Raw genomic sequence first — 57,353 nt, 5'->3', positions numbered from 1 at the left:
GAATGCGGGAGAAGGCCGCGACTCGGGAATTGGACGCGATCGCGGCGGCGCGCCGCCGCCTGCCGATGGTGCGGATGCCCGACTACACCCTCGAGGGTGAGAACGGACCGGTCCGGCTGGCGGATGTCTTCGACGGCAAGTCGCAGCTGATCGTCTACAACCACATGTGGTTTCCCGGCGAAACCTGGCAATGCCCCGGTTGCACCGGATTCACCTCGCAATTCACCCGATTGGAGTTCCTGGACAACTGGGACGCCCGCTTCGTCATCGTGACCCAGGGGCCGATCGACGAGGCGCTGGCCTACAAGCGGCGCGTCGGCAACACGATGAGCTGGTACTCCACCGCGAACAGCTCCTTCGGCGCGGACGTCGGCGCACCTCCCGGCGGCGGCTTCGCGGTCAATGTCTTCCTGCGCGACGGCGACACCGTCTACCGCACCTGGCACACCGACGGCCGCGGCACCGAACAGCTCGGCTACACCTTCGCCCTGATCGACCTGCTGCCCTACGGCCGCCAGGAGGAATGGCAGGACTCGCCCGAGGGATGGCCGCAATCACCCACCTACAGCCGGTGGAGTGGATCGAAGGAGATCGCGGCGGCCTACGGCGAGCCCGGCGCCTGAGCGGAACGAGCGTCCGATTCCGTACCCGGCTCCGTCGGTAAGTACCACCCGTACGGGCTCGGAATCGCGCCGGCCGTAGTCAGCGGCGCGTAGTGGCGTCCGTAGAACGTCGCGACGAGATCCCGCCGACTGCGGATGTTCGACTTCGCGAGGATCGACTTGACGTGGTCCTGGACGGTGTACGCCGAGATGAACAGTTGCCGGGCTATCGCGTCCGTCGACGCGCCCCTGAGCACCAGCTCCGTGATTTCGCGCTCCCTCGACGTCAGGCCGTATGCACGGACCAGGACGTCGGAGAGGTGGTTTTCCGCGGCGCTCTCCACGATCACCGCGATCTGGCCCGAACCGGCGAGCACCGATCCGTGCACCAGGATCCACCCGCCGCCGCGTCGGGGTAACCGCGCGTGCGCGGGGCGCTCACACAATCCGGCGGCCGCCGATCGAGCGGCCGCGGCGATGGAGCGGAAAACGCTGGGAACCGCCCCGGGTTCGGCGATTTCCGCAAGCCAGCGCTGGGCTGCCGGGGTGACGTCGCCGAGTGTGCCCTCCGGATCGACGATCGCGATACCGGGGCCGGCCACCTCATCGATCGCACGGTCCACCGCGGTGTGCAGCATCGCGCGGCGCAAGCCGTCTGCGATCAGTGGCGCAACCTGCGCGATCGCCCGAACATCATCGGGTCCGAACGGATTTCCGTGGGTCCGGTATCCGACCAGCGTTCCCCAGCAGCTCCCACCGTCGAGAAACGCCGCCCGGATCTCGTCGATCACGCCGAGCGGCGCGAGCACCGTGCGCCATCGCGGCGAGCGCCGCAGTTCACCGCCCGTCGCCGCATACAACGTCGCGACCGGTGGAGACGCGGCCGCCAGCGCCCCGAACGTATTGATGTCCGGGACACGGAACTCGCTGTCGAACAGGGCCGCCTCGGTCCGCGGGTCCTCCTCCCGTCCGCTGACCACGCAGCTGGTGAACAACAGCGTGGCGGGGTCTGTCGTCGACCAGGCCGCCATATCCCACGACACCACGCGGCCCACTGCCGCATCGAGCGCGTAGCGAAGCTCGTCGAGCCCGAGTCCCTGGTGGCTCAGGCGCACCACTTCCCGCGCCAGCCGTGTTTCACCCACGGAACAACGGTAGCGTCCCCCCGGGCACCGCAGAATCCCAGGAAGTAGGGATGGCCGTGCCACTCGTTCGGATCGCACGATCGAGACATGGCAACAGAAGACACGGCAACGGCCGGCACCATCGAGCAACGCAACATCGCCGCGATGCGACGCATCTACGGCGAAATCTTCGACGAGGGACGACTCGAGTTGATCGACGAGCTCTTCGATCCGAACATGGTCAACCACACCGCCCCCGAGGCTCACCGCCACGGCACCGCGCCCGTCAAGGCATTGGTGTCGATGCTGCGGTCCGCATTTCCCGATGGCCGAACCGAATTCGAGGATTTCACCGCAGCGGGCGACGTGGTCGTCGGACGCAATTGGTACAGCGGAACCCATGTCGGCGAGTTCATGGGCAATGCCCCCACCGGCCGAACGTTCCGGTTCCGCCAGATGCATTGGATGCGGTTCGACCAGCACGGGCGCGTCGTCGAGCACTGGGGCGTTCGTGACGACGTAACCCACCTGCAGCAGCTGGGAATTCTCGGCTGACGCCGCCACCCTCGTCCGCATCGGAATGCCCCTCACCTGCGATGCACGGTGAGGGGCCGCTGTGGCGATGCCCGGCGGGACTACAGCACCGGCGGGCGCTGATCGTCGGCCTCGGCCCGCACCGCGTCCTCGAACCCCGACTCGTATTCCTCGCAGTACAGCAGCCGGCAGCCGCGGATCGCGTCCAGCAAATCCTCCAGCAGATCGACGGCCGGACGGGCCGGATCGAGGCAGGAGATCCGGAATTCGTCGGTGAGCGCGGTCAGGCCCTCCTCGTCGAGTTCCTCTCCGCGCAAGCGCCTTTCGATCGCCTCGGCGGCCTCGACGATCCGGACCGGGTTGCGCACCCGGCCCTCGGCGGCGGCGAGCGCGTCGGCGATCAGGTCGACCACCACGGCGGTCGGGCTCTCGCCCGCACACAACCGCTCCAGCACCAGAGTCGGCGTCTCCACCTGCAGCGCCTCCAGATTGTCGGCCTCCGCGACCACGTGCACCGGATGCACCTCGGCGGCCTCGGAAGCGACCTCAGCGGCGAGGTACAGCCAGCGCGCGGCGGCCACCGCGGCGGCGGCCGGGTCGATATCGGTGAACCGGTCGAGGGAGGCGAGCGGGTCGGCGTACAGCAGCGCATCGGCCGCGTGCACCTGCACCGGCGAGATGTCCGCCCGGGACAACTCCACCGCCTGCCGGGCTCGCCCGGACAGATCGCCCAGTTCCGCGGCCTCGATCGCCGCCTGTTCGGTCCGCACCTCGGCGACCAGCGCGTCCACCAGCGTCGCATCGCCGATCAGATGCGCCACCCGCCCGATCCGATGCGCCGACTCCTCGACCACGCTGTAGGACACCGCCATCATCCCGTCCTCGTCCGGCAGATTCGGTTCCCGGACAGCCGCCTCCACCTCACGGAACCGATTGCGCTCCTCGGCCCGATGCCACGCCACACTGTTCGGCACCTCCGGATCCCCCGCCGCCGACGCCGGGTGCGTGTAGGTGCGCCACTGATACTCCGACAGTTTCGTCAGCGCCGCCGCCAGCGCGAGCGCGACCTCGGGTTCGACCGTCCGCGACAGGGGCGCGATGGTCTCGGCCACGTCTCCCCCACCGGTTCCCCAAGTCGCGACAAGTGCGCCGGCCCCCGCGTCGTATGCATACCGCGTCACGACCTCAGTTCTACCCTCGTGCATGAAAAAGGCCCCTCACCTGGGGCTCAGGTGAGGGGCCCGTGGTGGAGCTGCCGGGAATTGAACCCGGGTCCTCCGCCGCTTCTTCAGGGCTTCTCCGTGTGCAGTTCGCTGAGCCTCTACTCGGATCTCTCGGTCACGCGAACAAGCCGAGATGACGATCCCAGTCGCTGTTCGATGTCCCGTACGACTCCGCGACCGAGCCGCACGGTAGAGCTCTCTAGCTGATGCCAGTACCCGGGCCGAGAGCAAACCCGGACTGACAGACACGCTCTACTGCTTAGGCAGCGAGAGCGTAGTCGCGCTGATGAGAATCGGCGCTTATTGGGTTACAGCGACGCTTACGGTGGTCTCCTGCCTGCACCGACACGCTTCCCCTGAATCGACGTACGCAGTCGAAACCGATCAGCCCCGTACTCAACTCAGTTGAACACCCGGCTGGTGGGCCGGGCTGTTCATATTAACATCACTTCGCCGTCATACATTCCCGCCGGTCAGTGCATGCCTTTCACGCGCCGGCCGAGTTCGCGCGTCACCTCTCGCTCCGCGGTCCGGCGGGCCAGGTCGTGGCGCTTGTCGTAGTCCTGCTTACCCTTGGCCAGCGCCAGTTCGACCTTCACCTTGCCGTCGGCGAAATACATCGACAGCGGGACGAGGGTCTGCGAGCTCTCCTTGGTCTTGCCGGTGAGCTTGTCGATCTCGCGACGGTGCAGCAGCAGTTTCCGAGTGCGGCGCGGGGCGTGGTTGGTCCAGGTGCCGTGCCCGTATTCGGGAATGTGCAGGCCACGCAGCCACACCTCCCCGTCGTCGATGGTGGCGTAGGCGTCCACCAGCGACGCCTTACCTTCCCGCAGGCTTTTCACCTCGGTACCGACCAGCGCGATCCCCGCCTCGTAGGTGTCGAGGATCGTGTAGTTGTGCCGCGCCTTGCGGTTGGTGGCGATGACCTTGCGCCCCTTCTCCTTCATGAACACCTTTCCCTCGACTCCGCGCAGCTCGGCGGCGCTCCACGCTGTCATTGTGCCTCGACGCCCGCTGAGCGTACGGACCTGTCCGGTTTACACGGCCGCCGAACAGAAGGAAAACGAAATTCCGGCGCGGAACATGCCGTGATCCGGCTCACGGTCGGCCGGTCTCCGGCAACCCGCCCGCACCGCCCGGGCGCCGGTGTCGCGGGAGAAACCACCACACCGGCAGGCGGCGGCAGCGGACGAATGCGGACATCCCCACCGCCGGGAACCGATTTTGTGTGCCCATCACCGAGCGAGCGCGCAAAATGGTTGCGTGACAACGGTACCCAGATTCAGAGTGAGCACCGCCTCGGATCGTGTACTCGACGACCCGACCGATGCGCAACTACACGATCTCCTGGCCGAGTTGGATTACCGAGAACCCCAACTCGTCGTCGAACGCCCGGGTTCGCCTGCGGCCCAACACTATCTGCGCGTCGAGATGGATCGGCGCATCGATCCCGACGACGGTCGCGGCTATATCGTCGAATACGGCGGGGGCGGGCCGGGCATGCAGTTCCGTGCCAGCGTGCACGACACCGCGCGCTGGGGAACCCCGCACTCACCCGCCTTCGAACTCGTCGCAAAGACCGTGCAGGACTGGGCCTTTCAGCGCTACGGCTGGCAGAACGCGATGATGTGGGAGCGGGTGAGCGCCGACCGCTGACGGGGGTCAGCCGCCGGGGCGGACCTGCAGATAGAGAATCAGCAAGGCGATCCACGCGAGTAGCAGCACCACGGTCGTCAGCCGCGGGCGACCGAGCGGGTTCGCGTGCGGGCGCAGCCACCCGGCCTCGACCGAATCCGCTCGGGTGCGGCGAGGTCCGGGTTTCGCGGCATCCGGCGGATCGCCGCCGGGGCCGGAATCCGACGACTGATCGGAGCGGTCGTCGTGATGGTCGTGGGACATAGCGGCACGCTACCGCTATCCGCCCGGTCGCACCGCCAGATACAGCGCCAAGACGGCAATCCAGACAGTGATCAGGGCCAGCGTCGAGGGCCGCATGCCGGTGCGGGCTCGTCGCAACTGCCGGGTCATGCCGATCCGGCCCAGAGGCCGCACCCCGAGCCGGGAAGGATCCGGCGTGGCCGAGACGGCCCAATCGGCGCCTGAAGCCGGGTCGTGGTTCTTCGGCGACCCGTTGGTCTCGATCACTCCGTCCTGCCCATGTGTCACGGCGAGACGGTTACCCGCGCCGGGCGGAGGGATAAACGTGGAACGGGCGCCACCCCGAGTCCGGCGTGGCGGTCGACACCGGCGCGCACAGCGACCGCAACCACCGTCCGCGCTGGTGAGCGGGCACGCCGATGCACCGAGCGGTTCAGTAGAAGTCGTCCGGCGGGGGCTCGAAATCGGCGTCGGGGATGTCCCGGTTCATCGAATCGTTCGGGGCTGCCGGTTCCGCGGCCTCGAACCTCGAGCGTGTGACCGGGCCGCGAGACGGTTCCGGGCGCGGGCGGGCACCCGATGCGGCTGCGCGGGAGGAGCCGCGCCGGCCGGCCGGTCGCTCGGCTCGGTTCGGACGCGGGGCCGGCGCCTCCGCCGCCCCGACCGAGCTACCCGCATCGAATCCCGCGACCACTTCGAGGACACCTTCGCCGTACTTCGCGAGCTTGTTCTCACCGATTCCGCTGATGCCGCCGAGTTCGGCCAGGGTCGCGGGGGCACGGCCGGCGATATCGCGCAGGGTGGCGTCGTGGAAGACGACGTAGGCGGGAACGCCCTGCTCCTTGGCGACCGAGGCACGCCAGGCACGAAGCTGTTCGAACAGGTCTGCCGCCGCGGGCGCCAGCTCGGCCGCGGCGAGGCGGGACGCCTTCGCCTTGGCCGCGCGCGGTGGCTTCACACGTTCCGGCTCGCGGCGCATGAGGACCGTGCGGTTCTTGAACAGCACCTCGTCGCTGGCTTCGGTGAGGGTCAGCACGCCGTATTCGCCGTGCACCGCGAGCAGGCCCTGGGCGAGCAACTGGCGGATCACGCCGCGCCATTCGGTATCGCGCAAATCGGCGCCGACGCCGAACACCTTCAACTCGTTGTGCTTGTGCTGCAACACTTTCGGATTCGACTTCCCGAGCAGGATGTCGACGATATGTCCGGCGCCGAAGCTCTGCCCGCGTTCGCGTTTGAGCCGCAGCACCGCCGAGAGCACCTTCTGCGCGGCGACCGTGCCGTCCCAGGATTCCGGCGGATTCAGGCAGGTGTCGCAGTTACCGCAGGTGTCACCGGATTGGCCGAAGTAGTTGAGCAGCTGGGTGCGGCGGCACTGCACGGTCTCGCACAGCGCGAGCATCGCATCCAGATGGAGCTGTAACTGGCGCCGGTGCGCCGCGTCGCCTTCGGAGGAGTCGATCATCTTGCGTTGCTGCACAACATCATTGAGGCCGTAGACCATCCAGGCGGTGGACGGCAGGCCGTCGCGGCCGGCGCGACCGGTCTCCTGGTAGTAGCCCTCCACCGACTTGGGCAGATCCAGATGTGCCACGAACCGCACATCGGGTTTGTCGATGCCCATCCCGAAGGCGATGGTCGCGACGACGATCAGCCCGTCCTCGCGCAGGAACCTGGCCTGGTTGGTGGCGCGGGTACGCGCGTCCAGACCGGCATGATAGGGCACCGCCTCGATTCCGTTGCGGGACAGGAATTCCGCGGTCCGCTCGACCGAATTGCGAGACAGGCAGTAGACGATGCCCGCCTCCCCCGGATGTTCGGTGCGGATGAAGGACAGCAGTTGCTGATCGGCGCGATTCTTCGGTTCGATCCGGTACTGGATATTGGGCCGGTCGAAACCCGCGACGAAATGCTTGGCCCTGGTGAGGTCGAGCCGCTCGGCGATCTCGCGGCGTGTGGCCTCGGTGGCGGTGGCGGTCAAGGCGATCCGCGGCACGTCGGGCCAGCGTTCGTGCAGTACCGACAACGCCAGATAGTCGGGCCGGAAGTCGTGGCCCCACTGTGAGACACAGTGTGCCTCGTCGATGGCGAACACGGACACCTTGCCGCGATCGAGTAATTCCGCGGTCGATTCGAGCTTCAACCGCTCCGGCGCCAGATACAACACATCCAGGTCCCCGGCGACGAACTGCGCCTCGACCGTGCGCCGCTCGTCCGGGTATTGGGTGGAGTTGAGAAATCCGGCCCGCACCCCGAGCGCGGTCAGCGCGTCGACCTGATCCTGCATCAGCGCGATCAGCGGCGAGATGACCACACCCACCCCCGGCCGCACCAGCGCCGGGATCTGATAACACAGCGACTTGCCGCCGCCGGTAGGCATCAGAACGAGCGCATCGCCCCCGGAGACGACCTGATCGACGATCTCGCGCTGTAATCCCCGGAAACTGTCGTACCCGAATACACGCTGCAGAATCTGTTGCGCCGCATCGGTTTCCACAGTGCGCGACGAAGCATCGGCCGTCTCGAGCGTCTCCGGGGAATTCACGCCAGCCATCCTACGGACCCCCACCGACGATCCGAACCCCCAATCCACAGCCGCACCCGTTGCTGTCGATCCCGCGAACCACCACCGATTGATAGTCTCCGCCGACGTGACCGACTCCGCCCCGATGCGACCGGCAACACCGAACGACGCCAGCGCGATTCTCGCGTTGCTGCTCTGCTCCGGCTGGAACCCGGAACGACCCTATTCGCGCACGTAGTAGCGCAGTGTGCCGTAGGCAGTCAGCGCGGCGAACACGATGCCGACCGGCACCACGGTCAGCGCCACCACCGCGATGTCGTCGCCGGTGATGCGCGGGAAGACCTTCGACGCGAACAGGTCGCCGAGGGCACGGTCGATGACCAGCGGCCGCGCGATCATCAGTCCGATCACCGCCAGCACCGACCCGGCCAGCGCGGCGACCACCGCCTCGAGCAGGAACGGCAGCTGGGTGTACCAGCGCGTCGCACCGACCAGCCGCATGATGCCGACCTCCTCACGGCGCGTGAACGCCGCGATCTGCACCATATTCGCGATCAGCAGCAGGGCGGCCAGGGCCTGCAGTACCGCCAGGCCGAAGGCCGCGTTGCGCAGGCCGTCGAACAGGCTCACCAGCCGGTCGACGATGTCCTTGTCGTTGCGCACGAATCCGACCCCGGGTTTGCCCTGGAAGTCCTTGAAGATGCGCGGGTACTGCGAGGCGTCGGTCATCTTGACGCGCAGCGAGGCCGGCAGGGGTGACTCGCTGACGTATTTGGCCAGCTCCGGCTGATCCTTGAAGGTCTTCTCCTTCGCCTCCCGGACCGCCTCCTCGCGATTGAGGAACTGCACCGATTCCACGCCGGGCTCGGACTTCAGCGCCGACATCAGCGCCTTGCACGGGTCCTGCGAACAGTCCGGATCGTTGGCCGAGACGTCCTCGGTCAGGTACAGCCGCACCTCGAGCCGGTCCAGGAAGTACTGCTCGGTCTTGTCGGCCATCCGGACGGCCAGCATGCCGCCGCCGAGCATGGTGAGCGAGACAGCGGTGGTGAGGATCATCGCGATGGTCATGGTGACGTTGCGGCGTAGGCCGTTGAAGACCTCACCGAAGAGGAAGCTCGCGCGCATTACCGGCCCACCCCGTACACGCCGGTGGCCTCGTCGCGGACCAGGCGGCCGCGATCGAGTTCGACCACGCGCCGGCGCATGGCGTCGACGATGTGATTGTCGTGGGTGGCCATCAGCACCGTGGTGCCCGTGCGGTTGATGCGTTCCAGCAACATCATGATGTCCTGACTGGTGTCGGGGTCCAGGTTGCCGGTGGGTTCGTCGGCGAGCAGTACCAGCGGCCGGTTCACGAACGCGCGGGCGATCGCGACCCGCTGCTGTTCACCGCCGGACAGCTCGGTCGGCAGGCGATCCGCCTTACCGGACAAACCCACCAGGTCCAGCGCCTCCGGCACCGCCCGATTGATGAATTTGCGATTCTTGCCGATCACCTCGAGCGCGAACGCCACGTTTTGTTCGACCGTCTTCTGCTGCAACAACCGGAAATCCTGGAAGACGCAGCCGAGGCGCTGGCGCAACTTGGGCACCCGTCGTCCCGGCAACCGGTCGACCCGGAAATCCGCGACATGCACTTCGCCGGTGGTCGGCTTGACCTCCTTCAGCAACAGTTGCATGAACGTCGATTTACCCGACCCGGACGGTCCGATAATGAAGACGAACTCGCCCTTGTCGACCTCGACCGAAACATTGTCCAGCGCGGGTCGCGTCGAGGTTTTATATGACTTGGTGACGTTCCGCAGGGTGATCACGAGGTGCCAGTGTAGCCAGCGAAGTCATGGCGCACCCCGGCCCACTCCGGAGCATGCGACTTGTCACAGAGAGGTCAGCGGGCCGGCGCGGTCGTCAGCGCGGAACCGGAAACGGTATTCGCGATGTTGGGAAAACCGGAATGGTCCGGCGTGGCCGGTTTCACGAACAGATACAGCACGAGCGTCGCGACCCAGACACTGACCAAGATCGCGGTCGATTTACGCGGTTTCACTCAAACCCTCCCGACGCAGCGCCGCGGCGACACGCACTCGCAGCTCGCGTCCGACGTCGAATTGTTTACCCGGCAGTGTGCGGGCCACCATCCGAATGTTCATCTGGTCGACGGTGAGATCTTCCAGTCCCATCACCGTAGGTTCGTCCAGCAGTAGCGATTTCAGGCGGCGATCCTGAAATGCTTTGGCGCCCACTTCGTGCAGGATCTCGTTGACCTTGGTGATATCGGCGGTGGCGGGCACCGGCACATCGATCGCCGCGCGGGCCCAATCCTTCGACAGATTGGTCACTTTCACGATCTGCCCGTTGGGCACCGTGATGACCTCCCCATCCGGATTGCGCAATGTGGTGATCCGCAGCGTGACGTCCTCCACGGTACCTTCGGCCGGCTCGGATTGCCCGGTGACCGCGATGCGCACCACATCACCGAATCCGTACTGCCGCTCGGTGATCAGGAAGAATCCGGCGAGCAGGTCCTGCACGATGCGCTGGGCGCCGAAACCGAGCGCGGCACCCAGCACCGCGGCCGGAGCGACCAGACCGCCGAGCTGAAAGCCCAAGCGCTGCAACACTTCCAGCGACACCAGGAAGTAGACGATGGACAGCACCACCCAGGTGATGACCTGGGCCAGCGCATGGCGATGTTTGGCGGCCTCGGTGCGCACCAGCGAATCGCTGCTCTGGAAACCGGCGTCGATGCGGCGGGTGATGCGGTCACGCACGAAGGTGGCGAAGCGGCTGAACAGCATCGCGCCCACGATCAGCAGCACGATCTCGAGCCCGCTGCCGCGCAGCCACGACGTGAATTCCGCACCGGATCCGGTGGCGAGAGTCGTCGTCATCGGCGCATCCTTTCCGGTATCAACCGTGCACCGACACAAGCCGATCTGCCGCCCGAACACACGCCAGACAGGTTACTACGACCGGCGACCGACCGATATGCCGTGATTGTGCCGTGATAGGCGGGTTTCACGCGTCCTGGCGCATCCGCCAGCGGATTCCCTCTTCGATGAAACCGTCGATATCACCGTCGAGAACCGAGGACGGATTGTTCACCTCGAAGTTGGTGCGCAGGTCCTTGACCATCTGGTACGGGTGCAGCACGTACGAGCGCATCTGATTACCCCAGGAGGCGCCCTCGGTGGTCTTGAGCGCGTCCATCTCGGCGCGCTCCTCCTGCCGTTTGCGCTCCAGCAGCTTGGCCTGCAGCACGCGCATGGCCGAAATCTTGTTCTGCAGCTGCGACTTCTCGTTCTGGCAGGTCACCACGATGCCGGTCGGGAGGTGGGTGATCCGCACCGCCGAATCGGTGGTGTTGACGCTCTGGCCACCCGGGCCCGAGGAGCGATACACGTCGACGCGGATCTCCGACTCCGGAACCTCGATATGGTCGGTGCCCTCGACCACGGGCAGCACCTCGACCTCGGCGAAGGAGGTCTGGCGACGGCCCTGGTTGTCGAAAGGGCTGATCCGCACCAGGCGATGGGTCCCCATCTCCACCGAGAGGGTGCCGTAGGCGTAGGGCACCTTCACCGCGAAGGTGGCGCTCTTGATGCCCGCCTCCTCGGCGTAGGAGGTGTCGTAGATCTCGACCGGATACTTGTGGCGCTCGGCCCAGCGCACATACATGCGCATCAGCATCTGCGCCCAGTCGGCGGCGTCCACACCACCGGCGCCCGAGCGGATGTTGACCAGCGCCTCGCGCTTGTCGTACTCGCCCGAGAGCAGCGTGCGCACCTCCATCGCCTCGACGTCGGCGTGCAGCGCGGCCCGTTCGGCGTCGGCATCGGCGAGGGCGGACGTGCGGGCCTCGCCCTCTTCCTCTTCGGCGAGTTCGTAGAGCACCGGCAGATCGTCGAGCCGCTGCCGCAGTTCGGTGACGCGGCGCAGCTCACCCTGGGCGTGCGACAGCTCGCTGGTCACCTGCTGGGCGTGTTCCTGGTTGTTCCACAGCTCCGGGTCGGCGGCCTGATGTTCGAGCTCGTCGATGCGACGGCGCAGCTCGTCGACGTCGAGTACCGACTCGACAGTCTTCAACGTGGTGTCGAGTTCGGCGAGATCAGCGGAAACGTCAGGATGCACGGTTGTCCAATCTACCGCTCGCGCAGGTGGCGGTGAAATGCGGCGAGTCGCCGGCAGCCCGGGCGATGCGGCGGGCGGCCGGCTCAGCCCGATACCGCGCGCAATCCACCCGGGCGGCGGCCCAGCAGCGCATCGAGGGCCGCGGCCGTCGCGTCGTCGGCAGGCAGCTGGACCTGGATGTACTGGTCGTCGTCGGCGGACAGGTCCAGCCGTTCGTAGGCCAGCCGCAGCGGACCCGCCTCGGGATGGTCCATCCGGCTGATACCGCTGGTATCCGGCAGCCCGGCGATGTCGGCGACACGACGGGTGAATTCCGCACCCGCCAGCAGTGTCAGCTCGTCGGCGAGCGCGGCGATGGTCGGATCCGAGCGAAAGGGGCCGGCCTTCAGGTTGGCTACCGCGAGATCGGCACGACGGTCCCACTCCGGGTAGACGATGCGGGCACGCGGATCGGTGAACAGCCAGCGCGGGTAGCCCGCGGGCAGGCCGTGATCGAGCAGGCCGGTGCCGCCGACCAGCGTGCGATAGCCATCGGTGCAGCTCAAAACCTCACCGAGGCGGTTGAAGACGGCCGCGGGCGCCGGTGCGAGACGGTCGAGAATGGTCTGCACCGCGGGCCGGACCAGGCGATTGGGCAGCGCGCCGCCCGTACAGCTGAATCCGGGATCGGCGGATTTGACCAGCCGATGCAGCTGGACGCGCTCACTCGGGCTCAATCGAAGGGCATCGGCCAATGCGGACAGCACGCTCGCCGACGGATGCCGGTCGCGGCCCTGCTCCAACCGGATCAGATATTCGACGCTGACTCCGGCGAGTGTCGCGAGTTCGGCGCGGCGCAGCCCCGGGGTGCGGCGGCGGGGCCCGGCCGGAAGCCCGACCTCGGCGGGGGTGACCGCCGCACGCCGAGTACGCAGGAAAAGCCCCAGCTCGTTATCGCTCACAGATCGACGCTAACAGCGCGGGGCGCGCCGAGGGTATCCCTCTCACTACCACCCTCGCAGCGGGCTCCCTGGCCTCACGCCCGGACGGCAGAGTCGACGACAGCGAACGACGCTTTCCGAAGGAGATCCGAAATGTCCAGCAGCACAATGCGGCTCGCAGTTGTCATCGCCAGCGTCCGGGAGGGCCGCTTCGGGCCGGTGGTCGGTGAGTGGTTCGCCGAACAGGCCCGGCGGCACGACGGATTCGAGGTCGACCTCATCGATCTCGCCGGGGCCGATCTGCCCGTCGCACTGCCGGCGGTTCCCCCGCGAATGGAACCGAATCCGCCGCGTCCCGCCGGCATAGTCGATCTGACCCGGCGTCTGGACGCCGCGGATGCGATCGTCATCGTCACGCCCGACATCAACAGCAGTTACCCGGCCTCGATCAAGACGGCGATCGACTGGCACTACACGCAATGGGACCGCAAGGCGATCGGCTTCGTGGGCTACAGCGGGGCGAGCGGCGGGCTGAACGCCATCGCCCACCTGCGCCAGGTGTTCGCCGAGCTGAACGCGCACACGATCCGCGACTACGTGTCCTTCCCCCGGTACTACCAGCAGTTCGACGCCGAGGGACGGTGGACCGCACCGGGCGAATCCGAGGCGGCGGCAGCGGGGATGCTCGACCAATTGCATTGGTGGGCGAGCGCTTTGGCCGCGGCGCGGGTCGCGGCGTGAACAACGGCTCGCGGTGGCCCGGCCGGTCACAGACGCCCGGCCAGGTCCGCTCAGTGGAACGACCCTGCACACGTCGGCAGCCCGCAACTAGCCTCGATTCGAATATCTGATTCGTGGTTTCATCCAGCCGAAACAGGAGGGTCGATGGGGACCATCGCCGTAACCGGGAGCGCGTCGGGGATCGGGGCGGCCGTCGCCGCCCACCTGGAGAAGGAAGGGCACCGGGTCATCGGGGTCGATCTGCGCGACGCCGAGGTGACCGCCGATCTGGGCACGGCCGAGGGACGCGCGCACGCGGTCGCCGAGGTCTCCGGGATCAGTGCGGGCCGGCTGGACGGATTCCTGCCCTTCGCCGGTGTCGCCGCCGCGACCGGGCGGCCCGGTGGGCTCGTGGTGTCGGTGAACTACTTCGGCGCGGTCGCGCTGCTCGAGGGGCTGCGGCCGCTGCTGCGCGAGTCCGGCAACGCCTCGGTGGTGCTGGTGTCGTCGAATTCCACGACGACACAACCACTCTGGCCGGTGGAACTGGCCGAGGCCTGCCTGGCCGGCGACGAGGAACGTGCCCGCGGCATCGCCGAATCGTTCGGCGACCTGGGCGCGATCCAGGCCTACCCGGCGACGAAAGCGGCCCTGGCCTGGTACGCGCGGACGAAATCGGCGGAGTACATCGCCGACGGCATCCGCCTCAACGCCATCGCGCCCGGCATCATCGACACCCCGATGACCCAGGAGGGCAGCAAGGACGCGCTCACCGGGGAGGGCATGAAGCAGTTCCTCGCCATGACCCCGATCGGGCGGCCCGGTCGCCCGGAGGAGATCGCCGACCTCGCGGCCTTCCTGCTGTCGGACAAGGCCGGTTTCTTCGTGGGCTCGGTGATCTTCTGCGACGGCGGCATCGATGCGGCCTTCCGCGGTAAGGACTGGCCCGCGGTCTGGAATCCGCAGCAGTAGCGCGTGGCCCCGGCGAGACCGCGAATGGCTCCGATCGGCTGCGCCCATTACGGTGGCCGTGTGACCGATCATGCCGGCGATCTCGACCTTGCCCTGCTGTTGGCCGATGCGGCCGATGCGATCACCCGTGATCGTTTCGGCGCCCTCGACCTGAAGGTGAACAGCAAACCGGATCTGACCCCGGTCTCGGACGCGGATCTGGCGGTGGAGCGGTCGCTGCGCGACATTCTCATCGAGCGGCGTCCGCACGACGCCGTGCTCGGTGAGGAGTTCGGCGGTGAGGCCGAGTTCATCGGACGGCAGTGGGTGATCGATCCGATCGACGGCACCAAGAACTTCGTGCGCGGAGTTCCGGTGTGGGCCAGTCTGATCGCGCTGTTGCAGGACGGCGTTCCGGTCGTCGGCGTCGTCAGCGCGCCCGCGTTGAGCCGACGCTGGTGGGCCGCAACGGGTTCCGGCGCGTGGACCCGTTTCGAGGACGGGGAGCCGAAGCCGATCACGGTCTCCGAGGTCGGCGGGCTGAATTCGGCCAGTCTCGCGATCTCCAGCCTGTCCGGCTGGCGAGACCTGGGCCTGCGTGAGCAGTTGATCGACCTGACCGATCAGGTGTGGCGCACCCGCGGCTACGGCGACTTCTTCGGCTACTGCCTGCTCGCCGAGGGCGCGGTCGACATCGCCACCGAACCGGAGGTCTCGCTGTGGGACCTCGCGCCGCTCGACGTGCTCGTGCGCGAGGCCGGCGGCCGCTTCACCGCCCTGGACGGAACCCCCGGACCGCATCACGGCAGCGCGGTCGCCACCAACGGACTGCTGCACGACTCCGTACTCGAGGCGCTGCGCGGGTGACATAAGTCCGTCCCCCACGGGTTCGCAGGGCTCTGCTCTGTCCGGCCCCGGCCGCGCAGTCTGGGACCATGCCACCGATGCTCGCGATGCGCGGCCTGACCAAGTTCTACGGTCACGCGCCGGCACTGCTCGACCTGGACCTCGAGGTTCCGCCCGGAGTGATCTTCGGATACCTGGGACCCAACGGGGCCGGTAAGACGACGACCGTCCGGATACTCGTCGGCCTGATGCGGCCGAGCCGCGGTTCGGTGACGGTCGCGGGCGCGGACGTCGGACGTGACCGATCGGCCGCCCAGCGCCATATCGGCTATCTCCCCGGCCAGTTCGTCGCCTATCCGGATCTCACCGCCGAGCGGTATTTGACCTATTTGGCCCGGCTACGCGGCGACGTCGATCCGGCGGTTCCGCGCGAATTGGCCGAACGCCTGAACCTGGACACATCGGCTCGAATCTCGGCGATGTCGCACGGCAATCGGCAGAAGGTCGGGTTGGTGCAGGCATTCATGGGCGAACCGGACGTACTCGTCCTCGACGAACCGACCCAGGGGCTGGATCCGCTGGTCCAGCGGGAATTCCTGACTCTGTTGCGAGAGGCCCGCGACGCCGGGCGCACCGTATTCCTGTCCTCGCACGTGCTGTCGGAGGTGCAGGCGGTCGCCGACACGGTGGCGATTCTGCGGCGGGGCCGGTTGGTCGAAGTCCGGTCGGTCGCGGCACTGGCGGCGCAATCGCTGCGGCGGCTCGACCTCACCTTCGCCTCCACACCTCCGGAACCGCAGCTGCTGGCCGCCGTCGGCGGGGTGCGATCGGTGAGCGGCGCCGGTCCGGTGCTGCACGTCGAGGTGGACGGCTCGACGGCCGAACTCCTGAAGTTCGTCGCACCCTACGGGGTGATCGACGTGATCAGCCACGAACCCGATCTCGAAGAGGTCTTCCTCACCTACTACGGACAGGACAGCTGATGTTCAGCACGGTGTTCGTCAAATGCCTGCGTGACCAACGGCGCGGGCTGATCGGCTGGAGCCTCGGGATCGTCGCGCTGGTACTGCTGGAATCGGCGCTGTGGCCGTCGATATCGAACATCCCTGGGCTGCGGCAGATGGTCGACAACTACCCGCCGGCATTGCGGAAGCTGCTCGGGATCGAGGACTTCCTCACCGGCACAGGCTTTCTCAACACCGAGCTCTACAGCATCATGCTGCCCATCCTGTTCCTGGTCTTCTCGGTCTCGCGGGGCGCCCGCGCGATCGCCGGGGAGGAGGAGTCCGGGACCCTCGAGGTGTTGATGGTGACGCGGGTGACGCCGGTGCGGCTCGTACAGGAACAGGTCGCGGTGCTGCTCACCGGCCTGGTGGTGCTCGGCACCGTGCTGTTCACCTCCGTTGTCGTGTTCTCGGCGATATTCGGGATGCATATCGGCGTCGGGGCCGCGGCGACGGGATCGATCGCCATGATCGCGCTGGCCGCGCCGTTCGGCGGGCTGGCCTTGGCGGTCGGCGCCGCTTCCGGTCGCCGCCTGGTCGCGGTCGCGGTCGCGAGCGTGGCCGCGGTGGCCGCCTATGTGCTGTACGCGGCGTCGAAGATCGTCGACGCGGTGCGCCCATGGGGCCGGTGGTCGCCGTTCGAACAGGCGCTGTCCGACGGCCCCATGGGCGCGGGCCTGCGGCCGGGCTATCTGTGGCTCGTGGTGGCCGCGGCTGTCTTCGTGGTCGCTTCGCTGCCGATTTTCGATCGTCGCGACATCGCCGGGGTATGAGAATCGATACAGACCGATCGGCACTCGACTGCCTACTTACTCCGGAGTAAGATAGACTTACTCGCAAGTAAGATCCTGGGACCGATCACCCGAAACCCATACCCGAGAAGACTGGTGACTATGAGCACTCGAGACACCGCAACGGAGCGACGTCCGGATTCCGCCGTCGGCCTCAACCCGGTCAAGCGTGACTGGATGGGCGCGGCCATGCGGGTCATGACGACCATTACCGGTTCCGAACTGGCCGAGAAGTACAACCTGCGCAAGCCCATCGAACGGCTGACCTACGAGGGCACCAAGACCGGCTTCCGCACGCTCGGCGCAGCCACCCGCGCATTCGGCAAGGTATCCGGTGGCGGTAAACCGAAGCGCTTGCCTGCCAACGAGTCCCGCAGTAAGGACTACTTCGACCTCACCCCCACCGACGAGCAGCAGATGATCGTCGAGACGGTGCGCGAATTCGCCGCGGAGATCCTGCGCCCGGCGGCCTACGAGGCCGACGGCGCGGCCCAGGCGCCCAAGGATCTGCTCGAGCGCGCCGCCGAACTGGGCATCACGCTGATCAACGTGCCCGAGGAGCTCGAGGGTGCGGCCACCGAGCGCGGCGCGGTCACCAACTCGCTGGTCGCGGAGGCGCTCGCGCACGGAGATATGGGCCTGGCGCTGCCGATTCTGGCCCCGTCGGGTGTGGCCGTCGCGCTGTCGCAGTGGGGTTCGGACGCACAGCAGCAGACCTACCTGGGCGCCTTCACGGGTGAGAACGTGCCGCAGGCCTCGGTCGTGATCAGCGAGCCGCGGGCACTGTTCGACCCGTTCGCGCTGCAGACCAAGGCCACCCGCTCCCCCAGCGGCTACCGGATCAACGGCGTCAAGAGCCTGGTTCCGGCCGCCGCCGACGCCGAGCTGTTCATCGTGGGCGCCGAAATCGACGGCCGCCCCGCGCTTTTCATCGTCGAATCGGATACGCCGGGTGTGGTGATCGAGGCCGATCCGAGTATGGGCCTGCGCGCCGCCGGTCTGGGCCGGCTGATCCTGGACAACGTCGCGGTTCCGGCCGAGGCCATCCTGGGTGATGGCGACGCCGCCCGGCGCGCCGAGGAATACGCCGACGCGGTGCGACTGGCCCGCCTGGGCTGGGCGTCGCTCGCGGTCGGCACCGGCCAGGCCGTACTGGACTACGTCAAGCCGTATGTGAAGGAGCGCGAGGCGTTCGGCGAGCCGATCGCGCACCGGCAGGCGGTGGCGTTCATGGTCGCCAATATCGCCATCGAACTCGACGGCCTGCGGCTCGTGACTCTGCGGGGTGCGTCACGCGCGGAGCAGGGGCTGTCCTTCTCCCGGGAGGCGGCGCTGGCCCGCAAGTTCGCCACCGACAAGGGCATGCAGATCGGCCTGGACGGCGTGCAGCTGCTCGGCGGCCACGGCTACACCAAGGAACACCCGGTCGAGCGCTGGTACCGCGATCTGCGGGCGATCGGCGTCGCCGAAGGTGTCGTCCTGATCTGATCCGGGTCTCCTCGACCCCCTGAACCGTATTGATGGAGACATTCCGATGATCAATCTCGAACTTCCCAAGAAGCTGCGGGCCAGCGCCAACCAGGCCCACCAGGTCGCCGCCGAGATCTTCCGCCCCATCTCGCGCAAGTACGACCTGGGCGAGCACGAATACCCGGTGGAGCTCGACACCATGGCAGCCATGGTGGAGGGCCTGGCCGACTCCGGCACCCAGGACATCTCCGGCGCCACCGGCGGCCGCAAGGCCAAGTCCGGCGAGGAGGCCGCCGACAGCCACTCCACCGAACTGCTCGGCAACAGCAACGGCGGCAACATGTCGGCTCTGCTGAATGCGCTCGAAACCTGCTGGGGCGACGTCGGTTTGATGCTGTCGATCCCCTACCAGGGACTGGGCAACGCCGCGATCGCGGCGGTCGCCACCGACGAGCAGCTGGAGCGCTTCGGCAAGGTGTGGGCGGCGATGGCCATCACCGAACCGTCCTTCGGATCGGACTCCGCGGCCGTGTCGACCACCGCGGTGCTCGACGGTGACGAGTGGGTCCTCAACGGCACCAAGATCTTCGTGACCGCCGGCTCGCGCGCCACCCACATCGTGGTGTGGGCCTCGGTGGACAAGTCCAAGGGCCGCGCGGCGATCAAGTCGTTCGTGGTGCCGCGAGATGCCAAGGGCCTCACCGTCGCTCGCCTCGAGCACAAGCTCGGCATCAAGGCCTCCGACACCGCCGAACTGCGCCTCGAGGACTGCCGCATTCCGGCCGACAACATCCTCGGCAGCCCGGAAGTCAACGTGGAGAAGGGTTTTGCCGGGGTCATGCAGACCTTCGACAACACCCGCCCGCTGGTGGCCGCGATGGCCATCGGCGTCGGCCGCGCCGCACTCGAGGAACTGCGCAAGATCCTCGAGGAGTCCGGCGTGGAGATCTCCTACGACATCCCCGCCAACAACCAGTCCGCCGCCGCCGCGGAATTCCTTCGCATGGAATCGGATTGGGAGGCCGCCTACCTGCTCGCCCTGCGCGCGGCGTGGATGGCCGACAACAAGAAGCCCAACTCCCTCGAAGCCTCCATGTCCAAGGCCAAGGCCGGGCGCATGGGCACCGACGTGACCCTGAAGGCCGTCGAACTGGCCGGCGCGGTGGGCTACTCCCAGCGCACCCTGCTGGAGAAGTGGAGCCGTGACTCGAAGATTCTGGACATCTTCGAAGGCACGCAGCAGATTCAGCAGCTGATCGTGGCCCGCCGGGTGCTCGAGCTGAGCAGCGCGCAGCTGAAGTAGGTTGCGGGACAACGGAAACCGGTGCGGGTTCGCTTCATCACTCGCACCGGTTCTTTCGTTCCTGGACACGCTGCTCCGATCAAGATTCCCTCTCAGGCCGCCGCTAGGCCGTCATCGCTCGGATACCAGTCTTTCCAGGCCGCATCCACCCCATAAGCCAGGAAACCGGCCCGGCAAAGGACTGACCGCCGGTAGTGAGCTACCGGCGGTCAGCAACCTGTCACACGCCGCCGTCAGTGGACGCCGAGGTCGATTCCGAACATCAGCTCAATCCACCGCAGAGCGGCAGTAAAGGCGACACTGGTATCGAGTCCGAATGAACCCATCGTCCTCATCTCCTTCAAATGGATTCTTTCTGATTCCCGACCCGATCGATGGCTACCACCCCCTGGTAGCAACGAAACACAAAAAGCAAACAAAAATCGACATTATCGCTGGTCAAAAGACCAGTTGTGTTTCCGCGCCCCTCCAGCCTCGAGGGCGCTACGCGTCACTACGTGATGGGCATTCGCCCACCCATGTACGCATACCGACCACCACCAAGGCCAAACAACGTCACTGGCCGGCAGTCTGCTCTCGATGCAGTACAACTCGGGCCAGTTCGGCGGGCGTCGCAGTAGTCGTGTCGACAATCATGTCGTAGGGGAAACCGTGATCGTGCACTGTGGCCAGATGGCCTCGCGCCAACCCGATCGTTTTGCCACGAACCAGTTCCCGCTGCTCGGCGACAGCGAGCGGACAGGTGACACCGACCAGTTGAACATCCAGGCCGGCCAATTCATCCAGCCATATCGGCAGCAGATCCGGGGAAAGCAACATCTCGTCTATGACCAGATGATCACCACCCCGAGCGAATTCAGCAGCCGCAGCACACCCCGACCGCAGCATGCGGTACCCGACCTGGCCGTAACGGACGACCAGCACCGAATGACCGTCTGCATCCTGGCCAGTCCGGTCGTACCAGAAACCGTCGCGACTGAGCCGGCCGTCGCGCCCACCACCCCAGTTCGGCGGCACCAGACTGAACAAGGTGTCGATCCCCCAGTAGACGAACGGGACGTCACTCTCATCCTGGATGGCCCGCGCCAACGTGGTCTTTCCCGCGCACGACGTGCCGTTGAGGAAAATCACCCGCGAAGGACGCTCAACGCTCCGCATCCACCCACGTTATCCGATCGCTTTCGCGTCAACCCGAGAGCCGGCGACAAAGACCACCGCACACAGCGACAACCACGATCCGCCGTCCCAATGCGGCGCAGCACTCAGGACCACCAGGTGCTGTATCGGCGATCCTTCTTTCCAGCTCAGTGTCACCACGGTGTGATTCGATCCGCTTGGCGATCGACGACTTCGGCCGCGGCGAAATCGAGGCCGCGATGCTGCATGTGTGTAACGCCGTCGACGGCACCGCCGAGAAGGTATATCCCACAAGACAAGTCGGTGACCGGTTCACCGCACTGATTCGCGACAACGACGACATCGAAGGCACGCAGCAGATTCAGCAGCTGATCGTGGCCCGGCGGGTGCTGGAGCTGAGCAGCGCGCAGCTGAAGTAAGTTGCGGGACAACGGAAAACCGATGGGGGTCCGACTCGCACCCGGTTCACCGATCGGCCCTACACCGGACCGGCCGACGGCCGGTTACCGCTTGGAGAAGCGGCCGGTCAGGTAGGTCGTCACGATGACCATGATCGTGAAGAGGAGAGCGATCAGGACTGCGGCGGTCGGCCAGTTCATGGTGTCATCCTCCCTTGCGGCACTGCCGCTCCTCGGTGTACACCTTCGACGGTAGGGCGCTGACGGTTCCCGATCCCGTGCCGTAGGTCCCGTTCGAGGCGCTGGAGGTCACCCCGAGCGAAGGACCGAGGTCGATTCACGCCGTCGGCTGGGCCGGCCTGCCTTCCACCTCGGCGAGGAAGCCGGTCAGCTCGGCGTGGAACGTGTCCCACTGCTCGGCGAAGCACAGGTGCGAGGCGTCCTCGACGGTCACCATTCGCGAGCCGGGGATGCGGCGGCGCATATCCTCGAGATGCGCCGGACGGCATTCGTCGTGCCGGCCGCCGATCAACAGGGTGGGCACGCCGATTTCCCCCAGCCGCTCGGTGACGTCCCACTCTTTCAACGAGCCGGTCACGGTGAACTCGCTGGGTCCGATCATGGTGTGGTAAACCTCGTAACCCGCTGCCGCGTACGCACGTTCGAGCCCGACCGGCCACGGCCGCAGCCGGCACACATGCTTGCGATAGAAGCCGAGCGTCGCGGCCTGATACTCGGGGCACCCGGTGAACCCGCTCGCCTCGTGCCGCCGGATCGTCTCTCGCACCTCGTCCGGCTCCTCCTCGAGCAGTTCCGCGCAGTCCCTCGACCACCGCGGCATACTTGCCGGAGCACCGACCAGCACCAGACTGTCCAGTGCCGGCTGCCGGTCGAGCGTGTACTGCAGGGCCAGCATCCCGCCCCACGAATTGCCGAGCAGATGGACGCGCTCCAAGCCCAGCGCCGCGCGCACGGCCACGAGTTCCGCGACGAACCGGTCCACGGTCCACAGCGAGGTATCGCTCGGCCGATCGGAATTGCCGCAGCCGAGCTGGTCGTAGAAGACGACCCGGCGCTCACCGGCTATCTGCGCCAGCGCCTCCAGATAATCGTGCGGAAAGCCCGGCCCCCCGTGCAGGCACAGGAGCGGAGTTCCGTTCTCGCCGAGCGACCGATACCAGACGCGCCCGCCGGGAACGTCGATACGACCTTCTTCCGAACGCATATCCACTCCTCTCGAACGGGTACCGCGTGGACATCCTCGACATAACCACCTCCGGCGAACCCCTGGCTACCGATCCGCCGAGCCGGCGGTGAACGATTCGGCAACAGGCGTGCCCGCTCGCCATGGCCATACGGCCCACAATCGAGGCCAAGCTGTTGACCGGAAGTGTGTACCAAGTCACACTTGCGGCTGCTACCGTCCCCAGCACGCGATCGGGTCGTGTGGAGGTGGTTGACGTGGGCGTCGGTATCGGGTCGATTCTGCAGGGGGTGCAGCGCAAGGCGGTCGAGGTGACCGAGGCCGTGCGGGCGCTGAATGTGCTGCGGGAGCGCGGTTTGATCGACCCGCGCAATCTGGGTGAGACGGTGTTGTCGGCGAAGGAGGGGCGCCGGCTCGGACCGCAGGCGACGATGGTCCGGCATGCCGCGCGGATGTGGCCGCAGCGGCCCGCGCTGGTCGACGAGCACGGGAGTATGACCTTCCGCGAACTCGACGACAACTCCACGCGGCTGGCCCGCGGCCTGCAATCGCTCGGCGTCGAACCCGGAACGGTGATCGGCATTCTCGCGCGCGATCATCGCGGACTGCTGCTGGCGATGGCGGCCGCCGGGAAGGCCGGGGCACGGCTGGCGCTGATGAACACCGGCTTCGCGAAACCTCAGTTCGCGCAGGTCTGCGAGCGCGAGCACGTGAAGGTGGTGCTGCACGACAGTGAATTCGTCGGCCTGCTCGACGCGCTGCCGCCGGAGCTGCCGCGGGTGATCACCTGGGTCGACGACGGCGCCGAATTGCCCACGGGCGCAATAACGATCGAGGAATTGATCGCGGCCCATCCACCGACCGAGCTGCCGCTGCCGGCCAAGCCGGGCGGCTTCGTGATCCTCACCAGCGGCACCACCGGCCTGCCGAAAGGCGCTCCCCGGGAGGCGGTTTCGCCGATCGCCTCGGCACAGATCACCGATCGGATCCCGTTCCCGGCGCAGGGCACGATGCTCATCGTCTCGCCGATCTTCCACAGCACGGGCCAGGCCACCTGGCTGATCGCCACCGCGCTGGGCGCGACGACGGTGATGATGCGCCGCTTCGACGCCGAGCGGACCCTGGCCCTGATCGCCGAACACGAGGTCGACCTGCTGGTCGCGGTGCCGACGATGCTGCATCGGATGGTCGAACTCGATCCGGCCGTGCGCGAGCGGTACGACCTGTCCTCACTGCGATCCATCGTGCTGGCGGGATCGGCGCTGTCCCCGGAGTTGACCGTGCGCGCCACCGAGGCGTTCGGCCCGGTGCTCTACAACCTCTACGGCTCCACCGAATGCGCGGTGGCGACGGTGGCCCAGCCGGCCGATCTGGCCCTCGCCCCGGGTACGGCCGGCCGCGCGCCCGTCACCTGCGAGGTGGCGTTGTTCGACGAGAACGGCAAGCGTGTGCACGGCGCGAATGTCAAGGGGCGCATATTCATTCGGTCCGGCGCACCCTTCGGGGGATATACCGACGGTCGGCACAAGCAGATCATCGACGGCTACATGTCCTCCGGCGACGTCGGCCACTTCGACGAGCACGGGCTGCTGTTCGTCGACGGCCGCGACGACGACATGATCGTCTCCGGCGGCGAGAACGTCTTCCCGCAGGAGGTCGAGAACCTGCTGCTGGAGCGGGCGGACATCTTCGACGCCGCGGTGGTCGGCGTGGACGACGTGGAATTCGGCAAACGCCTGCGCGCCTTCGTCGTGCCCGAGCCCGGCGCGACCCTGGATCCGGACGAGATCAAGGCCTACGTCAAGGGCACCCTGGCCCGTTACAAAGTGCCTCGTGACGTGGTGTTCCTCGACGATCTGCCGCGCAACGCCACCGGCAAGCTGCTGCGCCGGACACTGGTGGAATACCAGATCACATAACCGATCACCCGACCAGTTGTACGGTACCGTCGGTTACAGAGACGCGAACCACACCCGCGTGCCCCTGCTTGCTAGGGTTGGCAGGCACTGGATCTCGATGTTGCGGTCCCGCCTGCCTGGCGGAATCCGCGGAAGGTTGTACCTATGTCAGCTGTCCTTCCGTCAGCAAGCACTGCCCTCCGAAAGGCCGGAGATCTGGCTCTGGGGGTCAACGTCATGCGCAAACGCGGGCTGTTCAGCCCGCTGCGACCGGACCATGCGGTCAGCTCGGCGCTCAACGTCACCAGGTTCGGACCCTTCGCCGGCGTGATCATGCACGCCGCGAAGACCAATCCGAAGTCCGCGGCGCTGCTGGACGAGCGGGGCGAGCTGACCTTCGCCGAGGTCAACGAGCAGTCCAACCAGCTGGCTCGCGGCCTGGCGGCACACGGTCTGCGCGAGGGTGATGTGGTGGCGCTGCTGGCGCGCGACCACCGCGGCATGGTGCTGAGCCTGGCCGCCACCGGCAAACTCGGTGTGCGGGCGGTATTGATGAACACCGGCTTCGCGAAACCGCAGTTCGCCGATGTCGCTACGCGCGAGCAGGTCAAACTGGTGCTGCACGACAGCGAGTTCTTCGACCTGATGAGCGCCATTCCCGACGAGATCCCCCGCATCCTGACCTGGGTGGACGAGTCCGACAGCGTCGATCCTTCGATCCCGACCGTCGATTCGCTGCGCGAGGGCCAGTCCCCCGATGCGGTGAGCGCGCCGACGAAGCCGGGCGGCATGGTGATTCTGACCTCCGGCACGACCGGCACCCCGAAGGGCGCGCCGCGCGACAAGGTCAGCCCGTTCATCTCCGCGCAGTTCCTGGATCGAATTCCGTTGCCGCGCAACGGTTCCATGGTCGTCGCGGCGCCGGTCTTCCACGCCACCGGGCTCTCGCAGTTCACCCTCGGGCTCTCGCTCGGCAACCGGATGATCTTTCAGCAGCGCCGGTTCGATCCCGAGAAGACGCTCGCCAACATCGACAAGTACAAGGCGGAGTCGCTGGTGGTGGTGCCGACCATGCTGCAGCGCATGCTGGACCTGCCGCCCGAGACGCTCGCCAAGTACGACATGTCCTCGCTGCGGATGATTTTCGCCGCGGGCTCGGCGATCCCGCCGGACGTCGTGACGCGCAGCCTCGACTACTTCGGTGACGTCCTCTACAACGTGTACGGCTCCACCGAATGCGCGCTGATCACCGTCGCGAGTCCGGAGGATCTGCGCAAGTCGCCGAGCACCGCGGGACGCCCGCCCCTCGGGATCCGGCTGGCGCTGTTCGACGAGAACCGCAAGCGCATCACCGAACCGAACGTCACCGGCACGATCTTCATCGAGAACGCGCACTCCTTCAAGGCCTACACCGACGGCCGCACCAAGGAGACCATCGACGGCATGATGTCCAGCGGCGACGTCGGGCACTTCGACGAGGACGGACTGCTGTTCATCGACGGCCGCGACGACGACATGATCGTCTCCGGCGGCGAGAACGTCTTCCCGCAGGAGGTCGAGCACCTCATCGCCGATCGCGCCGACGTGCAGGAGGCGGCGGTCGTCGGTGTCGACGACAAGGAATTCGGAAAGCGCCTGCGCGCCTTCGTCGTGCCGGGTCCCGACTCCAAGCGCGACGCCCAGGAGATCAAGGACTACGTGAAGGCGAACCTCGCGCGTTACAAGGTGCCGCGCGAGGTGATCTTCCTCGACGAGCTGCCTCGCAACGCCACCGGCAAGCTGCTGCGCAAGCCGCTGACCGAAATGGACGTCACCGGCGACTGAGTTCACCGGCACCGATCGGCCCGGGAGTTTCGACTCCCGGGCCGATCGTGTTTCCGCGGAGCGTCCACGCGGGAAGAGTCGAACGTATCTGTGAATTCGCTTCGAAGCGGTCGGCTATCATTCAGCTCGTGTTTCCCCCGTCCGGCCGCGCATCGGCCCGCGCCCAGGTGTCGACGCGTGCGCGTCGGGCCGCGGTGGCGCGGTTGCGGGGCGCGTCGGCCGGATCCGTATCGGGCGCCCTGTCGATCGCCGCGCACGGATGGGCGGCGGGCGGGATGCCGGTGCAGTCCAGCACCCTGATGCTGCTCGTGGCCGCCTCCACCGTGGTCGGCGCGCTCGTCGCGGGGCTGGCGCCACTGCGCACCACCGCCGTCGGACTCGTCGCGGCCCTGTGGGGCGGGCAGCTGATCGGCCATCTGGTGATGTCGGCCGATATGGCGCAGATGCACGATATGCCGCTGTGGACGCCCGCCATGCTGGGCGCCCACCTGGTCGGCGCGGTGTGCGCCGCCGTCGTCATTCTCGGCGCCGAGGCCGCCTACCGGATCGGCACCGCCGTCGTGCGGGCGCTGCCCGTCCCGGTCAGCCTCCCGGCCGTCGACGAACCGATTCTTCCGCGCAGTGTTCACCGTGACCGGGTGATCCTGCGAATCTTCCCCACCGAGACCTTCCGCACTCGCGGACCCCCGCTCGCTGCGTCTTGCTGATACATCTCATCACCCACATTCGCGAATCCTTCTCGCCGACAGTGCGTTCCGGGTAACCGGCGCAGCATTTCGGGTGCTTCGACCGCGGGATCGGGCGGCGTATCGTCCGCACCGAAACTCTGCGGGTGAATCCGAACCGCGTCGTCCCGGCGCGTATTCGGCTGTCTCGGAAGCGGGTGCCGCCTTAGTCCCAGTGCGGCGGAACCCGAGACCACGCCGATCCCGGATACAGTTGCGAGCCACGCGGTTTTCGCGCACAGCCATGTGGGTGCCCTCGAACAGGAGCACTACCAGTGAGCATCACCGATATTCCGGCTGCCGGCACCGAGCCGCCGCAGCCGGAGAAGTCGCCGCCCGAGGCGGCGCAGCAGTCACCACCCGGTTCGGCCGATCGGTCGCGACCGTCTGGGTCCGGCACCGCACGAGCGGTGCAGGCGCTGGCCATGCGGCTGCACTTCTATGCCGGCGTCTTCGTCGCGCCGTTCATCCTGATCGCGGCGGTGACCGGGGCGCTGTACGCGGTCGCCCCCAGCCTCGAGTCGATCGTGAATCGCGACCTGCTGCATGTGGATTCGAGTGGCCCGGCGCGGCCGCTGTCGGAGCAGATCGGGGCGGGTGTGGCCGCCGAACCGGGACTCGCGCTGGTCGCCGTCGACCCGGCGCAGCTCGCGGGCGACACCACCCGCGTGATCTTCACCGATCCGAGCCTCGGTGAATCCGAGCGCCGCGCCGTCTTCGTCGACCCGGCGACCGCGACGTCCGTGGGCGACAGCGTCGTGTACGGCAGTACGGGTGCGCTACCCATGCGCACCTGGATCGATGTGCTGCATCGCAACCTGCATCTCGGCGATGTGGGCCGGCTCTACAGCGAGATGGCCGCCTCGTGGATGTGGATCATCGCGCTGGCCGGTGTGGTGATGTGGCTGCGCCGCTCCCGTGGCTCGCTGCGGCGGCTGCTGTGGCCGGACCGGTCGAAGGCCGGTCGCCCGCGCAGCGTCGGTGCGCATGCCACGGTCGGCATGTGGATTCTGCTGCCGCTGCTGTTCCTCTCGGCCACGGGCCTGACCTGGTCGTTGCACGCGGGGCAGCACATCACGTCGCTGCGGCAGCAATTGAGCTGGACCACGCCGGTCGTCGACACGGCGCTGCCGGGTGCACCGATGCCGTCGATGCCGGCCGGTGGCGAACACGCCGAACACACCGGCGGACACGCCATGTCGATGCCCGTTCCCGCCGACCGCGCCGCCCAGGCGGACAAGGTCCTCGCGGTGGCCCGCGGACACGGAATCGACGGTCCGGTCGAGATCTCCGTCCCGGCGAAGGACACCACCGCCTTCACCGTCAAGGAGCGCCGCCTGCCCGGGGTCTACACCCAGGACGCGATCGCCGTGGACGGTAGGACCGGCGATGTCACCGACATCCTGCGCTACGCGGACTGGCCGCTGATGGCCAAACTCGCCAACTGGGGCATCGCGCTGCATATGGGCATGCTGTTCGGCCTCGGCAATCAACTGCTGCTGCTGGCCACGATGATCGCGCTGATCACCGTGATCGGACGCGGCTATCTGATGTGGTGGCGACGACGGCCGACCCGCGCGGACGGCCCGTTCACCTTCGGGCGGGTACCGGCACGCGGTGTGCTGCGGCGGGCGCCGCTGTGGATCAGCGTGCCACTGATCGCGGTCACCGTGGGGATCGGCTGGTTCGCACCGGTGCTGGGCGTGAGCCTGCTCGCGTTCCTGATCGTCGATGTCATCCTCGGCCTGATCGCGGGACGACGCCGGGGAGCAGTCGTCTGAGGTTCTGAATCGCACTCGGTTACGACACCGGCCGAGGTAATTCGGTTGCGCCGCACCATCATTCCCGCGCACGCGAGCACCACCGCGTCGCCCGTGCGATGGACCGCGCGCTCGGCCGGGTCGTAACAGCCGCCGACAGCGATCGGCCGGCATCACCGATTGCGCCGCAATACGCAGGACGTACCGCTTGCGGTCGTCCGGGGCTGCATCATGCCCATATTCGGCGCAGTCGGCACACCTACAGCAACTTTCTTTTACCTGATACCGCAAAGGGATTCATCACCATGGGAATCAAGAACATCGCCGCCACCGCCGCCCTCGTCGCCGCCGCCCTGGGCCTGAGCACGGCCACCGCCGGCGCCGCCCCCACCGACGCCGGCGCGGTGGGCTTCCAGACGACCACCACGCCGACCGGCACCGTCATCTCCACCGATGCCGGATCGCTGTCGGCCGACGACGGCGTATTCACCGTCAAGGCGGCCGACGGCACGGTCCTGGCCGGAACGCAGCTCTCGTTCCGGGTCGACGATTTCGTCTTCCCGATCGAGGCGCGGATCCACGACCGCACCGCGACCCTCACGCCGAAGTTCGACCTCGCGCACGCGGCCTACCAGCCGGTCGCGATGCCGTTCGAGGACAGCGCGCCGTGGAAGACCCCGTACGACCGGGAGCAGGCCGCGTGGAGCCGGATGACCAGCACCCTCAGCGCCGGCGCTTCCATCGGCACCCTGGTGGGTGGCATCGGTGGCGCCGGAATCGGCTGCGTCCTGGGCGGAATCGCGGGCGCGACCATCGCGGCGGCCACCATCGTCGGCATGTTCGGCCCGTTCGTACCGGCCGCGGTGGTGGGCTGCCTCGGCGGCATCGTGGCCATCGGCGCGCTGGGCACCCTCGCGGGTCAGCTGCTGGTCACCGCCCCGGTCGCGGTCCTGGCCGCGGCCCAGTACTTCACCACGGTGAACTCCCCGTTCCCCGCGAAGTGAGATAGCGAGACGACGCGGCACCCGCATCCCGATATCCGGTGATCTGCCGGGTATCGGGTGCGGGGCCGCCGGCGGAACAGCGAAGGCGCCCAGCGCAATCCGCCGGGATCGGCGCCGGCGCAGCCCTTCCGGGATATCGTGCACACGATCAGCACAGGTTGTCTCCGTTTTCCCTTCGCGAAGGAGTGACCGCGTTATGAACGATTCCTGGTTCCGCCGCACCGCACGCGCCGGTGTCGCCGCCGCGGGGGCCACAATCCTCGCGGCCGCCCCGGCTCTCGCTCACGTCACCGTCTCCGGTCCGGACGCGGCGCGCGGCGGTTCGGCGGTGCTGACCTTCCGGGTACCCAACGAATCGGCCACCGGTAGCGCCACCACCCAATTGAGCGTGCAGCTTCCGGCCTTGACCGAAGCCGAAACCGAACCCGTGCCGGGCTGGAAGACCAAGGTCACCCGCAACGACAACCACAGGGTCGTCGCCGTCACCTGGATGGCGGATACCGGCAGCGGCATCGAGGCCGGGCAGTTCGAACAGTTCTCCATACTGGCCGACGGACTACCGGATGCCGACACCGTCACCCTGCCCGCCACCCAGACCTACGCCGACGGCCGGGTCGTGCGATGGGACCAACCCTCCTCCGGGGACAGCGAACCCGAATTCCCCGCTCCGACACTGGCATTGGCGCCGGCACACGCGGGCGGGGCGCACAACCACGGCGACGTCCACGCCGCCGCCGCGGCCGAGGAACACGAAACCGACACCACGGCACGATGGCTGGGCAGTATCGGCATCGTGCTCGGCGCACTGGGTGTCCTCGCGGCGGCCACGATGTTCACGCGAAACCGGTCTCGGCGGTAGCCGACACCGCCGCGGCGCCCGATCGGCCCCGGAAACGCGATCGCCGGAGACCGCCCGTACATTGACCACGAGCGCAATGGCCGATCTCGGGTGAGAGTGGGAGTGAGCGTGCCGGAGCAGACCGTCGGCATCATCGGCGCCGGCATCATCGGACTGGCGATCGGCCGGGAACTCGTCCGCCGCCGGCCCGGCACCCGGGTCGTCGTCGTGGACAAGGAGGACCGGGTCGCGGGCCATCAGACCGGGCACAACTCCGGAGTCGTCCATGCCGGAATCTATTACGAACCGGGCTCTCTGAAGGCCACCCTCTGTGCCCGCGGGCGGCAGCTGCTGCGCGACTACTGCGCCGAGAAGCAGCTGCCCTACGACGAGGTCGGCAAACTGGTCGTCGCCGTCACCCCGGACGACGTGGTGCGGATGGACGCGCTGGCCGAACGAGCGGGCAGCAACGCCGTGCCGGGACTGCGGCGCATCGATGCCGGCGAGATCCGCGAGATCGAACCGCATGCGACGGGTCTGGCCGCGCTGTATTCGCCGCACACCGCCATCACCGACTATCCCCGCATCGCCGCCGCCTTCGCCGACGAGATCACCGCCGCCGGCGGAGAGATCCGGTTGTCGTTCCCGGTCACCGCCGTCACGCGCGCCTCGAACGGCATCCGCATCGGCTCGGACGCCGCGGCGATCGTGGTCGATCGGCTCATCGTGTGCGCGGGCCTGCACAGCGACACCGTGGCCGGACTGGCCGGAGACCGGCCGGGGCCCAGAATCGTTCCGTTCCGGGGCGAATACATGCTGGTCCGGCCGGAGAAGAAGGAGCTGGTGCGCGGGCTGATCTATCCGGTGCCCGATCCGCGGTATCCCTTTCTCGGCGTGCACTTCACCCGCCGGGTGAACGGCGAGGTCGAGGTGGGGCCGAACGCGGTGCTCGCCTTCGCCCGCGAGGGATATCGCAGGTCCGCGGTCTCCGCGCGGGACCTGCGCGACCTCTCGACCTGGCCCGGGACTTGGCGAATGGCGCGCCGGCACTGGCGCACCGGGGTGCGTGAAGTGCACGGCTCACTGTCGGCGCGAGCGTATATGCGCGCGGCGCAACGGTATGTCCCGGATATCGGCGTCCACGATGTGTTCCGGGCCGGGTCGGGCGTGCGGGCGCAGGCCGTCGACGCCGGCGGGGACCTCGTCGACGATTTCCGCATCCACCGCCTCGGCCCGATCACCGCGGTCCGCAACGCGCCCTCCCCCGCGGCCACCTCCAGTATGGCCATCGCCGAGCATGTGGCCGACGTACTCGAGCGCGAGGGCGAATAGCGTTGGGCCGCTAGGGTTCCGACGGGCCGGCGGGCGGCTCGGTGTCGGCCGGCTCCGGTTCGCCTTCGGTGAGCTGACGGACCGGGCGTAGCACCACCCACAGCAGGAACGCCGCCGCCGCGACGAGCATCCCGATCCCGGCCCAGAGGTTGATGTTCCAACCGCCGGTGCGCACCCGATCGGCCGCGGTGTCGTGGACGAGTGCGGTGACGACGAGGATCAGGCCGTAGCACCCGAGCAGGGAGCCGACGATGGTGCGGATATCGAAAAGCATGGCGTCACTTCCTCATCCCACGAAGATGTTCAGCGCGATCACGATGACCAGCGCGATCCCGGCGAGCAGCACCGGTCGCTGATACCACGGCAGCGTCGCGGCATCGGGATCGCTGAGCTGGGCCTTCGGCGTCTCCGAATACACCAGCCCGACCAGTTCGGCGTCGGGTTTGGGCGCGGTCCACATACTCACCGCGATACTGAGCACCATATCGACCACGAAGGCCACGCCGGCGGCGACGAAACTCGAGCCCTGCCCCGACAGATGGAACACCTCGGCCTTGTTCAGGATGAAAACCACCACCGCGCTGAGCGTTCCGAACACCAGACCCACCCAGCCGGCGGTCGGGGTCATCCGCTTCCAGAACATGCCGAGGATGAAGGTCGCGAACAGCGGCGCGTTGAAGAACGAGAACAGCGTCTGCAGATAGTCCATCATGTTCGAGAAGCTGCCCGCGATGAACGCGGTGCCGATCGCGATGGCCGTGGCGCCGACGGTGGCGAGGCGGCCGACGGTGAGGTAGTAACCGTCGGGCTTGTCCTTGATCACGTACTGCTGCCACAGGTCGTAGCTGAAGACGGTGTTGAACGCGGAGATGTTGGCCGCCATCCCGGCCATGAACGCCGCCAGCAGTCCCGCCAGGCCGACGCCCAGAAGTCCGTTCGGCAGGACCTCTTTCATCAGATAGAGCAGCGACTGGTTGTAGGTCGCGTCACCGTGGCCGGTGTTCTTCAACTCGGCGATCTGCGGGATCAGCAGCGCGGCGACCATACCGGGGATGACGACGATGAACGGGATGAACATCTTCGGATAGGCGCCGATGATCGGGGTGCGCCGCGCGGCCGAGATCGAATGCGTCGCCAGCGCGCGCTGCACCTCGACGAAATTCGTTGTCCAGTAACCGAAGGACAGCACGAAGCCGAGTCCGAGCACGATCCCCGTCACCGACAGGAAGTTGTTCGAGAAACCGCTGAGCTCGTGGCCCGGCCAGGAATGCCACTGTTCGGAGCCGTCGGGCCGGGCGGTCACCTGGTCCTTCAATCCGCTCACACCACCGATGCGATGCAGGCCGACCAGGGTGAGCGGCAGCAGCGCCGCGACGATGACGAAGAACTGCAGCACCTCGTTGTAGATCGCCGCCGACAGACCGCCGAGGGTGATGTAGGACAACACGATCAGCGCCGCCACGATCACCGATACCCAGAGCGGCCAGCCCAGCAGCACGTTGACGATCGAACCCAGCAGATAGAGGTTCACCCCGGCGATCAGCACCTGGGCTACCGCGAAACTGAGCGCGTTCACCAGATGCGCACCGGTGCCGAAGCGGCGCCGCATGAATTCCGGGACGCTGCGCACCTTGGAGCCGTAGTAGAACGGCATCATCACCACGCCGAGGAACAGCATGGCCGGCACCGCGCCGATCCAGAAGTAATGCATGGTCGGCATGCCGTATTCGGCGCCGTTGGCCGACATGCCCATGATCTCGACCGCACCGAGATTCGCGGAGATGAAGGCCAGGCCGGTGACCCACGCCGGCAGCGAACGACCCGACAGGAAGAAATCGATACTCGAGGAGACCCGTGCGCGGGCCATCAGTCCGATTCCGAGTACGAAGACGAAATACACGGCGACCAAGGCGTAATCGACGGGCGCGGCATCGAGCCGGAGCTGATCCGACCCCAGCACCGCCGCCGCAGAATCGAACCGGTGCGGTGGCTGAGCTAGCGGCTGCATACGGATCTCCTGTCGGAAAGACCAGCGGTCGACCGGGTCACGATGTGCCCGGATCGTAGCGCGCCCCAGTGCATCTCCGGGGCCAGTCCGCCGCCCGCGCGGCGCGCGCCGGGTCGATCTGCCACTCTTCGAAGGAAGAATTTAGAGAAACATCGCCCTGCAAAATGCAACACTGGTGAGCCCGGGAAGGATCGAACACGATGCTCACAACTCATACTTCGCTCGACCCACTCGGCCGCCGCGATCGCGATCGCGAGGGACCTGCGACGCTGACCATCGAGATCGGCACGGCGACGGGAACGGGCGCTACCGAGGTGGCCGCCTTCGACGCGGCCCTGTGCGAACTCGGTGTGGGAGAGGCGAATCTGATCCGATTATCCTCGGTGATCCCGCCCCGGGCGCAGGTGCGGCGGACGGCGCGGGTACGCCAGCGGATCGGCTGGGGCGATCGTCTCTACTGCGTCTACGCCCTCGGGCACGCGCGATCGCCCGGCGCCACCGCGGCCGCCGGGATCGGCTGGACCCTGTGTGCGGACGGCTCCGGCGCGGGCCTGTTCGTGGAACACGCCGCCGAAACTACCGGGCAGGTCGAGGATCTCATCAACGCCAGCCTCGCCGATATGACCACCGCACGGCCAGGGCGCTTCGGCCCGATCCACACTGCCACCGTCGCGGTGCGCGCCGACGGGCGCGACACGTGTGCGCTGGTGCTGGCCGCCTACCGAGCCAGCGGCTGGGATCGTCCGTGAGCGATGCCCTCGGAACCGGGGCGTCGTGGCCGGGCGTCGAGATCACCATCGAGACGGCGATCGCGGACGGCGAGATCGACCTCTTCCACGACCTCTACGAGCAGGCTTTCGGACCGCTGCGAGCGCGCGCGATCGCCCGGCAGGTGCTGCATCGCAACGAGTTCCGCGCGGAGATGACCGACACCCGGGTCGACAAGATCGTGGCCCGCACACCGGCCGGCGAACCGATCGGACTCACCACCCTGACGCGGCATCTGGACACCGTGCCGTGGATCAGTCCGGAGTATTTTGCGACACGGTTTCCGCAACACGCCGAGCGCGATGCGATTTACTATGCAGGTTTCACCCTTGTTACCCCAACTGCGCGACACGGGGTGGCTTTTCATGCCATGATCAGTACAGTTGTCCAGATCCTGGCGGCAGATGGTGGGGTCGTCGGCTGGGACATCTGCTCGTACAACAATTCTCAATTCTCGTTTGCCGACGCACTGCGCAGTGCGGTCGGTGAACAGGCGAACGTGGAAGTCGCGGTCGAGGATTCACAAACCTACTACGCGGCTCGGTTCCTGAACGACGACGCGGACCAGGGGGGCTGATGACATCCGGCACACAGCACCACCACACCACCCGCATCCGGCCGCTGCGCACCTGTCCGCCGGAAAAGCTTTGGCGCACAGCGCTATCGACGGCCGTCGTCTCGATCGTGGCGGTCCTGGCGATCGCCGAATCCCCGGCGCTGTCACTGACGGCGATGCTGGGTGTCGTCGTCGCGACGCTGACCATGATCGGGACGGGAGTGCGCCGGCATCGGCCGCCCGCGCCGGCGGCCTGGTATCTGCTCGCCCTCTCCGGCGTCTTGTTCGCCGCCGGAACACTGCTGCGCGATTTCACCGCCAGCGGCTTCCCGCCGTACGACGATCTGGCGACGCTGGCCGGCTACGGCGGCGTCGGAGTCGCCGCCTTCCTCTGGTTGTGGCCGCGGCGCTCGAGCTGTCAGCGCGATCTGGTGCTGGATTCCGGTCTGATCGCGCTCGGCGCCCTGCTCGCCTCGTGGACCTTTCTCATCTCCCCGGTGCTGCACAACACCCGGCAGTGGGACGCCTCGGCGCTGATCATGCCGATCTATCCGGTGATCGATGCCTTGCTGCTGACGCTGGTCACCCACTCCGTGGTCACGTCGTCGCGCTCGGAGACCTCGTTGCGGCTGGTGCACGTCGGCCTGCTGGCGATCCTGGTGGCCGACCTCGGCTACAACCTGCAGTCCGCCGGCTCGGTACATCTCGACGCGCGCATGCTGTTGACGCCGCTGCTCGTCGCCTATGCGATGGTCGGGCTGGCGGCGCTGCATCCGACCATGGTCACCCTCGGCGGCGCCCGCCGGGTGCATCCGCACCGGTCCCGGCAGCGCGCCAGCGTGATCGCGGTGACGCTGGTGGTCGCCTCGCTGGTGCCGACCGTCGGCGCGCCGGTCGGCACGGTGGACCGGGTGGTGGTCTCCACACTGCTCGCCACGCTGTTGGTGGGTGTGCTGGTGCGCAGCGAGCGCGCGATCGTGCGCAGCGCGCGCAGCGAGCGCCGGGCCCAGTACCAGGCCGACCACGATATGCTCACCGGCCTGCTCAATCGGTCGGCGTTGCTGCGCGCCCCGGCGCGCAATCGCGAACTGTGGGCCGGGCGCCCGATCTGCCTGCTGTTTCTCGATCTGGACGGCTTCAAGACGATCAACGACAGCTACGGCCACGCGGTCGGCGACGAACTCATCGCGAACGCCGCCGCCCGCATCCGCCGCGTCATCCACCGCGACGATGTCGCGGCCCGCTACGGCGGCGACGAATTCGTGGTGCTGGCCGGCGCCAACCGCGCCGAGGCGGCCGTACTGGCCGAGAAACTGCTGGCCGCCTTCGGCAAACCCTTCGAACTGTCGGTCACCGAGGTGACCATCGGCGCGAGCATCGGCATCGCCTGCAGCGGCCCGCGCAGCACCGATGCCACCATCTACGACTTACTGCGCGAAGCGGATTCGGCCATGTACCACGCCAAGGACTATTCGCTCGGCTGCGCCTTCCACGACGACCTGCGCCATCTCCCCCAGGCCGAGAGCCGGCGGCGAGTGCGCCGGCACGAACCGGCGGTGTGAGCCGGCGTCACACCGCGGGTGCGAGCGCGAAACGTTCGGCGAATTCCGACATCTGATCGTGTTGCTGCGCCGGCTCGGCTCCGGCGAATCCGACGACGAGGCGATGCACACCGGTTTCGGCGAGTTGTCCGGCACGGTCGGCGGAGATGTCGGCCGATCCCCATCGCGTGTACTCGAGAGCCGCGGGGTCGCGGCCCGCCTCGGCAGCGGCCCCGCGCGCCAGCGCGAATTGCCGGTCGCGTTCGGCCTCGGTCAGCATGCCGCCGGCGAAATAGCCGTTGCCGCGCCGCCCGGCACGACGCGCGGCCGCCGCGCTGGAACCTCCGACATGGATGGGAAGTTCGCTCACGCCATGGGGTTTGGGGTAACTGCACAGATCGTCGAAGGAGAAGAACTCACCACGGTGACCGACACCCTCCGGACCGCCCGACCACAGCAGCCGCAGCACGTCGATCGCCTCGTCGGCGCGGCGGCCGCGGGTGCGGTAGTCGACCCCGAGCGCCCGCGCCTCCCCCGGCAGACTGCCGAGGCCGACGGTGAGCAGCCGCATCCGGCCGCGCGACAACACGTCGATCGTCGCCAGCCGCTTGGCCAGCACGACCGGATGGCGGTAGGGAAGCAACAGCACGCCGGTGCCGAGCAGAATCCGCCGGGTGGCGGCCGCGACGAAGCTCAGGCAGTCGAGCGGATCGAAATACGGCAGGGTGGGCGGCAATTCGCCCGCGCCGTAGTCCGCCCCCGGATACAGCGCGATGTGATCCTGGACGTAGAGCCCTTCGAATCCACAGTCCTCGGCATGCCGGGCGAAGGCGACGAGCCGATCGGGATCGGTGCCGTTGAATGCCGTGCTGTAGCTGACCGCGAAACGCATCCGGAAACCTCCGAGTTAGCAGGTGAACGCACACTTCGGCGACGGTCCGGTGACAGCGTCGATCCGATCCGTCAGATGCCGGCGTGCGGCGCCGAGTCGAGCGATCGCGTCGTCGATCTCGGCCAATTTGCGACGCAGTGACTCGACAGATTCCGGACATTCGTCACCCGACTCGTTGCCTGCGCGCAGACAGGTGACGAACGGCTGCGTGTCGGCCAGATCGAATCCCAGCTCCAGCAGATCGCGAATCTTGCGTACGACATCCACCTCGTGCTCGTCGTAGACGCGGTAGCCGTTGGCCGACCGCCGGGACCGGACCAGACCCTGCTGCTCGTAGTACCGCAGCATCCGGGCGCTCGTTCCCACCCGCTCGGCCAGTTCTCCGATCAGCATGAATTCCCTCTCGCCACTGCAGCCGTCACGCTAAACGTTGTCATCGGTGTCAACGCAAGGCCGCGGCCGCGAATTCGGAGGGAGCTGTGGCGTGCGGCCCGATTAGCCGGACAGTTCGTCGAGCAGGCGCCGGGCCTGTTCGAGTTCGGCCTGGAGTTGTTCGACCTTGGCGCGCTGAGAGTCGCGAACGGCGTCCAGGACGGAGTCGACCACCTCGGCGACCTCCGGATGCAGCAGCTTCGCGGCCTGCGCCACCGAGGCACCCGCCACCGCCAGGCCCTTGATCGTGCGCTTCTTACCGTGCACCACATCCACGGACCATTCCCCGTCGGCGGTGCCGGACAGGGTGACCGTCACCTCGGGGGCCTTGGATTTGCGGGCGGCCGCGGCCGACTTCTGGGGACGGGCGGCCGGCGTGGCGGCGGGTTTGGCCGCCGGCTTCTGATCCGAAGCAGGTTGCGGCGCAGGCGTTTTCGACGCCGCGGCGGGCACGGCTGCCGGTGTGGTCGGCGCGGACGGCGCGGTCACGGACGACGACATGCTCACTGCGGTGTCCTTCCTCGTTGCCGGCGTAGCGCCGGTGGTCTCGGATGTGGTGGTGCGCTTGTCCTTGCGGGCGGGCTTGGCCAATGTCACCTCGGTCGGCGAGAACGACATGACATCCTTCGATCCGGTCGGCCGGACCTGCAGGAAATCGCCGTCGGCCGGATCACCGAGTGCGATCACCTTGCCCGAACGCCCCTCGGATACTCCCACTGCCGCCGGAGTGAACCACACCATGGGTGGCCGGCCGTCGGCGAGCTCGGCCGCTATCTGTCGAATCTCGGTGTCGGACAACGGTTGCGGTTTGGTTCGTGGGGACGACATGGTGTACTCCGGGCGGGCTCGTAGACATCTGCGTGCCAAGAGCATGCCCCATGGCACCGACAAGTCCACATCGTGCGCGACACCCGGGTTACGGCAGACATATCGGCAACAGCTCAGCGAATCGGCCGATCCGCGCGCGGCGAACTCGGCCGCGTGCACAACGCGGCATCCGGAGTCGTCGGCGTCCGTCGGTTCGCCCGCGTACGAGACCACTGCAATGTTTCGGCGAACCGTTCGGCCGGCCCTTCGCCGGCGCACCGGCACAGACGGACGTCCCAGCGGGTGCGGCGACGTTGCCGCAGCGTGCCGAGGCGCCGGTCCGGGGCCGAAATCGGCGCGCGCTCTGGCTCCCGGCGACCACGAACCGGTAGCGTGCGCTGTTCATGAGGAGTTCGGTGGTCGTCGAGGTCTGCCGATGAGTTCGCGATATCTGCCCGGCCTCAGTGACGAGCGCCGCGCGGTGCTCGAATTCTGCGGGGAGTTGACCGAGGAGCAGTGGGCCGCGCCCAGCGCGGCCGCCGGATGGTCGGTGGCCGAGGTCGTCATCCACATGACGACCGGAGTGCGCGCGCTGCTCACCCCGAGTGCCGCCGCCATCGTGGCCACTCGCGATCTGGAGCGCCTCAACGAACAGCTGGTGGACGAAAAACGTTCGCACACAACACGTCACGTATTGCCGGAATTCGACACCTGGTCGCGGCGCGGCGTGCGGGCGCTGTCGCTGTTCACCGCGGCGGGGATACGGCGCATACAGCTCCCGATCGGTGAGCTGGGCTGGTACCGGCTGGACCTGATTCCGGCGATGCTGCTCTTCGACTGGCACACGCATCTGCGCCACGACATCGCGCCCGCGCTCGACCTTCCCCCGCCACCCACCGACGCGCTGCGCATGAACGCCATCCTGACCTGGCTCACCGTACTGCTGGAGCGTTCCCATCGCGAGGCGCTGAGCTGGCTCGACGCCCCGGTGGCGCTGACTTTCACCGGACCCGGCGGCGGTACCTGGCGGATCGAGCCGCGGGGCGGGCGGCTGCGGGTGCGGCCCGGTCAGGCCGCCGGCGCCGCCGCCCATATCGCCGCGCTGGCGCTGGAGTTTCCGCAGTGGGGTACCCGGCGGTTGCCGTGGCGGGCGGGCGCGGTCGCGATCACCGGCGATGCCGAGCTCGGCGCCCGCGTACTCGACTCGATCAATCTGGTCTGAGCGGCCGACGCATGTCCGCGGACCGGACCCGCGTGGGCGTACAGTTGGGCTTCGACAAGATCGGCCCCGGACCCCGCGGTCCGGCGGGCCGATTCTCGATCGGCAAGAGGGGATTCGAGTGGACAGGCCAGCGTGGGCGCCCGAGGGCGTGGATATGCAGCGGCCCAGCCCGGCCCGGATGTACGACGCGCTGCTGGGCGGTTCCCACAATTTCGAAGTGGACCGGCACGCCGCGGCGGAGGGGCGCAAGCTGGTGCCGGATCTGCCGCGGCTGGCATTGAGCAACCGCGCTTTTCTGCGCCGGGCGGTCCGATTCATGATCGACTCCGGGATCCGGCAGTTCCTCGATGTCGGATCGGGAATTCCCACCGCTGGGAATGTGCACGAGGTCGCGCACGACATCGATCCGTCGATCCGGGTGCTCTACGCCGACATCGACCCCGTCGCGGTCACCCACGCGGCCACCATCCTGGAGGGCAACGACCACGCGGGCGCCATCGAGGCGGATCTGCGCAAGCCGGAGGAACTGCTCGCGCGCGCCCGTGAGACCGGCCTGATCGACTTCGATCGTCCCGTCGGTCTGCTGCTGGTCGCCGTGCTGCATCTGCTGCAGGACGAGGAACGTCCGCGCGAGCAGGTCGCCGCGTTGCGGGCGGCCGCGGCGCCGGGCAGCTATATCGCGATCTCCCATCTGTCCTCGGCACACCGGCCGGAGGCGGCCGCGCGGATTCACGAGGAATCGACCAGCGGCGTCGGAATCCGTTTCCGCGACCGCGCGGCCATCGTCGACATGTTCACCGGCTGGGAACAGGTCGAGCCGGGCGTCGTCGAATTACCTCTGTGGCGCCCGGAATCCGAGCGTGACCTGCACGAGACGCCGGGACGCTCGCTCGGTTTGGGCGGCGTGGGGCACAAGGTGTGACGGGGTCCACGGGATAGGCAGGGGTTTGCAGGGTGGGTTCGCAGGAGTTGGCGGCGCGGTGGGCCGACGCACTCGACGGAGTGGTCGCGCCGACCCTGACGCGAACCGAGATCGAGACCCTGCTCACCGGCCTGTGCGAGGAACTGCTGGGCACGCTGCGCGGCACCGTCGGCGTCGAGGCGGCCCGGCTGGCCGCCTCGTCGCTGGTCGCCGCGAATTATCGCGACGATGCCGCGGTGAGCCGATCGGTGGCGGTGATCTGCCGCGATATGGTCGCCGAGATCTGCCCGGACCCCGGTGAACCCGATTACGAGACCGTCCGCGACCGCGCCGTCACCGTGGCCGGGGAGTTCGCCGCAGGATTCACCGCGGCCCTGCGCGGTGCCGCTCTCGCCGAACAGGAGACGACGCTGAGCGCCGCACTGGCCGCGGTCCGTGAGGAACAGGCGCGGCGGCAACTGTCGGAGGCCCGGTTCGGCGCCATCTTCGCCGGCGCCTCGGTGGGCATCGGCACCATCGACGCCGAGACCGGCAGGGTCCGCGATGTGAACGCCGCTTTCGCCGAGATGCTCGGTGTGCCGATCGACCTGATCCTCGGCCGGTCGGTGGCGGCGGTGCTGGGCGAGGGCAACGTCGGTGAGGCCTACACCCAGTTCCAGCAGCTGTTGCGCGGCGGTCTGGACCGCTTCCGGATGGAGACGTCGCTCACCCGGCCCGACGGTCACCATTCCGATATCGACCTGTCCATGTCGGTGGTGCGGGACGCGCGCGGCAGGGTGCGATTCCTGATCGGGGTGGCCGTCGACATCACCGAGCGCAAGGCGCTGGCCGACCGGCTCTGGCACGAAGCCCATCACGACGATCTGACCGGGCTCGCCAATCGGCTGCTGTTCTTCGACCGGCTGGCGCAGGCCGAGCCGCCGATCGGACTGTGCTATCTCGACCTGGACGGATTCAAGGAGATCAACGACGATTACGGGCACACCATCGGTGATCGCGTGTTGCGTACGGTCGCCGAGCGACTCGGGGCGGCGGCCGAGCCCGATGGGCTGGCCGCTCGGATCGGGGGCGACGAGTTCATCGTGCTGATCGAGCGGTGCGCGGGCGAGACGCAACTGGTCGACATGTCGTCCCGGCTCCTGACGGCACTCGGTGAACCGGTCGTGGTGGCCGGTGGGGCGATCACGGTGGGCGCCTCGATCGGCACCGCACTGGTCACCCGGCAGCCCGAGGCGGTCGACGATCTCATGCATGCCGTCGACACCGCGATGTACCGCAACAAGAGTGCGCGGCAACGGCCCGGCAGCCGGTCACGCCTGCATCAGTGAGCCGGCAGCGGCGAGGGGTCTCGATCCGCGAATTCGTGCCGGTCGCGCTCGTCGCCGTATCGGGCGAGGAAACCGGAGCAGTCGGGACATTCGGCGAGGATGGGATGGCGGCAATCGAGGATGTGGGCGAGGAAGCGATCGGTGGCCTCGAACAGGTCGATGCGGCGGCGCAACTGTGCCCGCTCGGCGGCAATCAGGGCCAGCCGTTCGTCGCGCCCGGAGATGCCGAGTTCCCGGATCCGGCGCAGCGACAACCCGGTGCGCTGCAGGGTGCGGATCAGCCGTGCCCGGTCGAGAGTCTGTTCGTCGTAGGCGCGATGCCCGGAGGGACTGCGGGCCGGATGCAGCAGCCCGACCGATTCCCAATGGCGCAGCACATGCGCCTCGACGCCGATCGCCACGGCGGCGTCGCCGATCTTCAGTCCCTCGTCCATCGCCGGCCTCACCCCTTTACTTCATGTCGACCTTAAGTTTTATCGTGCCACAACACGTGGCGACGATCCCGTCATTCGCGGCCCACCCACAGAACGGACGAATGACATGCCGGATCCGGTGAAGACACCGAGTGTGCTCGAATGCTGCACTGCCGCAGTGGGTTCCGTGCGCGGGCTGATGCTGCCCCGCCGGCTCGATCGGCGCTTCCTGGCCTCGATCCCCGATGCCGGGCTGCCCGAGCCCCGAGGCGTCGTCTCGGTGCGCGCGCTGCCGCAGGCACCACGGTCGGTGCCGACGGCGGCGGTCGTCGAGGGAACGTTCACGCCGCGCCGTATCGACAACGCGCTGACCGCCTTCGTCGTCGAGCATCCGCAGGCCCGGTTCGTGGTCGACCCCGGCGTCTGCCTGGATGCCGAACGTCGCGCGATCGCGCAGCTCCCGGCGGTCCTGCGGGTCGCGGTGCGGCCCCCGGCCGCAACCGTGGCGACCGTCGACTCGCTGCGTCGACACGATCCGCGACCGCTGGATTTCGCGCTGCCCACGCACGCGCATTGGGATCATGTCTGCGGTCTGCTGGATCTGCCGAAACTGCCGGTCCACATGCACCGCGTCGAGCAGCGGTGGATCATGACGGGTCCGGTCGCGCCGGTCGGCGGCGTCCGCGATGCGCTGCGGGAGCGGCCCGTGGTCGAATACGACCTCGACGGACCGCCGGTGCTGACGTTCACCGCGAGCCACGATCTGTTCGGCGACGGGACCGTGGTGCTGGTGGATCTGTCCGGGCACACCCCCGGCAGTATCGGCGTCCTCGCCCACACCCGGCGGGGCTGGGTCCTGCTCGCCGGGGATGCCGCCTGGCACCACCTGCAGATCGACAAGATCCGCCAGAAGGCAAGCTACCCGGGCGGTTTCGCCGATGACGATCGCGAACTGACCTTCCGCACACTGCACCGGCTGCATCTGGCGCGCGCGACGGTGACGGTGGTGCCGACCCACGACCACGCGGCCGCCCAGCGGTTGCGCGCCGAGGAGGCGAACGTGGGCGTGGCGAACGACGGCTGAGGTCGCGGCGGCTCGGCACCTTCGACCGGTCCAGCGAGCCTCGGGTGGCTATGGACCGGCGGGCCACTCGCTCGCGACCATGGCCTCATGACCTCCTCGGCGTATGTTCCCGCTCTGGCCGGCCACGAATTCGCGGTCGACACCACCTATCTCGACACCGCCTCGTACGGCATTCCGCCGGCCCGCGCGTTCACGGCGGTGCGTGAGGTTCTCGACGGGTGGGCGAGCGGGCATCGCGCACCCTCGCGCTACGACGATCGGGTGGATCGGCTGCGCGCGGCCTATGCCCGCATCCTCGACGGCGCGACGGCAGCCGATGTGGCGATCGGCAATTCGGCCGCCGCGCTCATCGGCCCGGCCGCGGCCGCACTCGCGCCCGGCTCCGAAGTGCTGGTCGCCGCAGGCGATTTCGCCTCCGTACCCAATCCGTTCCGCTACCGCGGAGATCTGCGGGTACGCACGGTGGAACTGGAGCGATTGGCCGAGGAGGTTCGACCGGATACCGCGCTGGTGGCCTGCAGTCTCGTCCAGTCCGCCGACGGCCGGACGGTCGATCCGGCGCGGTTGCGCGAGGCCACCGCGGCGCACGACGCGCTGCTGCTGTTCGACGTCTCGCAGGCGGCGGGCTGGTTGCCGCTGCGATTCGCCGATGCCGACATCTGGGTGTGCGCGAGCTTCAAATGGCTGCTCGGCGCTCGCAGTGTCGGGCTGCTGGCGATCCGGCCGGAGATCGCCGACCGGGTGCGCCCGCATGCGCCGGGCTGGTACGCGGCCGCCGACCGCTGGGCGGAAATGTATGCGCCGCAACGACTTGCCGATACGGCTCGGCGCTTCGACGCCACGCCCGATTGGCTGGGTGTGGTAGGCGCGCTGGCCGGAGCGGAACTGCTGGAGGAGTTGACGATTCCGGCGATTCGGGCCCACGATCTGGCGCTGGCCGACCGCTTCCGCGCCGGACTGGACGACCTGGGCTTCGCGCCCGTGCCCGGACGCGCGCCGATCGTGTCGATTCCGGGCGCCGCGGCCGCCGCCGACGCCCTGGCCGATGCCGCGGTGGTGACCACGGCCCGAGCGGGTGCGCTGCGGGTGTCGTTCCACGTCCACAACGATTCCGACGATGTCGACCGTGCCTTGAAAGCCTTGGGCGACAGCCGGAGTCGAACGACGTCGGGTCAGTAGGTGCGGCGCGGACGTCCCGGTGGCTGTCGCGATTCGGCACGCACGCGATCGCGCAGTTCGCCGGGAATGCGGTGGATGATCGCCGAGCGGTCGGCGGCCGCGAGTTTGCGGCGAATGGTCGCCACCTGTGCGTCGACCGTGCGGACCGACGTCCCGCGGCGCACCGCGACCGCACTGTTGGTCCACCCGGCGGCCACCAGAATCGCGATATCGCGTTCGGCGGGTGAAAGTTCCTGCCATCGTGCGTCGTCCGGACCGGCGTCGGCGTCCTCGACGATCTCCAGCCGCCCGAGGAAATACCGCTGCAACTCGTTGTCCTGCGGCCGCATCCGCCCACCGCGACGCACCGCGGCGGCGTAACGCTCGGCCCCGAGCACCGCGGTCGCGGCCGCGCGCGCCGCCGACGATCCCTCCACCACCAGCGGCACCCGGTCCGAGGCGATCCCCATCGAGCGATGCAGCGCGGCCGTGCCGCCCTGCAGGTAGGCGATCTCCCGCGCGGCCGCCGCGAGCTCGTCCGGGCGCGCGCCGGATTCGATACGCCGCGACAGGATCGTGGCCAGCGCGACGGTGCAGAAATGGATGATCCAACCCGCGGTCCAGGTATCTCCGCGATCGAGATGCGCGGCCACCGCCGCCCGGCCCCGGCCCACGGCGTCCGCGGGGTCGCCGTGGCGGATGGTGGCGACCAGTTCCGCGAACTCGGCCCAGGAAACCGCCCATGGCGCATCCGTTTTCGCCGCGTCGTGCAGGTGGCGGCGCACCACCCGCCCGGCCACCTCCGGGGTCGCCAGGCTGGCGGCCGCGAGCACGGTGAACAGATCACTGCGCTGGGTGCCGCCGCGATCGCCGACGGCCGCGAACTTCCGGCGGGCGCGCGACAACACCTCGATCGAGCGCAGGTCCAGGCGAATCAGGAACAGTTCCAGTCCCCAGGTGAATTCGACCTGGGCCGGCAGGCCGATGTCGTCGGCGGTGTGCTCCCGCCACTCCCGGCGCAGCACGGGATCGGTGAGACATTCGGCGGCACATTCGCCGAGAAGGCGGGAGGTGTAGTCGAATCGGCCCTGCCACACCGCGATCCAGCCGATCAGGGCCTTGGCGGTGATCCGCAGCGACGACAACGCCGGATCGTCGCCGACCACCGCGAGGGCGCGTTCGGTGAGCCCGGCGACCGCGCGGTTGGTGCCGGTGAGGAACGGCACCCGCAATGCCATGACCACGGTGGCGATCTCGAGTCCGATCACGGCCTCGGCCGGATCGCCGAGGCTGGTCTCCACCGCGAGCAGCACGTCGTTCCATGCCCCGCGGACCCAGTCGATCCACTCCATCTCGTCGGGGCCGTACCACATCGCCTGTCCGGCAACGACTTTGTCACGGAAGTAGCGACGATGGCGGGCAGGCATGCCGGACGGTGAGGCCGAACCGTCCGGTCGCTCCTGCAGCCGGAGGCGGGCGAACGCGCGCACGCTCTCGGGCAGGAAATAGCGCACCGAGGTGGCCGTCATGCGGGTCGACACCAGCGACCGTTCGACCAGTCGCTCCAGCGTGGCGGCGATGACCGGCTCGGGCAACGCCTCGTCGGCGCAGACCTGCGCCACCGCGCTGTATTCGATACCGCCGCTGCGGGTTTCCTCGTCACCGGGGTCGAATCCGGCCGCGAAGACCGACATCCGGTCCAGCAGCAGGCGTTCGGCGTCGGTGCACAGCCCGTAGGACCAGGCGATCACGTCACCGACGTTGCGATGACGCTCGTCGGCGCCGGCCCGCACACCCGACGACCAGTGCATCCACGCCTCGGAGTCGGTGCCGGTGAGATCGCGCAACACCTCGGCGAGCGGCCGGTAGCGCAGCCGGGCCGCGGCCAGCCGGATGAACAGCGGATTGTTGTCCACCCGCCGGCAGATCCGGGCGGCCAGTTCCAGGGTCGCGGGATCCGCGGCGATGGGCCGGCCGGTCAGTTCGGCACGCCGCCGGAACAGTTCCAGCGCATGGTTTTTGGTGAGTGGCGGCACCGGCACCAGCCGCTCGTCGGTCCAGCCGATCGGTTCCCGGCTGGTGGCCACGACGGTGACGTCCGGATTCACGCTCAGTAGCTCGACGATCAGCCGCGCCACCGGATGCAGCACGTGTTCACAGTTGTCCAGGACCAGGACGGTGCGAGCGGCGCCGAGCGCGGCGAAGGCCTCGAGCAGGCAGTCTTCCGCGCTGCTGCCGGTGGTCGCGGTCGGTGCGACGGTGCGCACGATCTCCTCGGCGACCGCCTCGGCGTCGGCGCCGGTCTCCAGCCGCGCCAACCGCACCCACAGCACGTGATCGCGACCGGGCCGCTGGGACCTGCGCAACGCCTCGGTAGCCAGGGTCGTCTTACCGATCCCACCCGGTCCGAGCAGCGTGATCAGCCGGGGCCCACCGGGTTCGAGCAGTTCGGCGATGCTGCGCAGTTCCGCTGTCCGGCCGACGAATTGGGATATCCACGGTGTGGTCACGACCGGGCCGTCTCGCGCCGGGCCGAAGCCTCGCTGCGCATCCGCTCCCGGGCCTCGGCGGGCAGATGCCGGGCGATCTCCGCGCGCGAGGTGATCTGCAACTTCTGCCGGACCATCGCCACCTGGGCATCGACCGTGCGCACCGAACTGCGGCGGCGCACGGCGATGGCGCTGTTGGGCCAGCCCGCGGCCGCCAGCACCGCCACCTCACGTTCCGCCCGCGACAGACTCCCCCAGCGATCCGGCTCCGGTCGCGCCGCCGCCACCGCGCCGACCGGCGGTTGTGCCGTGACGACACACGGCTGCTGGGGCAGCGCCGAGCCCTCGGCGCGGCGCACCTCCAGCCGGCGCAGCTGCAGATGCCGGGCCGCGAGCCGATTGGCCTCGACCGGATCACGCCGGTGCAGTTCGGCGCGCGCGACGAGGCGGACACATTCGGTGAGATACCACCGTGCCGAGGTACCGGTCAGCCGCACGATCACCAGCGACCGTTCCACCAGCCGGTCCAGTGTCGATTCGATCGACGCCGCGGGCAACGCCTCGTCGGCACAGATCGCCTCGATCGCCTCCCGATCGGCTCCGCCGCCCGCGGAACCACCCGGAAAGACCGACAACCGTTGCAGCAGAATGGATTCGGCCGGGGTGCAGCGACTGGTGGACCACGCGATGTTGGCGCCGATATCGCGATGGCGCGCTTCCACCCCGACCCGGGCGCTGTCGGACCATTGCAGGCGACGGTCGTAGGCATCGCCGCTCACCTCGTGCAACACGATGGCGGGGGGATGGTGCCGCAATCTGATCGCAGCCAGCCGCAGGCCGAACGGATTGTGGCTCATATGCGCACAGATCCGCCGGAGAATATCGTCGTCCTCGTCGCCGTCGCCGGCCGTGCGGCCGGTGAGCTCCATGCGAATGCGCAGCAGCCGCAACGCCTGTGCGGGATCCAGCGAGGGCACCGGAACGAGTTGTTCGTCGATCCAGCCGATCGGCTCGCGACTGGTGGCCACGACGGTCAGCGCCGGGTCGGCTTCGAGCAGGTCCGCGAGCTCGGTCGCGAGGGCGGTCACCAGCCGATCGCAGCTGTCCAGCACCAGTACGTGCGGGGCACCGTCGGGCCGGGGCGCGAACTCGCGCAGTTCGGCGATCGCGGTCTCGGCGTCCAGTTCCGCCAGCGCCAGCCAGCGCGTGGACAGGTCTACGTCGCGGCGCAGCGTCTCGATGGCCAGCCTGGTCTTGCCGATACCGCCGGGGCCGGTCAGGGTGATCAGCCGTGCGCCACGGGCGATCAGCGCGGTTATCCGCTCTCGCTGCGCGAGCCTGCCCACGAACTCACTGCTGGTGGCGGGCAGTACACCGATGCGCGATCGCTGGAACATAGTAGGAACAAGTTAGCCCACCGTGCCCCCGTCGCGTGTCCGGATTCGATACCGCGCTCTGCGACTACCCCGTTCGCGCGACCGGCGCGGCCTGTTGATAGTGCATCTGCACGACCGCGCTGTCGAAGGTCATGATGTCCACCAGCTGCAGTCCCGCCGTATCCAGCGGTTTGGGGAACAGCGGCACCCCACCGCCGAGCAGCAGCGGGTGCACGAACAGCCGGTATTCGTCGACGAGATCGTGTTCGAGAAAGTACGAGGCGGTTTGCGCACCGCCGAAGACCACGACGGGTCCGGTCGAGGCCGCCCGCAGCGCGCTGATCTCGCCGATCGGATCCGCACCGATCACCCGGGTGTTCCAGCCCGGATCGCGCAGCGTATGGGAGAACACCAGTTTCGGTGTGCGTTTCCAGCAGCGCGCGAATTCGACGTAGAACGGCGAGATGGCCGGATCGGCATCGGCATAGGGCCAGAACGCGGCCATGATCTCGAATGTCTTACGGCCGTAGACGAACACCTCGGCCGCCCGTAGTTCGTCCAGGAAGGACTCACACAGCTCTTCGTCCACCACCGGCCAGTGAATTTCCTGGTCGGGCCCCTCCGCGTATCCGTCGAGCGACATCTGCATCCACAGTGTCACGCCTGCCATCGCTCACCCATCTGCCGTAACTTGCCGACGTGTGATTGTTCCCCCCGGTGGGGGCGGCGCGCATCGGTAATGTTCGGGCGCACCTACTTAAGTAGGTTGCGCCCGTTACCTATAGGTGCCGGATCAGAGCAGTTCGCCGTCGCGGCACAGGCTCGACGAACGCCAGGTCGGCGCCGGGCCCTCGCCCTGAAAACGCCACTGGGAGATCGGCCCGGCTGCTCGCCAGTACAGACCGCCCGAGGCCGGAACCGCCTCGTACACATCCTCGGTCCCCGCGATCAGCTGATCGCCCACGCAGTAGTCGTTGTAGGACGTGCCCGGCTGGCGTGCGCCGGGACTGAAGCGACCGGCCGGGTTTCCGAGCGCGCCCGGATTGGCCACGGTGTCGGCGCGGTGGGACGGGCCGTCCGCATTCCACCGGGCGGCGCCGAAAAGGTCACTGCGGCAACTGAATACCCAGCCGCCGGCATGCACCTCCGTCCCCGGGGCGAAGGCGGCATCGGCCCACAGACAGTACGGTCCGGGCGCCTGCGCCGCGGCCGGACCGGCGGGCAGGCCCACGACCGCGGCGCCCGCGACGGTCGCGGCCAGCAGCAGGGATCGGGTGGTGCGGGCAAAGGTGGCTGCGGTCATCGGTGTGTCTCCGTTCAATCGTGCACTTCCGACGCTGATGGACGGAAGTATCGGCCACACCATTAATGTACCGTTAGATAACGGCACGTTATACCGCGAAATATCCCCAGGGATGGGAGTAAAGGAATTTCGCGGTGACCGCTCAGGAGTCGGCGAGCGCCTCGTTCAGCGCGCTGTCCTGATCGAGATACCGGGCCACGAACCGGCCGATCAGTTCGGCGCCGGCCTGTGCCGGGACGGTCCGGATCGCCTCGGAGCCCGAGGCCAGCCCGGCCACATCGGCCGGCGTGCCCGCCGAATCCTGGAAGCCAGTCCACACCGTGCGCTGGAACAGGTCCGTGAAGCGGCGCGCGATCCGGTCGCATTCGGTCGCCAGCCGCTCGAATTCGGCGATGATCTCCGGCTCCGGCACACCCGCGGCGGCCAGCCGGTCGGCGGCCTGCAGCAGCACCGGATCGGCGGCGCGGTAGGTGCCGGCGTCGACCGGCTCGTAGAGGCCGAGGGCGACGACCCGGGCCAGCCCGTTGGGCACCTCGCGCAACCGCTGCGCCAGGTCGGTCGCGGCGATCGTCACATCGGCCGGCGATTCGGCGCCCGACGACGCATCGGGCTCCGCGACGCCCAGAATGTCGCCGAGATCGTCACCGCGATCCCAGGCGTTGAGCAGTTCCTTGATGCCGTTGAGTTTGATGCCGCGGTCCAGCAATCGGCTGATGGTCCGCACCCGGTTGAGGTGTTCGGCGCTGTAGAAGCCGGTGCGACCCTTGACCTGCGGCGGCGGCAGCACACCGCGCTCGTGGTACACCCGCAGGCTGCGCACGGTGGTCCCCGCCTCACGCGCGAGCTCGTCGATGGTGTACTCGGTCCGGGTCGTCATACATCAAGGAAACCACACTGAAACATACGTGGATCGAAAGTGTGCGGCGGCATGCCGGTTCCCATCCTTGGCGGTTCGATTGCGATTCGCGGGGGTGGCGGACCTATCCTGCTGTGCATGGACGATATGGCGGACGCGCGCCCCAGCGCCGCCGAGCGAGAGCGCGCACTGCAAGAATTGTCACAGCAACTGGGCGCCGGCAGATTGACCCTGCCCGAATTCGACGAGCGCACCGCGCTGGCCACCCGGGCCGACACCCGCGTCGAGCTGGCGGCGCTGTTCACCGATCTGCCCGCCGTCACCCCCGATCCCCCGGCCGCGCCCGCACCGGCCAATCCGCTGCCCTCCCTGGCCGTCCTGGCCGGTGCCATCACGGTCTTCGCGGGGGCGGCGGCATGGGCGGCCGGAAACTGGTTGTGGCTGTTGCTGATCGCCGCGGCGCCGGTGGCCGTGGTGCTCTGGCGGGTGCGCGGGGTCGCCTGAGCCGGTTCACCACCGGGTGCGCGGACGTACCTGATTGGCCAGATCGACGAGCCGGTAGCGATGCAACCGGCCCGGTGCCGTGCGGGCGAGGGCGCGCAGCGAGGTCTCGAGCCCCAGCTGCAGACCGGATTCGGTGAGCGCGAAGCCCAGCAGGGTCGCCTCGGGCCGGCGCGGCTGCCCGCCCGCACGCACCCATTCCAGCGCCGCGCCCACCACGACGACCTGCAACTGCAGGGCCCGCGGTTCCTCCGGCAGCGCCTCCAGGCGCTGCGCGGCCGCGGCGAGGTCCTCCTCGGTCACCTCCGCCACCGGTCGCGACACCAGCAGCAGTCCGCCGGTCATGTGGGCCAGCGCGTAGTGCCGTGAGGACATCGGCACCCGGTCGAGTACCGCGACGGCGTCGAGCAGTTCGCCGTCCGCGGCCAGTCGCCGCGCCAGTCCGAACGCCGCGCTGACCACCCCGTGGTTGGTGCGCCAAACGGTCCGATAGAAGTCGACCGCGGCCCGGTGCCAGCGATCCGGATCGGCCGGTAGGTCGAGATGTTGCAGGACCAGTTCGGCGGTGGCCGCCAGCGCGAGCGCGGGGGCGATCTCCCCGGGCAGCATGGCGTGCACGGTGTCGAACTGCGTGTAGGCGCGCTCGAAGGCGCCGTCGAGCAGATCGGCGATACCGCGGTACCAGGTCAGCCGCCAGTCGGTGTCGTAGTCGAGCATCAGTTCCCGCAGCAGGGCCCGCGCCGGTTCGACCTCGCCCAGATCGAGATGGGCGCGCACCGCGGTGAGAGCGCCCTCGAGTTCGAAGGAACCGGTGTCGGCCAGCACCCCGGAGGCGATTCGATCGCGTATGCGCCGCAACGTATCCAGCGCGTGGCGCGGATCCCCGTGCAGTAGCGTGGACATCAGCTCGGCACTGGGATCGGTGCTGTCCATCAGCGGAACCGGCAGGGCGGCCACCACCGCGCGCGCGTCGAGGGTCGGCATCCGGTGGCGGCCGTCGACGATACCGTCGGTCTGGCCGATCAGCGTCTCGATGCCGAAATCACCACGCATGGAACCGAATTCGACCGAAGCCTGCGGATGTTCCCGGTCGGTGTCGGTGGCCAGCACCATCCGGAGCACACCGGTGAGCTGGCAGTACATCGAATAGGTGGAGGGGAATCGGCGGGCCGGTTCGGGATCGGTGGCCCGGCACAGCAGCCGATACAACGACGGATAGCGGACCAGCAGCGGATGTGCCTGCGGCTCCGGCATTTCCGGGAGCTGATGGCCGCGCTCGTCGCGCGGCAACTGCATCACCAGTGCCGCCAGGGTGCGGCCCACGGTGTAGATGTCGGAGGCGACGGTGGGCCCGGTCTCGGTGATCTCGGGCGCCTGGAAACCCGGTGTGCCGTAGATACTTCCGAACGACTCCATGGCCGCCACCGCACCGAGGTCGATGAGTTTGACCTCGTCCTCGCTGACCATGATGTTGTCGGGTTTGAGGTCGTTGTAGGACAATCCGAACGAATGCAGGTAGTCCAGCGCCGGCAGAACCTCCATCACGTACGCGATGGCCTCCGCCACCGGAATACGCTGCGGCGCAAGCTGATCGAGCACACGCTTGAGCGACTGCCCGCCGACGTACTCCATCACGATGTAGCCGTCGGCGACATCGCGGCCCGGGCCGCGGTGCTTGACGAAGTTGTAGATCTTCACGATGCCGGGATAGGCGACCTCCGACAGGAACTGCCGCTCCGCGAGCGCGACCACGTGCGCCTCGAAATCCTGCGGATTCTGCAGGCCCTTCAGCACCACCCAGCGATCGCTGACGTTGCGGTCGACGGCCAGGTAGATCCAGCCCAGACCGCCGTGCGCCAGGCAACCCTGCACCTCGTACTGTCCGGCGACCACCTCACCCGGTTGCAGAATCGGCCGGAAGTTGAACGGGGACCGGCATTTTCCGCAGTCCCCCGCGACCTGCCCGGGGCCCGCGTCGCCCGCGCGCCCGACCGGGGAGTTGCATTTCCAGCAGAACCGCTTCTCCTCGGGCACTTCCGGGTCGTCCAGCACCGCGGCACGCGGATCCACCGAGACCACCCGCGGCATCTCCACCAGACCGGCGCCCAGCCGCCGCGGACTCGGCCGCGAGCGCGCGCTGCGACCGGATCCGGTGTCGGTGCCGAGCGTGTCGACCTCGACATCCGCGGTCACCGGCCCCGAGAACGGGTCCGGCTCGAAACTCGTTGCGGCACCGTTCTTCTCGACAGCGATGCCGCCGGCCTGCCGCACGGACGGTTCATCCGGAGAGTCCACCGCGACGCGCAGTCGCTGCGAGAGTTCTGTCCCACCGTTGCGTCGCGTCGCCCACGGATGCGCATCGGGTCCGCGCACCTCACTGCGGCGGATGCGGCGATTCGCCCACGGATGCGGAAGTGGCGTATCGGGTCGCTCCGGCATGAGAAACCTCCCGAGGCCGCTGATGAACCGGGGCCTCATTCTCGTTCCCCGTTCGCGGTCCCGCGCTCGCGAGCTTCCCAAGGCCGGGAACAGCTCCGCCCCGGTGGTACCGGGGCGGAGGGAGCGACTACTTCTGGGCGTCGGGCGCTGATCCCGGCTCCCCGGATTCGGCTGCCGACTCGGCCGCCTCGTTCTGTAGCGGACGCTCCGCCAGCACCGGGAACTGACCGGTGTAGCCGAGACGCTCGGTGGCCATGGCCAAGACCTTGCGGCGGGCCAGGAACCAGCCCGCGACCAGCGCGGGCAGCATGACGCACACCATGGCCAGCACGGCGAAGCGCTGCACGTCGTCGTCGCTGGCGGCCATCAGGACCACCACGGCCGCCAGGAACACCAGGGTCGCGATGCTGGTGTACGGAGCGCCGATCAGCCGGAACGACGGCCGCTCGACCTTGCCGATGCGCGACCAGCGCCACAACTGCAACTGGCACAGGATGATCGCCGTCCACGCGAAGATCGTGCCCAGCGCCGACATGTTCAGCACGATCTCGAACGCCTTGTCCGGCACCATTGCGTTGAGTCCGACACCGATCAGCGCGATGCACCCGGTAGCGAGGATGCCGACGTAGGGCACACCGGAACTCGACATACGCGAGGCCACCTTGGGCGCGCTGCCGTTCATCGCCATCGAGCGCAGGATCCGGCCCGTGGAGTAGAGCCCGGCGTTCAGGCTGGAGAACGCGGCGGTCAGCACGACGAGATTCATGATGGACCCGGCGCCGTTCACCCCGAGTTTGGAGAAGAAGGTGACGAACGGGCTCTCGCCGGCGTGGAAGTCGCTGTAGGGCAACAGCAGTCCGAGCAGGACCAGCGAACCGACGTAGAACAGCGCGATCCGTGCGATCACCGAATTGATCGCGCGCGGCATGATCTTCTCCGGATTCTCGGCCTCACCCGCGGCGGTGCCGATCAGCTCGACCGCCGCATAGGCGAAGACGACACCGGTGGTGACGGTGACCAGCGGCAGGAATCCGGTCGGGAACAGACCGCCGTGCGCGGAGAGCAGGCTCGGGCCGGTGGTCTGGCCGTCCAGATCGAAGCGGCCGCCGAGGATGACCACACCCACGATCAGGAAGGCGACCAGCGCGACCACCTTGATCAGCGCCGCCCAGAACTCGAGCTCGCCGAACCAGCGCACCGAGATCAGGTTGATGCTCACCACGATCGCCAGTGCGATCAGCGCGATGAGCCACTGCGGAATGCTGCGGGTCCCTCCCCAATAGTGGACATAGGTCGCGATCGCGGTGATGTCTACGATCCCGGTCATACACCAGTGGAAGAAGTACATCCAGCCGACGCCGAAAGCCAGCTTCTCCCCGTAGAACTCGCGAGCGTAGGAGACGAACGATCCCGAGGAGGGGCGATGCAGCACCAGCTCGCCGAGCGCTCGCAGGATGAAGAATACGAAGATTCCACAGACGGCGTAGACGAGGAACAGGCCCGGGCCCGCGTCGTGCAGGCGGCCGGCGGCGCCGAGGAACAGGCCGGTGCCGATGGCACCGCCGATGGCGATCATCTGCAGCTGCCGGGGGCGCAGCGATTTGTGATAGCCCGCATCCTCGGCATGCAGCGCGTCCGCGGGCGCCGTCGCCTCCGAGGGAGGTCGAACAGTTGTCATGGGGGAGGACCTTTCACGTGACGGCGATCATATCTATGGGCAATGTACCGTCATTCAACGGCACGTTCAATACGTGGGATGGGTTGTAACACAACGGAAATGCCATCCGCCGAGGTAGGCGGTAGATCATACCGATAGGTATCGGTACGCTGGATAACGACAACGGCCGAGGAAGGGCGAGGATATGGCCTGGTTCGAGCGGGAATTCATCGCCGTCCCGGACGGTCGCAAGGATCAGCTGGTCTACAAGTGGCCCGATCTGAACATCCGGCGCTACAGCCGGACGATCGTCAACGCCGATCAGATCGCACTGTTCGTCAAGTCCGGCCGGGTCGTCGCGACGATGGGGCCGGGACGCCATCGCGTCGACGCCGACGAGCTGCCGGTACTCGGTGCGCTCGTCGACACCGTCACCGGCAACAACTTCTACCGCGCGGAGCTGTACTTCGTTTCCACGCGCGAATTCGCGGGCGTCAAATTCGGCGGCCGGCTCGACGACATCGTCGACCCGGCCAGCGAGCAGATCGTGACGCTGCGGGTCTTCGGCGAATTCGCCCTGTCCGTCCGCGATCCCGCGCAACTGATCACCTCCCTCGTCGGCACCACCGATCTCACCGATCCTGCCGGAGTTCAGGCCTGGTGCGCGGATTTGCTGCTCAAGTCGATGAAGATGACCGTGTCGCACGGCATCTCGGAGGGCGACTGGCAGGTGCTCGGCCTCTCGGCGCAACTGCAGTCGATCGAGTCCGCGGTGGTGCGCCAGACCAATCTCACGCTGTACGAGTACGGAATGCGGATCTCGCGCATGGGTAATTTCGACATCACTCTGGCGCCCGAGGACGCCGAGCGGCTCAAACGACTCGCCAAGGATGTCACCTATATCCGGCTCGCCGGCGACTTCCAGCGTTACGCCGCCGGGGAAATGGCCCTGGGCGCGGGACAGGGAATGGCGCACGGACACGGCGGCGGAGAAGGTGGATTCCTCGGTGCCGCACTGGGTCTCAACGCCATTGCCGGCATGGGTCAGCAGTCGACGGTGCCGTGGGCCGCGCAGCAATCCCCGCCACCCCCGCCGCCGTTCGGTCAGCCCGCGGGCCGACCGGCCCTGCAACCGCCACCCACACCGGAGCCGACGACCTCGGGCTCGCTGCCGCCGACAACTCCCGCCGGGGCCGACGACTCCTCGACGACCGGCTCCCCCGCCGCCTCCTCGAGCGCGGAATCGTCTTCGTCCGCGGCGTCACGGCCCGAGAGTGACGAGGCCACCGCCTCGGAGCAGGTGACCTGCGCGGCCTGCGATACCGACAACCCCCGCACCGCGCGGTTCTGCATGCACTGCGGGACCCGGCTGGCCGCTCCCCCGCGGCACTGCGCCGAATGCGGTGCGGACCTCCCGCCCGCGGCCCGGTTCTGCGGCGCCTGCGGCACCCCCGCCG

Annotated in this window: 55 protein-coding genes and 1 other RNA gene (1 of these 56 running past the window's edge); 28 read left to right on the top strand and 28 right to left on the bottom strand. The window is 68.1% G+C overall.

All coding sequences use genetic code 11. The annotated features are described in order from the left end of the window. Positions 1-623 carry the 3' portion of a DUF899 domain-containing protein gene (locus ACPCUW_RS31990; protein WP_063030698.1) on the top strand. The gene continues 67 nt to the left of window position 1, outside the view, so only the last 623 of its 690 coding nucleotides appear in the window; the start codon falls outside the window, past its left edge; it ends in the stop codon at positions 621-623. On the opposite strand, the gene ACPCUW_RS31985 is transcribed toward ACPCUW_RS31990, so the two are convergent. Continuing rightward, positions 602-1,747: a helix-turn-helix transcriptional regulator gene (locus tag ACPCUW_RS31985; RefSeq protein WP_146098650.1), complete on the bottom strand. Its 1,146-nt coding sequence runs from the start codon at positions 1,745-1,747 to the stop codon at positions 602-604. The genes ACPCUW_RS31990 and ACPCUW_RS31985 overlap by 22 nt on opposite strands. An 87-nt stretch (positions 1,748-1,834) precedes the next feature. Here ACPCUW_RS31985 and ACPCUW_RS31980 point away from each other — a divergent pair, with 87 nt between their 5' ends. Next, positions 1,835-2,281 carry an ester cyclase gene (locus tag ACPCUW_RS31980; protein ID WP_063013708.1) on the top strand — a complete coding sequence of 149 codons (447 nt, stop codon included), beginning with the start codon at positions 1,835-1,837 and terminating at the stop codon, positions 2,279-2,281. Between the two features lie 80 nt (positions 2,282-2,361). Here ACPCUW_RS31980 and ACPCUW_RS31975 read toward each other — a convergent pair whose 3' ends face one another. The 3 genes from ACPCUW_RS31975 to smpB form a co-directional block, all read right to left on the bottom strand. Continuing rightward, entirely contained in the window at positions 2,362-3,441 is a 1,080-nt protein-coding gene (locus ACPCUW_RS31975) for a hypothetical protein (protein ID WP_423428954.1), read from the bottom strand. Between the two features lie 63 nt (positions 3,442-3,504). Further along, positions 3,505-3,875, bottom strand: a transfer-messenger RNA (tmRNA) gene (ssrA, locus tag ACPCUW_RS31970). A gap of 81 nt (positions 3,876-3,956) precedes the next feature. Further along, positions 3,957-4,430, bottom strand: a complete 474-nt coding sequence (gene smpB / locus ACPCUW_RS31965) for an SsrA-binding protein SmpB (protein WP_063013852.1) — start codon at positions 4,428-4,430, stop codon at positions 3,957-3,959. Between the two features lie 340 nt (positions 4,431-4,770). On the opposite strand from smpB, the gene ACPCUW_RS31960 reads away from it, so the two are divergent. Continuing rightward, positions 4,771-5,139 (top strand): hypothetical protein, encoded by a 369-nt coding sequence (locus tag ACPCUW_RS31960; protein WP_423428952.1) that lies wholly within the window; start codon positions 4,771-4,773, stop codon positions 5,137-5,139. 6 nt (positions 5,140-5,145) lie between these two features. Here ACPCUW_RS31960 and ACPCUW_RS31955 read toward each other — a convergent pair whose 3' ends face one another. From ACPCUW_RS31955 to ACPCUW_RS31915, 9 genes are all read right to left on the bottom strand, one after another. Then, positions 5,146-5,382 carry a hypothetical protein gene (locus tag ACPCUW_RS31955; RefSeq protein ID WP_030515490.1) on the bottom strand — a complete coding sequence of 79 codons (237 nt, stop codon included), beginning with the start codon at positions 5,380-5,382 and terminating at the stop codon, positions 5,146-5,148. Positions 5,383-5,397: 15 nt separating this feature from the next. Then, positions 5,398-5,649 carry a hypothetical protein gene (locus ACPCUW_RS31950; RefSeq protein WP_146098649.1) on the bottom strand — a complete coding sequence of 84 codons (252 nt, stop codon included), beginning with the start codon at positions 5,647-5,649 and terminating at the stop codon, positions 5,398-5,400. Between the two features lie 145 nt (positions 5,650-5,794). Then, positions 5,795-7,915, bottom strand: coding sequence for a DNA helicase RecQ (gene recQ / locus ACPCUW_RS31945; protein ID WP_423428950.1), 2,121 nt, complete (start codon positions 7,913-7,915; stop codon positions 5,795-5,797). A 192-nt stretch (positions 7,916-8,107) separates the two neighbouring features. After that, positions 8,108-9,013, bottom strand: a complete 906-nt coding sequence (gene ftsX, locus ACPCUW_RS31940) for a permease-like cell division protein FtsX (protein WP_030515485.1) — start codon at positions 9,011-9,013, stop codon at positions 8,108-8,110. Then, positions 9,013-9,702 (bottom strand): cell division ATP-binding protein FtsE, encoded by a 690-nt coding sequence (ftsE, locus tag ACPCUW_RS31935; RefSeq protein WP_063013806.1) that lies wholly within the window; start codon positions 9,700-9,702, stop codon positions 9,013-9,015. Before ftsE ends, ftsX begins: the two co-directional genes overlap by 1 nt. A 74-nt stretch (positions 9,703-9,776) precedes the next feature. After that, positions 9,777-9,908, bottom strand: a complete 132-nt coding sequence (locus ACPCUW_RS31930; protein ID WP_423428949.1) for a hypothetical protein — start codon at positions 9,906-9,908, stop codon at positions 9,777-9,779. Positions 9,909-9,921: 13 nt separating this feature from the next. Continuing rightward, positions 9,922-10,779, bottom strand: a complete 858-nt coding sequence (locus ACPCUW_RS31925; protein WP_063013854.1) for a mechanosensitive ion channel family protein — start codon at positions 10,777-10,779, stop codon at positions 9,922-9,924. Positions 10,780-10,906: 127 nt separating this feature from the next. Beyond that, complete coding sequence (gene prfB, locus ACPCUW_RS31920; RefSeq protein ID WP_063013808.1) at positions 10,907-12,019, bottom strand: peptide chain release factor 2; 1,113 nt, start codon at positions 12,017-12,019, stop codon at positions 10,907-10,909. Positions 12,020-12,102: 83 nt separating this feature from the next. Continuing rightward, the gene (locus ACPCUW_RS31915) at positions 12,103-12,960 is read right to left on the bottom strand and encodes a helix-turn-helix domain-containing protein (protein WP_423428947.1); all 858 of its coding nucleotides are present in this window, start codon (positions 12,958-12,960) and stop codon (positions 12,103-12,105) included. Between the two features lie 132 nt (positions 12,961-13,092). On the opposite strand from ACPCUW_RS31915, the gene ACPCUW_RS31910 reads away from it, so the two are divergent. The 7 genes from ACPCUW_RS31910 (at position 13,093) to ACPCUW_RS31880 (ending at position 20,024) form a co-directional block, all read left to right on the top strand. After that, complete coding sequence (locus ACPCUW_RS31910) at positions 13,093-13,680, top strand: NADPH-dependent FMN reductase (RefSeq protein ID WP_423428946.1); 588 nt, start codon at positions 13,093-13,095, stop codon at positions 13,678-13,680. 144 nt (positions 13,681-13,824) lie between these two features. Continuing rightward, positions 13,825-14,631, top strand: a complete 807-nt coding sequence (locus ACPCUW_RS31905; RefSeq protein WP_423428944.1) for an SDR family oxidoreductase — start codon at positions 13,825-13,827, stop codon at positions 14,629-14,631. Between the two features lie 60 nt (positions 14,632-14,691). Then, on the top strand, positions 14,692-15,477 hold the full coding sequence (hisN, locus tag ACPCUW_RS31900) for a histidinol-phosphatase (RefSeq protein ID WP_423428942.1): 786 nt from the start codon (positions 14,692-14,694) through the stop codon (positions 15,475-15,477). 68 nt (positions 15,478-15,545) lie between these two features. Beyond that, the gene (locus ACPCUW_RS31895; protein WP_423428941.1) at positions 15,546-16,439 is read left to right on the top strand and encodes an ABC transporter ATP-binding protein; all 894 of its coding nucleotides are present in this window, start codon (positions 15,546-15,548) and stop codon (positions 16,437-16,439) included. Continuing rightward, positions 16,439-17,233 (top strand): hypothetical protein, encoded by a 795-nt coding sequence (locus tag ACPCUW_RS31890; protein WP_423428940.1) that lies wholly within the window; start codon positions 16,439-16,441, stop codon positions 17,231-17,233. The genes ACPCUW_RS31895 and ACPCUW_RS31890 overlap by 1 nt, the downstream gene beginning before the upstream one ends. Positions 17,234-17,353: 120 nt before the next feature. Further along, the gene (locus ACPCUW_RS31885) at positions 17,354-18,739 is read left to right on the top strand and encodes an acyl-CoA dehydrogenase family protein (RefSeq protein ID WP_423428938.1); all 1,386 of its coding nucleotides are present in this window, start codon (positions 17,354-17,356) and stop codon (positions 18,737-18,739) included. Positions 18,740-18,785: 46 nt separating this feature from the next. After that, entirely contained in the window at positions 18,786-20,024 is a 1,239-nt protein-coding gene (locus ACPCUW_RS31880) for an acyl-CoA dehydrogenase family protein (RefSeq protein ID WP_063013824.1), read from the top strand. Positions 20,025-20,579: 555 nt separating this feature from the next. On the opposite strand, the gene ACPCUW_RS31875 is transcribed toward ACPCUW_RS31880, so the two are convergent. After that, positions 20,580-21,182 (bottom strand): chloramphenicol phosphotransferase CPT family protein, encoded by a 603-nt coding sequence (locus tag ACPCUW_RS31875; protein WP_064905975.1) that lies wholly within the window; start codon positions 21,180-21,182, stop codon positions 20,580-20,582. A 176-nt stretch (positions 21,183-21,358) separates the two neighbouring features. On the opposite strand from ACPCUW_RS31875, the gene ACPCUW_RS31870 reads away from it, so the two are divergent. Then, the gene (locus ACPCUW_RS31870; RefSeq protein WP_423428979.1) at positions 21,359-21,580 is read left to right on the top strand and encodes a hypothetical protein; all 222 of its coding nucleotides are present in this window, start codon (positions 21,359-21,361) and stop codon (positions 21,578-21,580) included. A 316-nt stretch (positions 21,581-21,896) separates the two neighbouring features. Here ACPCUW_RS31870 and ACPCUW_RS31865 read toward each other — a convergent pair whose 3' ends face one another. Continuing rightward, positions 21,897-22,784 (bottom strand): proline iminopeptidase-family hydrolase, encoded by an 888-nt coding sequence (locus tag ACPCUW_RS31865; RefSeq protein ID WP_423428936.1) that lies wholly within the window; start codon positions 22,782-22,784, stop codon positions 21,897-21,899. Positions 22,785-23,011: 227 nt separating this feature from the next. On the opposite strand from ACPCUW_RS31865, the gene ACPCUW_RS31860 reads away from it, so the two are divergent. From ACPCUW_RS31860 to lhgO, 7 genes are all read left to right on the top strand, one after another. Next, positions 23,012-24,682 carry an acyl-CoA synthetase gene (locus ACPCUW_RS31860; protein ID WP_423428976.1) on the top strand — a complete coding sequence of 557 codons (1,671 nt, stop codon included), beginning with the start codon at positions 23,012-23,014 and terminating at the stop codon, positions 24,680-24,682. A gap of 144 nt (positions 24,683-24,826) precedes the next feature. Next, positions 24,827-26,485 carry an acyl-CoA synthetase gene (locus ACPCUW_RS31855; protein ID WP_423428934.1) on the top strand — a complete coding sequence of 553 codons (1,659 nt, stop codon included), beginning with the start codon at positions 24,827-24,829 and terminating at the stop codon, positions 26,483-26,485. 128 nt (positions 26,486-26,613) lie between these two features. After that, positions 26,614-27,192 (top strand): hypothetical protein, encoded by a 579-nt coding sequence (locus tag ACPCUW_RS31850; protein WP_245922365.1) that lies wholly within the window; start codon positions 26,614-26,616, stop codon positions 27,190-27,192. A gap of 293 nt (positions 27,193-27,485) precedes the next feature. Beyond that, entirely contained in the window at positions 27,486-28,991 is a 1,506-nt protein-coding gene (locus ACPCUW_RS31845) for a PepSY-associated TM helix domain-containing protein (protein WP_423428932.1), read from the top strand. 284 nt (positions 28,992-29,275) lie between these two features. Further along, positions 29,276-29,974 carry a hypothetical protein gene (locus ACPCUW_RS31840; RefSeq protein ID WP_423428930.1) on the top strand — a complete coding sequence of 233 codons (699 nt, stop codon included), beginning with the start codon at positions 29,276-29,278 and terminating at the stop codon, positions 29,972-29,974. Between the two features lie 196 nt (positions 29,975-30,170). Then, positions 30,171-30,833: a YcnI family protein gene (locus tag ACPCUW_RS31835; RefSeq protein WP_423428928.1), complete on the top strand. Its 663-nt coding sequence runs from the start codon at positions 30,171-30,173 to the stop codon at positions 30,831-30,833. A gap of 108 nt (positions 30,834-30,941) precedes the next feature. Next, the gene (gene lhgO / locus ACPCUW_RS31830) at positions 30,942-32,144 is read left to right on the top strand and encodes an L-2-hydroxyglutarate oxidase (RefSeq protein ID WP_423428926.1); all 1,203 of its coding nucleotides are present in this window, start codon (positions 30,942-30,944) and stop codon (positions 32,142-32,144) included. A 10-nt stretch (positions 32,145-32,154) separates the two neighbouring features. On the opposite strand, the gene ACPCUW_RS31825 is transcribed toward lhgO, so the two are convergent. Then, complete coding sequence (locus ACPCUW_RS31825) at positions 32,155-32,418, bottom strand: hypothetical protein (protein WP_423428924.1); 264 nt, start codon at positions 32,416-32,418, stop codon at positions 32,155-32,157. 12 nt (positions 32,419-32,430) lie between these two features. After that, complete coding sequence (locus ACPCUW_RS31820; protein ID WP_228794972.1) at positions 32,431-34,152, bottom strand: sodium:solute symporter family protein; 1,722 nt, start codon at positions 34,150-34,152, stop codon at positions 32,431-32,433. Between the two features lie 200 nt (positions 34,153-34,352). On the opposite strand from ACPCUW_RS31820, the gene ACPCUW_RS31815 reads away from it, so the two are divergent. From ACPCUW_RS31815 to ACPCUW_RS31805, 3 genes are read left to right on the top strand one after another with little or no spacing between them, the layout of a single operon-like run. Beyond that, positions 34,353-34,901 carry a pyruvoyl-dependent arginine decarboxylase gene (locus ACPCUW_RS31815; RefSeq protein ID WP_104363743.1) on the top strand — a complete coding sequence of 183 codons (549 nt, stop codon included), beginning with the start codon at positions 34,353-34,355 and terminating at the stop codon, positions 34,899-34,901. After that, positions 34,898-35,497 carry a hypothetical protein gene (locus ACPCUW_RS31810; protein ID WP_423428922.1) on the top strand — a complete coding sequence of 200 codons (600 nt, stop codon included), beginning with the start codon at positions 34,898-34,900 and terminating at the stop codon, positions 35,495-35,497. Before ACPCUW_RS31815 ends, ACPCUW_RS31810 begins: the two co-directional genes overlap by 4 nt. Beyond that, the gene (locus ACPCUW_RS31805) at positions 35,497-37,038 is read left to right on the top strand and encodes a diguanylate cyclase domain-containing protein (RefSeq protein WP_423428920.1); all 1,542 of its coding nucleotides are present in this window, start codon (positions 35,497-35,499) and stop codon (positions 37,036-37,038) included. The genes ACPCUW_RS31810 and ACPCUW_RS31805 overlap by 1 nt, the downstream gene beginning before the upstream one ends. Before the next feature lie 7 nt (positions 37,039-37,045). On the opposite strand, the gene ACPCUW_RS31800 is transcribed toward ACPCUW_RS31805, so the two are convergent. From ACPCUW_RS31800 to ACPCUW_RS31790, 3 genes are all read right to left on the bottom strand, one after another. Further along, positions 37,046-37,909: a TIGR03619 family F420-dependent LLM class oxidoreductase gene (locus tag ACPCUW_RS31800; RefSeq protein WP_104363740.1), complete on the bottom strand. Its 864-nt coding sequence runs from the start codon at positions 37,907-37,909 to the stop codon at positions 37,046-37,048. Between the two features lie 15 nt (positions 37,910-37,924). Further along, the gene (locus tag ACPCUW_RS31795) at positions 37,925-38,302 is read right to left on the bottom strand and encodes a MerR family transcriptional regulator (protein ID WP_064905963.1); all 378 of its coding nucleotides are present in this window, start codon (positions 38,300-38,302) and stop codon (positions 37,925-37,927) included. A gap of 102 nt (positions 38,303-38,404) precedes the next feature. After that, complete coding sequence (locus ACPCUW_RS31790; RefSeq protein ID WP_423428917.1) at positions 38,405-39,169, bottom strand: DUF6319 family protein; 765 nt, start codon at positions 39,167-39,169, stop codon at positions 38,405-38,407. Between the two features lie 415 nt (positions 39,170-39,584). On the opposite strand from ACPCUW_RS31790, the gene ACPCUW_RS31785 reads away from it, so the two are divergent. From ACPCUW_RS31785 to ACPCUW_RS31775, 3 genes are all read left to right on the top strand, one after another. Next, on the top strand, positions 39,585-40,370 hold the full coding sequence (locus ACPCUW_RS31785; protein WP_064905961.1) for a maleylpyruvate isomerase N-terminal domain-containing protein: 786 nt from the start codon (positions 39,585-39,587) through the stop codon (positions 40,368-40,370). A 118-nt stretch (positions 40,371-40,488) separates the two neighbouring features. Further along, a complete protein-coding gene (locus ACPCUW_RS31780) occupies positions 40,489-41,292 on the top strand; it encodes an SAM-dependent methyltransferase (RefSeq protein WP_423428916.1) in 804 nt (267 codons plus the stop codon). A 32-nt stretch (positions 41,293-41,324) separates the two neighbouring features. Then, positions 41,325-42,620 carry a diguanylate cyclase domain-containing protein gene (locus tag ACPCUW_RS31775; protein WP_423428915.1) on the top strand — a complete coding sequence of 432 codons (1,296 nt, stop codon included), beginning with the start codon at positions 41,325-41,327 and terminating at the stop codon, positions 42,618-42,620. On the opposite strand, the gene ACPCUW_RS31770 is transcribed toward ACPCUW_RS31775, so the two are convergent. Next, the gene (locus ACPCUW_RS31770) at positions 42,614-43,054 is read right to left on the bottom strand and encodes a MerR family transcriptional regulator (protein ID WP_064907430.1); all 441 of its coding nucleotides are present in this window, start codon (positions 43,052-43,054) and stop codon (positions 42,614-42,616) included. The two genes, ACPCUW_RS31775 and ACPCUW_RS31770, sit on opposite strands and share 7 nt — an antisense overlap. Positions 43,055-43,211: 157 nt before the next feature. Between ACPCUW_RS31770 and ACPCUW_RS31765 the strand changes: the two genes are divergently transcribed. Together ACPCUW_RS31765 and ACPCUW_RS31760 are read left to right on the top strand one after the other, a co-directional pair. Beyond that, complete coding sequence (locus ACPCUW_RS31765) at positions 43,212-44,117, top strand: MBL fold metallo-hydrolase (protein ID WP_423428913.1); 906 nt, start codon at positions 43,212-43,214, stop codon at positions 44,115-44,117. 87 nt (positions 44,118-44,204) lie between these two features. Continuing rightward, positions 44,205-45,296 (top strand): aminotransferase class V-fold PLP-dependent enzyme, encoded by a 1,092-nt coding sequence (locus tag ACPCUW_RS31760; RefSeq protein WP_423428911.1) that lies wholly within the window; start codon positions 44,205-44,207, stop codon positions 45,294-45,296. Here the strand turns inward: ACPCUW_RS31760 and ACPCUW_RS31755 are convergent. The 5 genes from ACPCUW_RS31755 to ACPCUW_RS31735 all read right to left on the bottom strand — a co-directional run bounded on the left by ACPCUW_RS31755 (position 45,290) and on the right by ACPCUW_RS31735 (position 51,320). Continuing rightward, on the bottom strand, positions 45,290-47,785 hold the full coding sequence (locus ACPCUW_RS31755; RefSeq protein ID WP_423428909.1) for an ATP-binding protein: 2,496 nt from the start codon (positions 47,783-47,785) through the stop codon (positions 45,290-45,292). The two genes, ACPCUW_RS31760 and ACPCUW_RS31755, sit on opposite strands and share 7 nt — an antisense overlap. Then, the gene (locus ACPCUW_RS31750) at positions 47,782-49,161 is read right to left on the bottom strand and encodes a LuxR C-terminal-related transcriptional regulator (protein WP_423428907.1); all 1,380 of its coding nucleotides are present in this window, start codon (positions 49,159-49,161) and stop codon (positions 47,782-47,784) included. The genes ACPCUW_RS31755 and ACPCUW_RS31750 overlap by 4 nt, the downstream gene beginning before the upstream one ends. A gap of 64 nt (positions 49,162-49,225) precedes the next feature. Continuing rightward, entirely contained in the window at positions 49,226-49,810 is a 585-nt protein-coding gene (locus tag ACPCUW_RS31745) for a dihydrofolate reductase family protein (RefSeq protein ID WP_030515447.1), read from the bottom strand. Between the two features lie 123 nt (positions 49,811-49,933). Next, complete coding sequence (locus tag ACPCUW_RS31740; protein WP_423428905.1) at positions 49,934-50,443, bottom strand: hypothetical protein; 510 nt, start codon at positions 50,441-50,443, stop codon at positions 49,934-49,936. 142 nt (positions 50,444-50,585) lie between these two features. Continuing rightward, entirely contained in the window at positions 50,586-51,320 is a 735-nt protein-coding gene (locus ACPCUW_RS31735) for a MerR family transcriptional regulator (protein ID WP_423428903.1), read from the bottom strand. A gap of 117 nt (positions 51,321-51,437) precedes the next feature. Between ACPCUW_RS31735 and ACPCUW_RS31730 the strand changes: the two genes are divergently transcribed. Continuing rightward, on the top strand, positions 51,438-51,803 hold the full coding sequence (locus ACPCUW_RS31730) for a DUF1707 SHOCT-like domain-containing protein (protein ID WP_036524529.1): 366 nt from the start codon (positions 51,438-51,440) through the stop codon (positions 51,801-51,803). A gap of 6 nt (positions 51,804-51,809) precedes the next feature. Here the strand turns inward: ACPCUW_RS31730 and ACPCUW_RS31725 are convergent, their stop codons facing one another. Then, positions 51,810-54,239, bottom strand: coding sequence for a tetratricopeptide repeat protein (locus ACPCUW_RS31725; RefSeq protein ID WP_423428901.1), 2,430 nt, complete (start codon positions 54,237-54,239; stop codon positions 51,810-51,812). A 127-nt stretch (positions 54,240-54,366) separates the two neighbouring features. Next, positions 54,367-55,917, bottom strand: a complete 1,551-nt coding sequence (locus ACPCUW_RS31720; protein ID WP_423428900.1) for an amino acid permease — start codon at positions 55,915-55,917, stop codon at positions 54,367-54,369. A gap of 184 nt (positions 55,918-56,101) precedes the next feature. Between ACPCUW_RS31720 and ACPCUW_RS31715 the strand changes: the two genes are divergently transcribed. Further along, on the top strand, positions 56,102-57,353 hold a 1,252-nt coding region (locus ACPCUW_RS31715), incomplete at its 3' end, for an SPFH domain-containing protein (protein WP_423428899.1).

This window comes from Nocardia sp. AB354, assembly GCF_049538315.1.
GTDB lineage: Bacteria > Actinomycetota > Actinomycetes > Mycobacteriales > Mycobacteriaceae > Nocardia > Nocardia nova.
The sequence above is the reverse complement of the archived record's forward strand: the minus strand, read 5'-3'. Positions and strand labels throughout refer to the sequence as shown.

Coding starts and splice junctions, on each gene's coding strand:
- ACPCUW_RS31815 (WP_104363743.1), top strand. CDS start 34,353: ATGCTCACAACTCATACTTCGCTCGACCCACTCGGCCGCCGCGATCGC.
- ACPCUW_RS31735 (WP_423428903.1), bottom strand. CDS start 51,320: ATGACGACCCGGACCGAGTACACCATCGACGAGCTCGCGCGTGAGGCG.
- ACPCUW_RS31880 (WP_063013824.1), top strand. CDS start 18,786: ATGATCAATCTCGAACTTCCCAAGAAGCTGCGGGCCAGCGCCAACCAG.
- ACPCUW_RS31745 (WP_030515447.1), bottom strand. CDS start 49,810: ATGGCAGGCGTGACACTGTGGATGCAGATGTCGCTCGACGGATACGCG.
- ACPCUW_RS31955 (WP_030515490.1), bottom strand. CDS start 5,382: ATGTCCCACGACCATCACGACGACCGCTCCGATCAGTCGTCGGATTCC.
- ACPCUW_RS31925 (WP_063013854.1), bottom strand. CDS start 10,779: ATGACGACGACTCTCGCCACCGGATCCGGTGCGGAATTCACGTCGTGG.
- ACPCUW_RS31980 (WP_063013708.1), top strand. CDS start 1,835: ATGGCAACAGAAGACACGGCAACGGCCGGCACCATCGAGCAACGCAAC.
- ACPCUW_RS31835 (WP_423428928.1), top strand. CDS start 30,171: ATGAACGATTCCTGGTTCCGCCGCACCGCACGCGCCGGTGTCGCCGCC.
- ACPCUW_RS31855 (WP_423428934.1), top strand. CDS start 24,827: ATGTCAGCTGTCCTTCCGTCAGCAAGCACTGCCCTCCGAAAGGCCGGA.
- ACPCUW_RS31800 (WP_104363740.1), bottom strand. CDS start 37,909: ATGCGTTTCGCGGTCAGCTACAGCACGGCATTCAACGGCACCGATCCC.
- ACPCUW_RS31825 (WP_423428924.1), bottom strand. CDS start 32,418: ATGCTTTTCGATATCCGCACCATCGTCGGCTCCCTGCTCGGGTGCTAC.
- ACPCUW_RS31760 (WP_423428911.1), top strand. CDS start 44,205: ATGACCTCCTCGGCGTATGTTCCCGCTCTGGCCGGCCACGAATTCGCG.
- ACPCUW_RS31910 (WP_423428946.1), top strand. CDS start 13,093: ATGTCCAGCAGCACAATGCGGCTCGCAGTTGTCATCGCCAGCGTCCGG.
- recQ (WP_423428950.1), bottom strand. CDS start 7,915: ATGGCTGGCGTGAATTCCCCGGAGACGCTCGAGACGGCCGATGCTTCG.
- ACPCUW_RS31885 (WP_423428938.1), top strand. CDS start 17,354: ATGAGCACTCGAGACACCGCAACGGAGCGACGTCCGGATTCCGCCGTC.
- ACPCUW_RS31840 (WP_423428930.1), top strand. CDS start 29,276: ATGGGAATCAAGAACATCGCCGCCACCGCCGCCCTCGTCGCCGCCGCC.
- smpB (WP_063013852.1), bottom strand. CDS start 4,430: ATGAAGGAGAAGGGGCGCAAGGTCATCGCCACCAACCGCAAGGCGCGG.
- ACPCUW_RS31875 (WP_064905975.1), bottom strand. CDS start 21,182: ATGCGGAGCGTTGAGCGTCCTTCGCGGGTGATTTTCCTCAACGGCACG.
- ACPCUW_RS31750 (WP_423428907.1), bottom strand. CDS start 49,161: ATGTTCCAGCGATCGCGCATCGGTGTACTGCCCGCCACCAGCAGTGAG.
- ACPCUW_RS31820 (WP_228794972.1), bottom strand. CDS start 34,152: ATGCAGCCGCTAGCTCAGCCACCGCACCGGTTCGATTCTGCGGCGGCG.
- ACPCUW_RS31805 (WP_423428920.1), top strand. CDS start 35,497: ATGACATCCGGCACACAGCACCACCACACCACCCGCATCCGGCCGCTG.
- ACPCUW_RS31725 (WP_423428901.1), bottom strand. CDS start 54,239: ATGCCGGAGCGACCCGATACGCCACTTCCGCATCCGTGGGCGAATCGC.
- ACPCUW_RS31865 (WP_423428936.1), bottom strand. CDS start 22,784: ATGCGTTCGGAAGAAGGTCGTATCGACGTTCCCGGCGGGCGCGTCTGG.
- ACPCUW_RS31795 (WP_064905963.1), bottom strand. CDS start 38,302: ATGCTGATCGGAGAACTGGCCGAGCGGGTGGGAACGAGCGCCCGGATG.
- ACPCUW_RS31785 (WP_064905961.1), top strand. CDS start 39,585: ATGAGTTCGCGATATCTGCCCGGCCTCAGTGACGAGCGCCGCGCGGTG.
- ACPCUW_RS31730 (WP_036524529.1), top strand. CDS start 51,438: ATGGACGATATGGCGGACGCGCGCCCCAGCGCCGCCGAGCGAGAGCGC.
- ACPCUW_RS31890 (WP_423428940.1), top strand. CDS start 16,439: ATGTTCAGCACGGTGTTCGTCAAATGCCTGCGTGACCAACGGCGCGGG.
- ACPCUW_RS31895 (WP_423428941.1), top strand. CDS start 15,546: ATGCCACCGATGCTCGCGATGCGCGGCCTGACCAAGTTCTACGGTCAC.
- ACPCUW_RS31770 (WP_064907430.1), bottom strand. CDS start 43,054: ATGGACGAGGGACTGAAGATCGGCGACGCCGCCGTGGCGATCGGCGTC.
- ACPCUW_RS31905 (WP_423428944.1), top strand. CDS start 13,825: ATGGGGACCATCGCCGTAACCGGGAGCGCGTCGGGGATCGGGGCGGCC.
- ACPCUW_RS31720 (WP_423428900.1), bottom strand. CDS start 55,917: ATGACAACTGTTCGACCTCCCTCGGAGGCGACGGCGCCCGCGGACGCG.
- ACPCUW_RS31740 (WP_423428905.1), bottom strand. CDS start 50,443: ATGACCGCAGCCACCTTTGCCCGCACCACCCGATCCCTGCTGCTGGCC.
- ACPCUW_RS31790 (WP_423428917.1), bottom strand. CDS start 39,169: ATGTCGTCCCCACGAACCAAACCGCAACCGTTGTCCGACACCGAGATT.
- ftsX (WP_030515485.1), bottom strand. CDS start 9,013: ATGCGCGCGAGCTTCCTCTTCGGTGAGGTCTTCAACGGCCTACGCCGC.